At 74.9% G+C, this 55209-nt stretch carries 57 protein-coding genes and 1 pseudogene (2 of these 58 running past the window's edge); 31 read left to right on the forward strand and 27 right to left on the reverse strand.

Going from position 1 to position 55209, the window contains the following annotated elements:
- On the reverse strand, positions 1 to 345 hold the 5' end (the start) of the coding sequence (locus H6H00_RS20500; RefSeq protein ID WP_185717358.1) for a LysR family transcriptional regulator. The gene continues 585 nt to the left of window position 1, outside the view; 345 of the gene's 930 nt are visible here — the first part of the coding sequence; its start codon is at positions 343 to 345; its stop codon lies beyond the left edge, outside the window.
- 95 nt (positions 346 to 440) lie between these two features.
- Here H6H00_RS20500 and solA point away from each other — a divergent pair, with 95 nt between their 5' ends.
- A complete protein-coding gene (gene solA, locus H6H00_RS20505; protein ID WP_185717359.1) occupies positions 441 to 1625 on the forward strand; it encodes an N-methyl-L-tryptophan oxidase in 1185 nt (394 codons plus the stop codon).
- Positions 1618 to 2937 (forward strand): aromatic ring-hydroxylating oxygenase subunit alpha, encoded by a 1320-nt coding sequence (locus H6H00_RS20510; protein ID WP_185717360.1) that lies wholly within the window; start codon positions 1618 to 1620, stop codon positions 2935 to 2937. The genes solA and H6H00_RS20510 overlap by 8 nt, the downstream gene beginning before the upstream one ends.
- Here H6H00_RS20510 and H6H00_RS20515 read toward each other — a convergent pair.
- The gene (locus H6H00_RS20515; protein WP_185717361.1) at positions 2903 to 3922 is read right to left on the reverse strand and encodes an LLM class flavin-dependent oxidoreductase; all 1020 of its coding nucleotides are present in this window, start codon (positions 3920 to 3922) and stop codon (positions 2903 to 2905) included. The genes H6H00_RS20510 and H6H00_RS20515 overlap by 35 nt on opposite strands.
- Positions 3923 to 3996: 74 nt before the next feature.
- On the opposite strand from H6H00_RS20515, the gene H6H00_RS20520 reads away from it, so the two are divergent.
- The 4 genes from H6H00_RS20520 to H6H00_RS20535 all read left to right on the forward strand — a co-directional run bounded on the left by H6H00_RS20520 (position 3997) and on the right by H6H00_RS20535 (position 8208).
- Positions 3997 to 5163: an acyl-CoA dehydrogenase family protein gene (locus tag H6H00_RS20520; RefSeq protein ID WP_185717362.1), complete on the forward strand. Its 1167-nt coding sequence runs from the start codon at positions 3997 to 3999 to the stop codon at positions 5161 to 5163.
- Complete coding sequence (locus tag H6H00_RS20525; RefSeq protein WP_185717363.1) at positions 5163 to 6380, forward strand: acetyl-CoA hydrolase/transferase family protein; 1218 nt, start codon at positions 5163 to 5165, stop codon at positions 6378 to 6380. The genes H6H00_RS20520 and H6H00_RS20525 overlap by 1 nt, the downstream gene beginning before the upstream one ends.
- Entirely contained in the window at positions 6377 to 7129 is a 753-nt protein-coding gene (locus H6H00_RS20530) for an SDR family NAD(P)-dependent oxidoreductase (protein ID WP_185717364.1), read from the forward strand. Before H6H00_RS20525 ends, H6H00_RS20530 begins: the two co-directional genes overlap by 4 nt.
- A 155-nt stretch (positions 7130 to 7284) precedes the next feature.
- Positions 7285 to 8208 (forward strand): universal stress protein, encoded by a 924-nt coding sequence (locus tag H6H00_RS20535; protein ID WP_185717365.1) that lies wholly within the window; start codon positions 7285 to 7287, stop codon positions 8206 to 8208.
- Between the two features lie 46 nt (positions 8209 to 8254).
- On the opposite strand, the gene H6H00_RS20540 is transcribed toward H6H00_RS20535, so the two are convergent.
- Together H6H00_RS20540 and H6H00_RS20545 are read right to left on the reverse strand one after the other, a co-directional pair.
- A complete protein-coding gene (locus H6H00_RS20540; protein WP_185717366.1) occupies positions 8255 to 8440 on the reverse strand; it encodes a hypothetical protein in 186 nt (61 codons plus the stop codon).
- A gap of 95 nt (positions 8441 to 8535) precedes the next feature.
- Complete coding sequence (locus H6H00_RS20545; protein WP_185717367.1) at positions 8536 to 9432, reverse strand: LysR family transcriptional regulator; 897 nt, start codon at positions 9430 to 9432, stop codon at positions 8536 to 8538.
- Between the two features lie 138 nt (positions 9433 to 9570).
- Here H6H00_RS20545 and H6H00_RS20550 point away from each other — a divergent pair, with 138 nt between their 5' ends.
- Together H6H00_RS20550 and H6H00_RS20555 are read left to right on the forward strand one after the other, a co-directional pair.
- Entirely contained in the window at positions 9571 to 10167 is a 597-nt protein-coding gene (locus tag H6H00_RS20550; protein ID WP_185717368.1) for a hypothetical protein, read from the forward strand.
- Positions 10164 to 11054: a mycofactocin-coupled SDR family oxidoreductase gene (locus H6H00_RS20555; RefSeq protein ID WP_185717369.1), complete on the forward strand. Its 891-nt coding sequence runs from the start codon at positions 10164 to 10166 to the stop codon at positions 11052 to 11054. The genes H6H00_RS20550 and H6H00_RS20555 overlap by 4 nt, the downstream gene beginning before the upstream one ends.
- On the opposite strand, the gene H6H00_RS20560 is transcribed toward H6H00_RS20555, so the two are convergent.
- The 4 genes from H6H00_RS20560 to H6H00_RS20575 form a co-directional block, all read right to left on the reverse strand.
- Positions 11023 to 11967, reverse strand: a complete 945-nt coding sequence (locus H6H00_RS20560; RefSeq protein ID WP_185717370.1) for an SDR family oxidoreductase — start codon at positions 11965 to 11967, stop codon at positions 11023 to 11025. The genes H6H00_RS20555 and H6H00_RS20560 overlap by 32 nt on opposite strands.
- A 103-nt stretch (positions 11968 to 12070) precedes the next feature.
- The gene (locus H6H00_RS20565; RefSeq protein ID WP_185717371.1) at positions 12071 to 13063 is read right to left on the reverse strand and encodes an NAD-dependent epimerase/dehydratase family protein; all 993 of its coding nucleotides are present in this window, start codon (positions 13061 to 13063) and stop codon (positions 12071 to 12073) included.
- Positions 13060 to 15612 carry an alpha/beta fold hydrolase gene (locus H6H00_RS20570; protein WP_185722586.1) on the reverse strand — a complete coding sequence of 851 codons (2553 nt, stop codon included), beginning with the start codon at positions 15610 to 15612 and terminating at the stop codon, positions 13060 to 13062. Before H6H00_RS20570 ends, H6H00_RS20565 begins: the two co-directional genes overlap by 4 nt.
- A 2-nt stretch (positions 15613 to 15614) precedes the next feature.
- Positions 15615 to 16637: a 3-oxoacyl-ACP synthase III gene (locus tag H6H00_RS20575; protein WP_185717372.1), complete on the reverse strand. Its 1023-nt coding sequence runs from the start codon at positions 16635 to 16637 to the stop codon at positions 15615 to 15617.
- A gap of 238 nt (positions 16638 to 16875) precedes the next feature.
- Between H6H00_RS20575 and H6H00_RS20580 the strand changes: the two genes are divergently transcribed.
- On the forward strand, positions 16876 to 18117 hold the full coding sequence (locus tag H6H00_RS20580) for a PP2C family protein-serine/threonine phosphatase (RefSeq protein ID WP_185717373.1): 1242 nt from the start codon (positions 16876 to 16878) through the stop codon (positions 18115 to 18117).
- On the opposite strand, the gene H6H00_RS20585 is transcribed toward H6H00_RS20580, so the two are convergent.
- Together H6H00_RS20585 and H6H00_RS32905 are read right to left on the reverse strand one after the other, a co-directional pair.
- A complete protein-coding gene (locus tag H6H00_RS20585; RefSeq protein WP_185717374.1) occupies positions 18081 to 18524 on the reverse strand; it encodes an alpha/beta fold hydrolase in 444 nt (147 codons plus the stop codon). The genes H6H00_RS20580 and H6H00_RS20585 overlap by 37 nt on opposite strands.
- Positions 18430 to 19380, reverse strand: a pseudogene (locus H6H00_RS32905) (alpha/beta fold hydrolase); the annotation flags it as partial. The gene H6H00_RS20585 and the pseudogene H6H00_RS32905, both read right to left, overlap by 95 nt.
- A 113-nt stretch (positions 19381 to 19493) precedes the next feature.
- On the opposite strand from H6H00_RS32905, the gene H6H00_RS20595 reads away from it, so the two are divergent.
- The gene (locus tag H6H00_RS20595) at positions 19494 to 19778 is read left to right on the forward strand and encodes a hypothetical protein (RefSeq protein ID WP_185717375.1); all 285 of its coding nucleotides are present in this window, start codon (positions 19494 to 19496) and stop codon (positions 19776 to 19778) included.
- Positions 19779 to 19827: 49 nt separating this feature from the next.
- Positions 19828 to 20055 (forward strand): hypothetical protein, encoded by a 228-nt coding sequence (locus H6H00_RS20600; protein WP_185717376.1) that lies wholly within the window; start codon positions 19828 to 19830, stop codon positions 20053 to 20055.
- Between the two features lie 2 nt (positions 20056 to 20057).
- On the opposite strand, the gene H6H00_RS20605 is transcribed toward H6H00_RS20600, so the two are convergent.
- Positions 20058 to 20330, reverse strand: a complete 273-nt coding sequence (locus tag H6H00_RS20605; protein WP_185717377.1) for a hypothetical protein — start codon at positions 20328 to 20330, stop codon at positions 20058 to 20060.
- An 80-nt stretch (positions 20331 to 20410) separates the two neighbouring features.
- On the opposite strand from H6H00_RS20605, the gene H6H00_RS20610 reads away from it, so the two are divergent.
- On the forward strand, positions 20411 to 20803 hold the full coding sequence (locus H6H00_RS20610; RefSeq protein ID WP_185717378.1) for a hypothetical protein: 393 nt from the start codon (positions 20411 to 20413) through the stop codon (positions 20801 to 20803).
- A 21-nt stretch (positions 20804 to 20824) separates the two neighbouring features.
- Here H6H00_RS20610 and H6H00_RS20615 read toward each other — a convergent pair whose 3' ends face one another.
- The gene (locus tag H6H00_RS20615) at positions 20825 to 22186 is read right to left on the reverse strand and encodes a mycothione reductase (RefSeq protein ID WP_185717379.1); all 1362 of its coding nucleotides are present in this window, start codon (positions 22184 to 22186) and stop codon (positions 20825 to 20827) included.
- Positions 22187 to 22608: 422 nt separating this feature from the next.
- On the opposite strand from H6H00_RS20615, the gene H6H00_RS20620 reads away from it, so the two are divergent.
- On the forward strand, positions 22609 to 23010 hold the full coding sequence (locus H6H00_RS20620; protein WP_185717380.1) for a VOC family protein: 402 nt from the start codon (positions 22609 to 22611) through the stop codon (positions 23008 to 23010).
- A gap of 30 nt (positions 23011 to 23040) precedes the next feature.
- Here the strand turns inward: H6H00_RS20620 and H6H00_RS20625 are convergent, their stop codons facing one another.
- The 4 genes from H6H00_RS20625 to H6H00_RS20640 form a co-directional block, all read right to left on the reverse strand.
- A complete protein-coding gene (locus tag H6H00_RS20625) occupies positions 23041 to 23883 on the reverse strand; it encodes an SDR family NAD(P)-dependent oxidoreductase (protein WP_185717381.1) in 843 nt (280 codons plus the stop codon).
- Between the two features lies 1 nt (position 23884).
- The gene (locus H6H00_RS20630; RefSeq protein ID WP_185717382.1) at positions 23885 to 24403 is read right to left on the reverse strand and encodes a (2Fe-2S)-binding protein; all 519 of its coding nucleotides are present in this window, start codon (positions 24401 to 24403) and stop codon (positions 23885 to 23887) included.
- Between the two features lie 5 nt (positions 24404 to 24408).
- Positions 24409 to 26733, reverse strand: a complete 2325-nt coding sequence (locus H6H00_RS20635) for a xanthine dehydrogenase family protein molybdopterin-binding subunit (RefSeq protein WP_185717383.1) — start codon at positions 26731 to 26733, stop codon at positions 24409 to 24411.
- Between the two features lie 121 nt (positions 26734 to 26854).
- Positions 26855 to 28066, reverse strand: a complete 1212-nt coding sequence (locus H6H00_RS20640) for a cytochrome P450 (RefSeq protein WP_185717384.1) — start codon at positions 28064 to 28066, stop codon at positions 26855 to 26857.
- 164 nt (positions 28067 to 28230) lie between these two features.
- Between H6H00_RS20640 and H6H00_RS20645 the strand changes: the two genes are divergently transcribed.
- From H6H00_RS20645 to H6H00_RS20665, 5 genes are read left to right on the forward strand one after another with little or no spacing between them, the layout of a single operon-like run.
- Complete coding sequence (locus tag H6H00_RS20645; RefSeq protein ID WP_255425279.1) at positions 28231 to 29685, forward strand: FAD-dependent oxidoreductase; 1455 nt, start codon at positions 28231 to 28233, stop codon at positions 29683 to 29685.
- A gap of 10 nt (positions 29686 to 29695) precedes the next feature.
- Positions 29696 to 30727 carry an LLM class flavin-dependent oxidoreductase gene (locus H6H00_RS20650; RefSeq protein ID WP_185717385.1) on the forward strand — a complete coding sequence of 344 codons (1032 nt, stop codon included), beginning with the start codon at positions 29696 to 29698 and terminating at the stop codon, positions 30725 to 30727.
- Complete coding sequence (locus H6H00_RS20655) at positions 30724 to 31746, forward strand: Gfo/Idh/MocA family protein (protein WP_185717386.1); 1023 nt, start codon at positions 30724 to 30726, stop codon at positions 31744 to 31746. Before H6H00_RS20650 ends, H6H00_RS20655 begins: the two co-directional genes overlap by 4 nt.
- A gap of 13 nt (positions 31747 to 31759) precedes the next feature.
- On the forward strand, positions 31760 to 32956 hold the full coding sequence (locus H6H00_RS20660) for a cytochrome P450 (protein ID WP_185717387.1): 1197 nt from the start codon (positions 31760 to 31762) through the stop codon (positions 32954 to 32956).
- On the forward strand, positions 32953 to 33177 hold the full coding sequence (locus H6H00_RS20665; RefSeq protein WP_185717388.1) for a ferredoxin: 225 nt from the start codon (positions 32953 to 32955) through the stop codon (positions 33175 to 33177). Before H6H00_RS20660 ends, H6H00_RS20665 begins: the two co-directional genes overlap by 4 nt.
- Before the next feature lie 70 nt (positions 33178 to 33247).
- Here H6H00_RS20665 and H6H00_RS20670 read toward each other — a convergent pair whose 3' ends face one another.
- Together H6H00_RS20670 and H6H00_RS20675 are read right to left on the reverse strand one after the other, a co-directional pair.
- Complete coding sequence (locus H6H00_RS20670) at positions 33248 to 34249, reverse strand: amidohydrolase family protein (protein WP_185717389.1); 1002 nt, start codon at positions 34247 to 34249, stop codon at positions 33248 to 33250.
- Entirely contained in the window at positions 34242 to 35597 is a 1356-nt protein-coding gene (locus tag H6H00_RS20675) for a metal-dependent hydrolase family protein (RefSeq protein WP_185717390.1), read from the reverse strand. The genes H6H00_RS20670 and H6H00_RS20675 overlap by 8 nt, the downstream gene beginning before the upstream one ends.
- A gap of 193 nt (positions 35598 to 35790) precedes the next feature.
- Between H6H00_RS20675 and H6H00_RS20680 the strand changes: the two genes are divergently transcribed.
- Both H6H00_RS20680 and H6H00_RS20685 read left to right on the forward strand, forming a co-directional pair.
- Positions 35791 to 36591, forward strand: a complete 801-nt coding sequence (locus H6H00_RS20680) for an SDR family NAD(P)-dependent oxidoreductase (RefSeq protein ID WP_255425280.1) — start codon at positions 35791 to 35793, stop codon at positions 36589 to 36591.
- A 20-nt stretch (positions 36592 to 36611) separates the two neighbouring features.
- Positions 36612 to 37502 (forward strand): TrmB family transcriptional regulator, encoded by an 891-nt coding sequence (locus H6H00_RS20685; RefSeq protein WP_185717391.1) that lies wholly within the window; start codon positions 36612 to 36614, stop codon positions 37500 to 37502.
- 16 nt (positions 37503 to 37518) lie between these two features.
- Here H6H00_RS20685 and H6H00_RS20690 read toward each other — a convergent pair whose 3' ends face one another.
- The 4 genes from H6H00_RS20690 to H6H00_RS20705 are packed head-to-tail and all read right to left on the reverse strand — an operon-like array spanning position 37519 to position 40425.
- Positions 37519 to 38277, reverse strand: a complete 759-nt coding sequence (locus H6H00_RS20690; RefSeq protein WP_255425281.1) for an SDR family NAD(P)-dependent oxidoreductase — start codon at positions 38275 to 38277, stop codon at positions 37519 to 37521.
- A 1-nt stretch (position 38278) separates the two neighbouring features.
- The gene (locus tag H6H00_RS20695; RefSeq protein ID WP_185717392.1) at positions 38279 to 39034 is read right to left on the reverse strand and encodes a TIM barrel protein; all 756 of its coding nucleotides are present in this window, start codon (positions 39032 to 39034) and stop codon (positions 38279 to 38281) included.
- Between the two features lie 3 nt (positions 39035 to 39037).
- Positions 39038 to 39733, reverse strand: a complete 696-nt coding sequence (locus H6H00_RS20700) for a ThuA domain-containing protein (RefSeq protein WP_185717393.1) — start codon at positions 39731 to 39733, stop codon at positions 39038 to 39040.
- A gap of 41 nt (positions 39734 to 39774) precedes the next feature.
- A complete protein-coding gene (locus H6H00_RS20705) occupies positions 39775 to 40425 on the reverse strand; it encodes a TetR/AcrR family transcriptional regulator (protein WP_221775609.1) in 651 nt (216 codons plus the stop codon).
- An 82-nt stretch (positions 40426 to 40507) separates the two neighbouring features.
- Here H6H00_RS20705 and H6H00_RS20710 point away from each other — a divergent pair, with 82 nt between their 5' ends.
- Positions 40508 to 41032 (forward strand): SRPBCC family protein, encoded by a 525-nt coding sequence (locus H6H00_RS20710; RefSeq protein ID WP_185717395.1) that lies wholly within the window; start codon positions 40508 to 40510, stop codon positions 41030 to 41032.
- Complete coding sequence (locus H6H00_RS20715; protein WP_185717396.1) at positions 41029 to 41532, forward strand: quercetin 2,3-dioxygenase; 504 nt, start codon at positions 41029 to 41031, stop codon at positions 41530 to 41532. The genes H6H00_RS20710 and H6H00_RS20715 overlap by 4 nt, the downstream gene beginning before the upstream one ends.
- A 236-nt stretch (positions 41533 to 41768) precedes the next feature.
- On the opposite strand, the gene H6H00_RS20720 is transcribed toward H6H00_RS20715, so the two are convergent.
- From H6H00_RS20720 to H6H00_RS20730, 3 genes are all read right to left on the reverse strand, one after another.
- Entirely contained in the window at positions 41769 to 43283 is a 1515-nt protein-coding gene (locus H6H00_RS20720) for a class I adenylate-forming enzyme family protein (RefSeq protein WP_185717397.1), read from the reverse strand.
- A gap of 220 nt (positions 43284 to 43503) precedes the next feature.
- Entirely contained in the window at positions 43504 to 43785 is a 282-nt protein-coding gene (locus H6H00_RS20725) for a hypothetical protein (RefSeq protein WP_185717398.1), read from the reverse strand.
- A gap of 198 nt (positions 43786 to 43983) precedes the next feature.
- Positions 43984 to 44889, reverse strand: coding sequence for an alpha/beta fold hydrolase (locus H6H00_RS20730; protein ID WP_185717399.1), 906 nt, complete (start codon positions 44887 to 44889; stop codon positions 43984 to 43986).
- A 111-nt stretch (positions 44890 to 45000) separates the two neighbouring features.
- Here H6H00_RS20730 and hisD point away from each other — a divergent pair, with 111 nt between their 5' ends.
- The 5 genes from hisD to H6H00_RS20755 all read left to right on the forward strand — a co-directional run bounded on the left by hisD (position 45001) and on the right by H6H00_RS20755 (position 50211).
- A complete protein-coding gene (hisD, locus tag H6H00_RS20735) occupies positions 45001 to 46326 on the forward strand; it encodes a histidinol dehydrogenase (protein WP_185717400.1) in 1326 nt (441 codons plus the stop codon).
- Positions 46327 to 46372: 46 nt separating this feature from the next.
- Complete coding sequence (locus H6H00_RS20740; protein WP_185717401.1) at positions 46373 to 47686, forward strand: ABC transporter substrate-binding protein; 1314 nt, start codon at positions 46373 to 46375, stop codon at positions 47684 to 47686.
- A 61-nt stretch (positions 47687 to 47747) separates the two neighbouring features.
- Complete coding sequence (locus tag H6H00_RS20745; protein ID WP_185717402.1) at positions 47748 to 48617, forward strand: carbohydrate ABC transporter permease; 870 nt, start codon at positions 47748 to 47750, stop codon at positions 48615 to 48617.
- Positions 48614 to 49498, forward strand: coding sequence for a carbohydrate ABC transporter permease (locus H6H00_RS20750; RefSeq protein ID WP_185717403.1), 885 nt, complete (start codon positions 48614 to 48616; stop codon positions 49496 to 49498). The genes H6H00_RS20745 and H6H00_RS20750 overlap by 4 nt, the downstream gene beginning before the upstream one ends.
- The gene (locus H6H00_RS20755; protein WP_185717404.1) at positions 49495 to 50211 is read left to right on the forward strand and encodes an alpha/beta fold hydrolase; all 717 of its coding nucleotides are present in this window, start codon (positions 49495 to 49497) and stop codon (positions 50209 to 50211) included. Before H6H00_RS20750 ends, H6H00_RS20755 begins: the two co-directional genes overlap by 4 nt.
- Here H6H00_RS20755 and H6H00_RS20760 read toward each other — a convergent pair.
- Complete coding sequence (locus H6H00_RS20760; protein WP_221775610.1) at positions 50180 to 50920, reverse strand: HpcH/HpaI aldolase family protein; 741 nt, start codon at positions 50918 to 50920, stop codon at positions 50180 to 50182. The two genes, H6H00_RS20755 and H6H00_RS20760, sit on opposite strands and share 32 nt — an antisense overlap.
- Positions 50917 to 51672 (reverse strand): SDR family NAD(P)-dependent oxidoreductase, encoded by a 756-nt coding sequence (locus tag H6H00_RS20765; RefSeq protein ID WP_185717405.1) that lies wholly within the window; start codon positions 51670 to 51672, stop codon positions 50917 to 50919. The genes H6H00_RS20760 and H6H00_RS20765 overlap by 4 nt, the downstream gene beginning before the upstream one ends.
- A gap of 121 nt (positions 51673 to 51793) precedes the next feature.
- Between H6H00_RS20765 and H6H00_RS20770 the strand changes: the two genes are divergently transcribed.
- From H6H00_RS20770 to H6H00_RS20785, 4 genes are all read left to right on the forward strand, one after another.
- Positions 51794 to 52789 (forward strand): LacI family DNA-binding transcriptional regulator, encoded by a 996-nt coding sequence (locus tag H6H00_RS20770; RefSeq protein ID WP_185717406.1) that lies wholly within the window; start codon positions 51794 to 51796, stop codon positions 52787 to 52789.
- Positions 52790 to 52862: 73 nt separating this feature from the next.
- On the forward strand, positions 52863 to 53861 hold the full coding sequence (locus H6H00_RS20775; protein ID WP_185717407.1) for an ester cyclase: 999 nt from the start codon (positions 52863 to 52865) through the stop codon (positions 53859 to 53861).
- A 29-nt stretch (positions 53862 to 53890) separates the two neighbouring features.
- A complete protein-coding gene (locus H6H00_RS20780) occupies positions 53891 to 55084 on the forward strand; it encodes a cupin domain-containing protein (RefSeq protein ID WP_255425282.1) in 1194 nt (397 codons plus the stop codon).
- Position 55085: 1 nt separating this feature from the next.
- Positions 55086 to 55209: the 5' end (the start) of a C45 family autoproteolytic acyltransferase/hydrolase gene (locus H6H00_RS20785; RefSeq protein ID WP_185717408.1), read on the forward strand. Its footprint extends 935 nt past the window's final position; only the first 124 of its 1059 coding nucleotides appear in the window; the start codon lies at positions 55086 to 55088; its stop codon lies off the right edge, out of view.

Below are 55209 nucleotides of genomic sequence, written 5' to 3' on the forward strand. Positions count from 1 at the left end.
GCGCAGCAGGGTCAGCGCCCGCGGGGCGACGACCGCGGCCGCGGTGGAGAACCCGCACAGCCGCAGCGTGCCGGTGAGCCCCCCGCTGCGGTGCGCCTCGAGATCGGCCTGCGCCCGTTCCCAGGCGGCGGTGAGCGCGGCGGTGTGCTCCAGGAGGGTGTGCGCGGCGGCGGTGAGCCGCACGGTGCGCCCGACCGGCTCGAGGAGGACGACGTCGAGCTCGCGGGCGAGCGCCTGCATCTGGTGCGACACGGCCGACGGGGTCAGCAGGCAGACCCGGGCCGCCGCGGTGACGGTCCCGTGGCGCGCGATCGCCTGCAGGACCGGGAGCCGTCGGTCGATCATGTACGGAACGTACAAGGTCTGGTGCGTGAACCGGAGATGGACGTGCACGGTCACGGCCCCGACACTCGGCGGGAGGGCGGCGACGGGAGCGGGACGTGGAGACCTACGGGGCGATCGTCGTGGGGTGCGGAGGGCTGGGGTCCGCGGCGCTGCACCGGCTGGCCCGCGAGCTCGGGCCGCGGGTGCTGGGTCTGGAGCAGTTCGGGCTGGGCCACGACCGCGGTGCCTCCCAGGACCACTCCCGGATCATCCGGCTCGTCCAGCACCAGCCGCAGTACGCGGCGCTGGCGCGCCCGGCCTACGCGGCGTGGGCGGAGGTCGAGGAGGAGTCGGGGCAGACGCTCGTGACCCGCACCGGCGGCCTGGTGATCGAGGACCGCGCGGCGCGCCGGGGCGTCGACTCCGGTACGCGCAACATCGAGGGCTACACCGACGTGCTCGCCCGGTACGGCGTCGACCACGAGGTCCTCGACGCGGCAGGGATCACGGCCCGGTGGCCGCAGTTCCGACTCGACGGCGGCGAGGTCGCGCTCCACCAGTCCGAGTCGGGCATCGTCGACGCCGCCCGCGCCAACGCCGTGCACGTCGCGCTGGCGCGGGCCCACGGCGCGACCGTCCGCGAGCACGCCGCCGTCCGGTCCGTGCGTCCGGACGGCGCCGGGGTGGTGGTGGAGACCGACGAGCAGACGTTCCTCGCCGACCGGGTGGTCGTCACCGCGGACGCGTGGACCAACCGGGTGCTGCGCGGCTGCGGGGTGCACCTGCCGCTGACCGTGACCCAGGAGCAGGTCACCTACTACGCCACGCCGCACCTGGCCGAGTTCTCCCCGGCCCGGTTCCCGGTGTTCATGTGGCACGGCGAGCACAACTTCTACGGCTTCCCCGTGTACGGCGAGGTCGCCACGAAGCTCGGGCAGCACATGGGCGGGCCCGAGACCACCGCCGAGGACCGCACGTTCGAGCCCGATCCGGTGCGCCGCGCGCGCTACGGCCGGTTCGTCGATCAGCACCTCCCGCGGTTCGGCGGGCCGGAGCTGTACACGCGGACCTGCCTCTACACCGTGCCGCCGGACCAGGACTTCGTGCTCGACACGGTCCCGGACCACCCGCAGGTGGCGGTCGCCGTCGGCGCCGGGCACGCGTACAAGTTCGCGGCGCTGATCGGCGGCCTGCTCGCCGACCTCGCGCTGGACCGGGCGCCGGCCCACCCGATCGACGCCTTCTCCCTCACCCGGCCCGCGCTGACCGACCCGGCCTTCGTGACGGCGTTCCATGTCTGACCCCCACGCCGGGCTGCCGGCCCGACCCGTCGACCCCGCACGGTTCACCGACGAGTCGCTCTACGCCGCGACCCGGCTGCCCGTCGAGTCGGCCGCGACCCTGCTCCCCGACGCCTACACCAGCCCGGAGTTCCTCGCACTGGAGCAGGAGCGGGTGTTCGCGACCGGGTGGGTCGCCGTCGGCTGCACCGCAGACGTGGCGGCGCCGGGCGCGTGCCTCGTCGTCGAGGTCGCGGGGCGCTCGGTGATCGTCACCCGCAATCGGGACGGCGCGCTGCGCGCGTTCCACAACGTCTGCCGGCACCGCGCGACCGCCCTGCTGCCGCCCGGGGCCGGGCACGTCGGCCGGGGCGACCGGATCCGCTGCCCCTACCACTCCTGGGCCTACGACCTCGACGGTGCGTGCCTGGGCACGCCGCTGTTCGAGGGCTCCGACGTCCCGGCCGGGCAGGAGCCGGTCTTCGACACCGCCCCCGCCCGGGCCTTCGACCGCGCCGACCACGGCCTGCTCCCGGTCGCCGTCGACAGCTGGGGCTTCCTGCTCGTCGTCAGCCTGGACCCCGACCCGGGCCCGCTCGTCGAACAGCTCGGTGACCTGCCGCAGCGCTTCGCCTCCTACGACCTGGAGCGGTGGGTGCCGCAGCGCCGCCGGACCTACGAGGTCGCGGCGAACTGGAAGCTCGTCGGCGAGAACTTCATGGAGTACTACCACCTGCCCTGGGTGCACCCGGAGCTGAGCCGGGTCTCGAGGTTCTCCGACCACTACCGGTGGCAGGGCCCGGGGATGTACACGGGCATGTGCACGACCCCGGTCTCGCGCAACAGCGACGCCGGCGGCTGGGACGGGCTGCGCCCGGTCGGCGGCCTGACCGGGGAGGACGCCGACAGCGGCCGGTTCGTGTGGCTCTTCCCGAGCACCGCGCTGAGCGTGCTGCCCAACCACGCCTTCGTGCTGTTCACCCGCCCGGCCGCGCCGGGGCGGACGGTCGAGACGGCGGTGCTCCTGGCGCACCCCGACTCCCTGGACGACCCCGACCACGAGGCCGGCCTGGACGCGCTCGCGGAGTTCTGGGACCTGGTCAACCGCCAGGACCTCGAGATCGTCGAACGCGTCCAGCAGGGGATCGCGAACCCCGCCTACCGCGGTGGGCGCCTGTGCTACCGGTTCGAGGAACCGCTGCACCGCTTCCAGAACATGGTCGTCGACCGGGTGGTGGGCCGGCACCGGATCCCGCCGGGGGACGAGACCCGCACGGCCCGGATGTTCCCGGACCCCGTCAGCGCCAGCCCAGCTCCGGGGCCAGGTGGGTGAGGACCGCCTCCACCACGTGGGCGTTGTAGTCCACGCCCAGCTGGGTCGGCACGGTGAGCAGCAGCGTGTCGGCGGCGGCGATCGCCTCGTCCTCGGCCAGCTCGTCGACCAGCTTGTCCGGCTCGCCCGCGTAGGTCCTTCCGAAGCGGGCGTTGCCGCCGTCGAGGAACCCGACCTGGTCGGTGCTGTGGCGCTCGCGCCAGAACAGCTGCTTGTCGAGGTCGTCGACGATCGGGAAGATGCTGCGGCTCACCGACACCCGGGGCGCGCGGTCGTGGCCCGCGTCGGCCCAGGCGTCGCGGAAGCGCCGGATCTGCTCGGCCTGCAGCTGGTGGAAGGGCACGCCGGTGTCCTCGGAGAGCAGCGTCGAGCTCATCAGGTTCATGCCCTGGCGCGCGGTCCACTCGGCCGTCGCGCGCGTGCCGGCGCCCCACCAGATCCGGTCGCGCAGACCGGGGGACTGCGGCTCGATGCGCAGCAGGCCCGGGGGGTTGGGGAACATCGGGCGCGGGTTCGGCCGCGCGAAGGCCTCGCCCTGGATGACCTCGAGGAACCGGCTGGTGTGCCGGCGGGCCATGTCGGCGTCGGTCTCGCCCTCGGCCGGCTCGTGGCCGAAGTGGCGGAACCCGTCGACGACCTGCTCGGGCGATCCCCGGCTGATCCCGAGGTGGAGCCTGCCGCCGGAGATGAGGTCGGCCGCGGCGGCGTCCTCGGCCATGTAGAGCGGGTTCTCGTAGCGCATGTCGATGATGCCGGTGCCCAGCTCGATCCGGCTGGTGCGGGCCCCGGCCGCGGCGAGCAGCGGGAACGGCGACGCCAGCTGCTGCGCGAAGTGGTGGACCCGGAAGTACGCCCCGTCTGCGCCCAGCTCCTCCGCGGCGACCGCGAGCTCGATGGACTGCAGCAGCGCGTCACCGCCGGACCGCACCATCGAGTGCGGCGAGTCCGACCAGTGCCCGAAGGAGAGGAAACCGATGTTCTTCACCTCTCAACCAACTCGCCGGCGGCGTGCGGCATTCCGGGTCCCGGCCGCGCCCACGATCTGGTTATGGTCCCCCGGTGGACTTCGAGCTGACCGATGATCACCAGACGATCCGGACGGCGATCGCGGAGCTGGCGGGCGAGTTCGACGACCGGTACTGGATGACCAGGGACCGGGAGCACGCGTTCCCCACGGAGTTCTACGACGCCCTGGCCACCGGTGGCTGGCTCGGGGTGACCACGCCCGAGGAGTACGGCGGGCACGGGCTGGGGATCACCGAGGCGTCGATCATCCTGGAGGAGGTCGCGCGTTCGGGCGGGGGGATGAACGCGGCGAGTGCGATCCACCTGTCGATCTTCGGGATGCACCCGGTGATCCTGCACGGGTCCGCGGAGCTCAAGGCGCGGACGCTGCCGCGGATCGTCGACGGCTCGCTGCACGTGTGCTTCGGGGTCACCGAGCCCGGTGCGGGGCTGGACACCACGAAGATCACGACGTTCGCGCGGCGCGACGGGGACTCCTACATCGTGAACGGGCGCAAGGTGTGGATCTCCAAGGCGCAGGAGTCGGAGAAGGTCCTGCTGCTGACCCGCACGACGAAGTTCGAGGACTGCGCGAAGAAGACCGACGGCATGACGCTGTTCCTCACCGACCTGGACCGGGCGCACGTCGACGTCCGGCCGATCGCGAAGATGGGTCGCAACGCGGTGAGCTCGAACGAGCTGTTCATCGACGACCTGCGGGTTCCGGTGGAGGACCGGGTCGGGGAGGAGGGGCAGGGCTTCCGCTACATCCTCGACGGCCTGAACCCGGAGCGGATGCTCATCGCGGCGGAGGCGCTGGGGATCGGGCGGGTCGCACTCGACACCGCGGTCCGCTACGGCAACGAGCGCGAGGTGTTCGGGCGGCCGATCGGGATGAACCAGGGGCTGCAGTTCCCGCTGGCCGACTCGCTGGCCCGCCTCGACGCCGCGGAGCTCACGCTGCGGAAGGCGACCTGGCTCTACGACCGGGGCCTGCCGTGCGGGCGGGAGGCGAACACGGCGAAGTACCTGTGCGCGGACGCCGGGTTCGACGCGGCGGACCGGGCGCTGCAGACCCACGGGGGGATGGGGTACTCCGAGGAGTACCACGTGGCGCGGTACTTCCGGGAGGCGCGGCTGCTCAAGATCGCGCCGTTGAGCCAGGAGATGGTGCTGAACTACCTCGGCTCGCACGTGCTGGGCCTGCCGAGGAGCTACTGATGATCGACCTGCGGCGCCACGTCGCGGCGGGGGACGGCGTCTGGTGGGGGCAGGCCGCGGCCGAGGCCACCCCGCTCGTCGACGCGCTGCACGCCCAGGTCGGCGACATCGGGGCGGTCCGCGGGTTCTGCGGGATCGCCCCGCACCGCCGCGACCGGCCCCCCGGGCTGACCCTCGTCTCGTACGGGGCGATGGGGGAGCTGCGGCGGGTCCCGGGCCTGGAGATCGTGCCCGGCCACTACTCGACGCTGCCGCGGCTGTTCGCGCAGCGGCTGCTCCCCGGCGACGTCGGGCTGGTCCAGGTGGCGCCGCCCGGCCCGGACGGCACGTGCTCGCTCGGGATCGGGGTCGACTACGCCGCCGACGCCGCGCGCTGGTCCCGCACCCTGATCGCCGAGATCAACCACCGGATGCCGGTCACCGCCGGCACTCCCGGCATCCCGCTCGACCGGTTCGCCGCCGTCGTCGAGACCGACCGCGCGCTGCCGGAGTTCCCCGACCGCACCCCCGACGCCGTCGACGAGGCGATCGCGGCGCACGTCGCCGACCTGGTCCGCGACGGCGACACGATCCAGCTGGGCGTCGGGTCGCTGCCCGCCGCGATCCTGAACGGCCTGTCCGGGCACCGCGACCTCGGCGTGCACACCGGGATGATCACCGACGGCGTGCTGCGGCTGGTCGACGCGGGCGTGATCACCGGGCGCCACAAGGAGATCGACCCCGGGGTCGTCGTCACCGGCACCGCGCTGGGCGGCGCCGACCTCTACGCCCGGGTCGGCGGGATGCCGGTCGAGTTCCGGCCGGCGGGCTACACGCACGGCGCCGCCGTCCTCGCCCGGCTGTCGCGGCTGGTGTCGATCAACTCCGCCCTGCAGGTCGACCTCACCGGCCAGGTCAACGGCGAGTCGGTCGGCGGCCGCTACCTCGGCGGCGTCGGCGGGCAGGCCGACTTCTCCGGGGCCGCGGCCCGCACCGGCGCGCGCTCGGTGATCGCCCTGCGGTCGACGAGCGGCGGGGCGTCGACGATCGTGCCCCTGCTCGACCACGGCACGGTCACCACCGCCCGCGCCGACGTCGACACCGTCGTCACCGAGCACGGCGTCGCGCACCTGCGGGGCCGCCCGCTGCACGAACGCCCGGCCCACCTCGCGGCGATCGCCGCCCCGGAGCACCGCGACACACTGCTGAGCGACACACTGCTGAGAGGACGACGATGACCAGAACCGCATTCGTCACCGGAGGGGCCCGGGGCATCGGCCGGAGCATCGCGACGACGCTCGGCGCCCAGGGCTTCCGGGTCGGGGTCGTCGACCGCGACCTCGAACCGGCGCGGGCCACCGCCGAGGCGATCACCGCGGCCGGCGGCACCGCGATCGCGGTGTGGGCCGACGTCACCGACACGGCCTCGGTGCGGGCGGCGGTGGAGACCGTCACCGCCGAGCTGGGGCCGGTCGACGTCGCGGTCAACAACGCCGGGTGGGACGACTTCATGAACTTCGTCGACACCACCGAGGAGTTCTGGGAGAAGGTCCTCGACATCAACTTCACGGGCGCGCTGCGGGTCTGCCACGCCGTCGTGCCCGGCATGACGGAGCGCGGCTACGGCCGGATCGTCAACATCGGGTCCGACGCCGGCCGCGTCGGGTCGTCGCTGGAGGCCGTCTACTCCGGGGCGAAGGGCGGCATCATCGCCTTCACCAAGACCCTCGCCCGGGAGATCGCGTCGACGGGCGTCACGGCCAACACGGTGTGCCCCGGCCCGACCGACACCGCGATGCTGCGCGCCTACGCCGACAGCTCGCCCGACGGCGCGAAGGTCCTGGCCGGGATGACCCGCGCGGTGCCGATGCGCCGCCTGGCCCAGCCCGCCGACGTCGCCGCCGCGGTGGCGTTCTTCGCCTCCGGGCCCGCGGGCTACATCACCGGCCAGACGCTGTCGGTCAGCGGCGGACTGACGATGGCCTGAGCGCGGCCGCCCGGACGGGGGCCGGTTCGGGCCGGACGTCCCCGGTGTCGGCGCCGGAACGGGCCGAAGGCCCTGGCGACGGGGGTCGGGTGCCGCTGCCGGTGCGCCCGGCCGCGGACGAGGGTGGGGGTGCACCCCCACCCGAGGAGAACGCGATGAGCGAGCACGACATCCGGCGGACCGTGGTCGTCGGCGTCGACGGATCCGACAGCGCGACGGACGCCGTCCGCTGGGGCGCGGCGGAGGCCGCCCGCAGGCGGGTCCCGCTGCGGCTGGTGATCGGGTTCGGCTGGCCGGCCGAGGAGCACCTGCCGCACGGGACCGCCTACCGGGAGCAGCTGCTGGGGCGGGCCCGCGGGCACCTGGCGGCCGCGGCCGGGGTGGCCGCGGCGCAGCAGCCGGGCCTCGACGTCGAGCAGCAGCTGATCGTCGGGTCGCCGATCGCGGTCCTCGGGGCCGAGGCGGAGCGCGCGCAGCTCGTCGTCGTCGGCGACCGGGGTGCGAGCCGGCTGGAGGGGCTGCTGCTGGGCTCGGTCGCCGTGGCGCTGGCCGCGCACGCGGCGTGCCCCGTCGCGGTCGTGCGGTGGGCGGAGCGGGAGTCGGCGGAGAACGGGTCGCTGCCCGTGGTGCTCGGGGTGGACGGGTCCGCCACGAGCCAGGCGGCGATCGCGTTCGCCTTCGAGGCCGCGTCGGCGCGGAAGGTCCCGGTGGTGGCGGTGCACACCTGGTCGGGCATGGTGTTCGACCCCGGGGTGGCGTCGATGGGGATCGACTGGGCCGCGATCGAGGACGCCGAGCGGGAGCTGCTGGCCGACCAGCTGGCGGGGTGGGCGGAGAAGTTCCCCGACACCTTCGTCGAGCAGGTCGTCACCCGCGACCGGCCCGCGCACGCCCTGCTCGAGCAGGCGGCCCGGGCCCAGCTGGTGGTGGTCGGGTCCCGCGGGCGGGGCGAGGTCGCCGGTCTGGTGCTGGGGTCGGTGGGCAACGCGCTGGTGCACCGCTCACCGTGCCCGGTGGTCGTCGTGCGCCCGGACGCCGCGGCGCCCGTGCAGCCGGGCGGCCGGGAACGCCGGGGGTGACGACCTCCCGCGCCCGGCGCCCGGCTCCCCGACCGGGGAGCGCGGGTCAGCCGGCGAGCGCGGCCGCGGCCGCCCGGAGCCTGCCGATGCGCACGCCCGACGTGTCCACGGCGTCGCCGGAGGCGGTCACCGTGCCGATGCGGACCCCGCTGTGGTCGAGGACGTCGCCTGCCGCGGTCGCGGTGCCGATGGACGTGCCGCTGTGGTCGACGACGGTGCGGTCGTTCTCCATGTCGTACCTCCGGGTGTGGGTGGTGGTCCCCACCCTCGTCGCCCCGACCCGCCGGCGGAACGGGCCGAACGTCCCCCGGGTCGTGGCCCGGCGACCTAGCGGGTGTCGTCCCGGACGGCCCGCACGGCCCGGCGGAGCGCCCCGACGAGCGCGGACCGGTCGTCGGAGCGGGTGCACAGCGAGATCGGGCAGGGTTCGGCGTCGGTGACCGGGACGAAGACCACCTCGGGATGGCGGTGGCTGTCGACCACGGAGCTGCCGGTGATCGCGACGGCCTCGCCCGAGGCGACGACCTCGAGCAGCTCGTCCATCGTGTGCACGACGGGCCCGTAGCGGACGGGGACGCCGCTGGGCCGGGGGTCGCACGCCCACCACCGCACCCACTGCTCGTCGGTCTCGTCGTCGGTGACGTGGGGTTCCCCGTCGAGGTCGTCCAGCGCGACCTCCGCGCGGGAGGCCAGCCGGTGCCCCGCCGGGAGCGCGACGACCCGCGGCTCGTGGCGGACCAGGTCGAGGCGGAGCCCGTCGGTGTCGGCGATCGGGGGCCGCACCAGCGACGCGTCCACCGCCCCGGTCCGGACCGCCGCGGCCTGGTCGGGCCAGGGCAGCTGGACGAGCTGCACCGACACGCCGGGGCCGTCGCGCTGCACCAGGTCGATGATGCGCCGGGTGTGCGTGCCGGTGGCGGCGGTCATGAACCCCAGCCGCAGCACCCCGGCGAGGGTGCGGCGGTGCGCCTCGACCGCGGCGACGGCCCGGTCGGCGGCGGCCAGCGCCGCCCGTGCGTCCGGGAGGAAGCGGCGGCCCGCCTCGGTGGGGACGACCGGGTGCGCGCTGCGGTCGACCAGCTCGGCGCCGAGCCGGCGCTCGAGCATGCGGACCTGCTTGCTCAGCGCGGGCCCGCTGACGTGCAGCCGGGCCGCGGCCCGACCGAAGTGGCCCTCGTCGACGACGGTCACGAGGTAGCGCACGAGGTGCAGGTTGAGGTCCACGCCGACTCCCTCCGGTCCCGGCAGTGTCGCACGTCATCCGGCGGACGGGGCGTCCACCTGGAGTGATAACCGGATGGTTCACGCGGTGGCCGACACGTGTCCTGGACACCGCCGGGGACGACCACGAACGTCGGTGCCATGAGCCGCTACGAGCACGAGTTCGTGACCATGTTCGCCGGGCTGGAGAAGCAGCTGGAGGGCATCGACAACCCCCGGCACCGGGCGATCCTGAAGAACTACCGCCGCCACGGGCTGCTGGAGGTCGCCGGGCGCTACAAGGAGCTGCTCGCGCCGGACATGACCGTCGAGCACCCGCACTACCGCCTGCACGAGGGCGGGCAGTCGATCATCCTCGACGGCATGGAGCAGGTCGTCGGGTTCTACGAGTCCCTGATGGCCGCGAACGCGATCGTCATGTGGGTGGCCGAGCAGGACATCGCGGTCAACGACCACGGCTTCTCCGGCGAGGTCGTGTTCAACGCGTTCGTCCCGGCCCCGATGCTCGGGGAGAGCGCCTTCTCCGACATCCGCGCGGGCGACCCGGGGGAGATGTACCTGCTGCGCCGCACGCTGGCGTTCGTCTGGCCCTACGACGAGCGCGGTCGCCTCATCGGCGAGCACGTCTACGAGGACGGGGCGTCCCGGGAGATCATCCAGCCCGACCCCGCCGACGTCATCACCGCCGCGCGCGCCGCCGAGCTGCTCGCCCCCGAGATCGACCGGGTCCTGCCGTGAGCGCCCCCGCCGGGGGCCGCCTGGCCGGTCGGGTCGCGCTGATCACGGGCGGGGCGCGGGGGCAGGGCCGCTCGCACGCCGTCCGCCTGGCCGGGGAGGGCGCCGACGTCGTCCTCGTGGACCTCTGCAGCCCGGTCGACTCCGCGCCCTACCCGATGGCGGACCCCGCCGACCTCGAGCAGACCGTGAAGCTCGTCGAGGACCTCGACCGCCGGGCACTGGCCGTCCGGGCCGACGTCCGCGACCTGCCGGCCCTGCAGGCCGCGGTCGCCGACGGGCTCGCCGCGTTCGGCCGGCTCGACGTCGTCGTCGCCAACGCCGGCATCGCCGGGTACGCCCCGTCCCTGGAGATGGACGAGGCGACCTGGCAGGAGATGATCGACATCAACCTGACCGGGGTCTGGAAGACGGTCCGGGCCGCCGCCCCCGCCGTGGTCGACGGCGGTCGCGGCGGCGCGATCGTGCTGACCAGCTCGGTCGCGGGGCTGATGGGGTTCCCGAACCTGGCCCACTACTGCGCGGCCAAGCACGGGCTGGTGGGGCTGATGAAGGTGCTCGCGGTGGAGTTCGCGCCGCACCGGATCCGGGTGAACTCCGTGCACCCCACCAACGTCGACACCGACATGATCCAGAACCCGGCGATCCACAGCCTGTTCAGCGGGATGCCCGATCCCGACCCGGCCACGGCCGCCGCCGCGATGCAGGCGATGCACGCCCTGCCCATCCCGTGGGTGGACCCGATCGACATCAGCAACGCCGTCGCCTGGCTGGCCTCCGACGAGGCCCGCTACGTGACCGGCGTCGCGCTGCCGGTCGACGGCGGCATGACCGCGCCGTTCAAGCTCCCGCACGCCGTCAGCGCTGCGCCCGGAACGACGTCGCCGTGAGCTCCTCGGACAGCTCCCACACGCGGCGGGAGTCCTCGGCGCTGCGCAGCCGGGAGTAGAGCGTCTGCTCCGCGGGCGGGCCGCCGAGGTGCCCGGGACCGCTCGGACCGTAGAACCGGGCGGCCCCGGCCTCGGGGGACGTGGCGGCGTAGAGGGCGGGCAGGCCCGCCGACTCGACGGTCCCGACGAGGATGCCCCGGCGGGACAGGGCCCCGATCAGCCGCCTGCCCGCGGTCTGCCGGGTGCGGCCGACCTCGGCGCGGGCGGCGAGCAGGTTCGTCGGGGCGATCCCGGGGTGGGACAGGTTGCTGGTGACGCCCCAGCCCTCGGCGCGGCTGCGCCGGTCGAGCTCGAGCCCGAAGAGCCCGAACGCGATCTTCGAGTGGCTGTAGGCGGCCATGCCGTCGTAGGAGCGCTCCCAGTTCGGGTCCGCCCAGTTCACCGCGCCCCGGTTCGCCGCGACGCTGATCTGCGAGGTCACCCGCGCGGCACCGGCGCGGAGCAGCGGCAGCAGGTGGGCGACGAGGGCGACGTGCCCGAGGTGGTTGGTGCCGAACTGCAGCTCGAACCCGTCGGCGGTGGTCTGCCGCTGCGGCGGGGTCATGACGCCGGCGTTGTTGATCAGGAGGTGGATCGGGCGGTCCTCGGCGCGCAGGGTCTCCCCGAGTGCGGCGACGGACCGCAGCGAGGACAGGTCGAGCTCGTGCAGCACGACGTCCGCGGCGGGCACCTGGCGGCGGATGCTGGCGATCGCCGCCGCGCCCTTGGCCGCGTTGCGGACGGGCAGGAGCACCTCGGCTCCCGCGGCGGCGAGCCGGGTGGCGATGCCGAGCCCGACCCCGTCGCTGCCGCCGGTGACGACGGCGCGCCGTCCGGAGAGGTCGGGGACGGTGAACCCGGGTGTGCGTGGCATGCGCGGCTCCTCGTTCGTGGGGTGTGCCGTCCACTCTGTCCGGGTGCGCGGGGGACATCCACGGACCGTCGATCCGAGGCTCGGCGGACCGCGGGTACCGGTTTCACCGCGCCCGGGACGCCGCCAGCGCGGCGAACCCGTCGTCGAGCGGCACCCGCGGGGCCCAGCCCAGTGCCCGACGGGTGGCGCGCTGGTCGAACCAGTGCGCGGTGGAGAGCTGCTCGGCGAGGAACCGCGTGATCGGCGGGTCGCCGGCCCGGCGCAGCGCGGGCACCGCGGCCCAGGCCGCCTCCGCCAGCGCCCCGGCGGCGCGGGCCACCGGCACCGGGACGGCGCGGCGGGGTGCGGGGACCCCGGCCGCGCGGCAGATCGATGCCAGCAGCTCGGCGACCGGCCGGGGCTCGCCGTTCGACACCACCAGTGCGCGGCCGTCGAGGACGGTGCAGCGGTCGAGGGCCGCGACGAGCGCGTCGACGGCGTTGTCGACGTAGGTCGTGTCGATCAGCGCGGCGCCCGACCCGACGCCGACGAGCCGCCCGGCCCTGGCGCGGGCCACGATCCGGCCGATCAGCTGGGTGTCGCCGGGCCCCCACACCAGGTGCGGCCGGACGGCGACGACGGCGGGCCGGTCGCCCCCCGTCCCGCCCCGTCCCGCCCCGTCCAGGACGAGCAGCTCCGCGGCGGCCTTGCTGCGGGCGTAGTGCCCGCGGGCGCGGGCGGGGTCGGCCGGCTCCGCCCCCACGCCGACCAGGGCCGATCCGGCGTGCGCCACCGACGGCGAGGAGACGTGCACGAGCCTGCCCACCCCCGCGGCGCGGCAGGCGCCGACCACGACGGCGGTGCCCCGGACGTTGGTGCGGACGAAGTCGGCCCAGCGGCCGGTGATGTCGACCTTCGCGGCCAGGTGGACCACCGCGTCGTGCCCGAGCACCGCGGCGGTGACCGCGTCGGGGTCGGCGACGTCGGCGAGGACCTCCCGGTGCCCGTGCCCGGACGCGCGGCGCTGCAGCACGGTGACGTCGTCCCCCCGCGCCGCGAGTGCGTCGGCGACGGCCCCGCCGAGCATCCCGCTCGCGCCGGTGACGAGCACCCTCACGGCCGCCGCCCCGCCCGCCGCCCGGCGAGGTGCCGCCCCGCCCAGCGCGCGACCCGGGTGCGGTCGACCTTGGAGGCGTGCCGGATGTCGACCGGCAGCGCGGGGGTGACCAGCACCGCGGTGACGGGCACCCCGGCGCAGGCGCGGACCGCCGCGGCCAGGGCGGGCGGGGCGAGCGGACCGCGCGTCGGCACCGCCTGCTCGACGACGACCACGAGCACCTGCCCGCCGACCGGCCCGACCCCGACGACCGCGGCGGCCGTCACGCCGTCGACCTGCTGGACGCGCTGCTCGACCCCGACCGGGGTGACGGGCCCGGCCGTGGTCGTGACGACGTGGCCCAGGCGGCCCTCCACCCACAGCCGCCCCTGGGCGTCGAGGTGGCCGACGTCGCCGGTGCGGTGCCAGCCGGGCGTCCGCGCGCTGGCGCGCTCGGTCGCCCACAGCTGGTCGTAGCGGTCCTTGACGTGGGCCGCGCGCACGCAGACCTCGCCCGTGACGCCCGGGGCGGCGGTCAGGTCGTCACCGGCGGTGCCGTCGGCGGACAGCGGGCCGACGCGCACCTGCACCGCGGCCAGCGGGCGGCCGACGCAGACCCCGTCGCCGGGCCCGGCCGCGTCGATCCCGTCGAGGGTGATGTCGGTGACGGGCAGCACCTCGGTCATCCCGTAGGGGGTGTGCGCCTGCGCCGCGGGCAGGACCGCGCGCAGCCGGTGCAGCAGCGACCCGGGGATCGGCGCCCCCGCGGAGACGACGAGCCGGACGCGGCCCAGTGCGGGGGACGGGCGCGCGCCCGCGGTCGCGACCACCCCGCGCAGCGCGGCGGGCGAGGCGAAGACCACCGTCGCGTCGACAGCGGCGGCCGCGTCGGCCAGCGCGGTCGCGGTCAGCCGGCCGGGCCCCGCGACGACGGGTACCGCGGAGGCGATGCCCAGACCGGGCCCGTAGAGCGAGAACGGCGGGAACGCGGCGACGAGCCGGTCGTCGGCGGTCAGGCCGAAGGCGTCGGTGAGGGCGTCGAGCTGGGCCCGGACCTGGCGGTGGCGGTAGACCACGCCCTTGGGCGGGCCGGTGGCGCCGGAGGTGAACACGACCGCGCACTCGGCGTCGGGGCCGGGCGGCTCGGGGGCGGGGGAGCGGCGGCCCAGCCGTGCGAGATCGGCCAGCCCCGGTCCGGCGCCGAGCAGGCGCCGGACGAGCGCGGGGACCGGCCCGGCGGTGATCCGGCGGCCGGGCACGCCCCGCAGGCGGGCGAGGGCGAGCCCCCGCGGGACGCCGATGACGACGGCGGGCGCGGCGCCGCGCAGCGCCCGGGCCATCCCGGCCGGGCCGAGCCCGGCGTCGGCGACGACGATCGACGCCCCGGCCCGCCAGCACGCGTAGACCGCGGCGGTCAGCTCGGCGCCGGGCGGCACCAGCAGGGCGACCCGGTCACCGGGCCGCACGCCGTGCGCGGCGAGGCCGGCCGCGAGCTCGTCGACGCGCCGCGCCAGCAGGTCGAAGGAGATGCGGCGGCCGCCGTCGGCGATCGCGGTCGCCGGGTCACCGGCCCGGGCCCGCAGCGCGGCCCAGACCGGGCGGTGCGGTGCCCCGTCCGTCGTCGGGGCCGCCGCCGGGCGGTCGGTGGCGGGAGAGGACAGCTGGCCGATCCAGTCCCAGGTGTGCCGGGCGGTCTGCGGGGCGTCCTCGGTGACCAGGTGCGAGGCGTTCTCGTAGCGGTGCACCTGGGCGTGCGGCACGCGGGTGAGCAGGTCGCGGAGGTAGACGTCGGAGAAGACCGGGTCGCGCGGGCCCCACAGCGCGAGGACCGGCAGGTCGCCGAGCCCGTCGAGCCCGTCGGTGACGCGGTCGAGCATCGCCGCGCTGGGGTGCTCCGCCTCGAGCGGGATGTCGGCGACGAACTCGGCGACGGCCCGGCGGCGGTCCGCGCCGCGGTAGGGCGCGGCGAGCGCGTCGCGGACGCCGGCGTCCAGGGCCGGGCGCGACAGCGCGCTGGTCGCGCGGACGAACACCGGGGTGGCCGCGCACACGGCCGTGCGCAGGGGCCTGCTGCGGGCGAGGCGGATCAGCGCCGGGGCGTTCGAGTCCGCGGGCTGGTGCACGCCGGTGTTGGCCAGCACCACCGCGCGCAGCTGCGAGCGGTGCGCCAGCGCCCAGCCCAGCGAGATCGGGCCGCCCCAGTCGTGCCCGACCGACACGACCGTCCCGGTCGCCGGGCCGGTGATGCCCAGCGCGTCGGAGACCACGCCCAGGTCGTCGACCCGCTGGGCGAACGTGCGTGCGGTGGCCGTGCGGTCGGAGTAGCCCATGCCGAGCTGGTCGACCGCGACGACCCGCCACCCGGGCGGCGCCGCGGCGAGGAACCGGCGCCACAGGTAGGACCACGTCGGGTTGCCGTGGACGCAGAACATCGTGCCCCCGGTCGGCTCCACGCCGTTGTCGAGCACGTGCCAGGTCCGGGTGACGCCGTCGGCGTCGTCGGCGGTGACCAGCCGCGACCAGCGGGGGTCCAGGCCGGGCAGCGCCGGCGGCAGGGTGGCCGTGGGCATGCTCACCAGACCACCTCGGCGAAGCAGGCGTTGAGCCCGGACCCGACCCCGAGCAGCAGCACCCGGTCGCCCGGGTCGAGGCGGTCGGCCTGCGCGGCCAGGGTGAACGGCACACCGGCCGGGCCCATGTTCCCGCGCGTCGGGTACGTCAGCGGGACGCGGTCGACGGGCAGGTCCAGCGCGTGGCACATGGCCCGGGTGTGCACCCGCGACACCTGGTGCGCGACGTAGCAGTCCATGTCGGCCCAGTCGTAATCGTCGCGCGTACCGGCCCACAGCGCGGTGCCGAGGGCGACGCCCGCGTCCAGCAGGCCCTTCGCGTCGGTGCGCATGGACTCCATGTCGCCGATGCACAGCTCGTGGTGCTCGGTCGCCGAGCGGTGCACGCCCCCGAGGAAGCGGTGCCCGTCCGGGTGCCGGTCGGCGCGGCCGAGCACCATCGCCGCCGCACCGGAGCCCAGCGTCAGCGTGGCGAACTGGGAGAGCACGTCCTCGCGGGTGGTCCCGGGACGGGCGAGGCGGTCCAGGGTCACCTCGTGGGTGTGGCGGGTGCCCTCCCCGTCGACGACGAGCGCGTAGTCGATCCGACCGGCGTCGATCATGGTGGCGGCGAGCTGCATCCCGTTGACGAAGCCGAGGCAGGCGTTCGCGAGGTCGAAGTTGATGCAGTCGGTGGGCAGGCCCAGCGCGTGGTGCACCGCGACGGCCGCGGCCGGTTCGAGGTGCGCGCGGGCGACGGAGGTGTCGATGAGCAGCCCGACGCGGGCCGAGTCGACGCCGGCCTCGGCCAGCGCCTTCGCCCCGGCCATCGCCGCGGCGTCGGAGTAGCTGACGTCGGCGGGCCACCACCGCCGCTCGGTGATGCCGGCCAGGCCCTGCAGCAGGCCGGGCCGCAGCCCGACCCGCTCGAAGGTCTCGGCCAGCCGCTCGTCGAACGAGTCGGAGGTGACGATCTGCGGGGCGTCGACCCCGCAGACGGAGAGGATCACGGTGTCGGTGAAGCGGAACACGGCGTTCCCGGTCATGGATGCCTCTCAGGGGGATCGGCGGACGCGGCGACGCCCGACGGCCGGAGTTCCGCACGGCCGTCGCGGGAGGGGCTGGAGGAGAGCTGCGCTCGGTGCGACCCGTCCTCCAGGTGCCTCGCGCAGGGGCGATACACCGAGGTCCGGGGCATAAGGCCGAGCCGGTAGCAGGCTCTGCCTCGACCGTACGACCGCACCGGGGGACCGGCAACTCCAGAACACGTACATTGACCGCGCGATGGCGACGAGCGAGCACGTGGTGTGGGCCCGGCTCCTGGCGCGCCTCGTCGACGCCGGGCACCTGCTCGTCGCCGACCAGCTCGCCGCGACCCTCGACGCCGAGATCGCCGAGCTGGGCCTCACCGCCGACCTGCTGGTCGTCGACGCGTCCCAGCTCGTCCTGACGTCCCTGCGCACCGTGGGCAACGAGCAGATCGACCTGGTGAACTCCCTCGGCGGGCGCGCCTACCAGCTCGGCGAGATCCTGGCCGGGACCGCCGACGACGGCACGCCCGTGCTGTGGGTGCCGGTGCTCGACGGCACCGACCGGATCGGCGTGATGCGGGTCGGGCTGGGGGACCCTGCCGGCTGCGGGCACGTCGACGACGCCGAGCTGCGGGGCAGGCTGTGGATCGTCGCCAGCCTGATGGGTCACATCGTGGCGACGAAGACCGTCTACAGCGACCGGCTGCGGCGCTGGCGCAGCAACGGCCCGATCTCCGCGCCGTCGGAGCTGCTCTGGCAGCTGCTCCCGCCGCGCACGTTCGCGACCGACCGCCTCGTCGTCTCGGCCGTGCTGGAGCCCCACGACCGGGTCGCGGGGGACGCGTTCGACTACAACGTCGACGGCGAGCTGGTCGACCTGGCCGTGTTCGACGCCGTCGGGCACGACCTGCAGGCCAGCATCACCACGGCCCTGGCCATCACCGCCGTCCGCAACGCGCGCCGCGCCGGGGTGGAGGACCTGGTCGCGATCGCCGCGCACGCCGACGGCCTCATCGGCGGCCGGCCCGGCCCGCCGCAGTTCGCGACGGCGATCCTGGCCCGGCTCGACGTCGGCACCGGGCAGCTGACGATCCTCAACGCCGGGCACCCGCCGCCGCTGCTCGTCCGCGGCGGCCGGGTCGTCAAGGAGCTCGGGCCGCCGCCGCGGACCCCGCTGGGGGTGCGGACCCCGGCCGGGACCGACCAGCCGGTGACGACCGAGCAGCTCGAACCGGGCGACCGGCTGCTGTTCTACAGCGACGGCGTCGTCGAGGCCCGTGACCGGCACGGCGCGTTCTTCGGCGAGGAGCGCCTCGTCGAGATGACCGAGCACGCGGCGGCGTCCGGCCTGTCGGCCCCGGAGACGCTGCGCCGCCTGGCCGCCGCGGTGCTGGAGCACCAGGGCGGGCTGCTGCAGGACGACGCCACCCTGCTGCTCGCGGAGTGGTCGGCCGACGCCTACCGGCGCATGTACCCCGGCGACGTCCTGCGCTGAGGCCCGGGCCCGCCCGACGCGCGGAGCCTGCGGCGCAGCGCGTCGAGGTCGGTGCGGGCGCCGGTGGTCCGGGTGAGGAAGTCGACGAGCACCCGGGCGAAGCGCTGCGGGTCGTCGAGGTGGGGGAAGTGCCCCGCGCCCTCGAAGATCTCGAGCCGGCTGCGCGGGAGGGCCCGGTGCGCGTCGACGGTGTGGGCCACCGGGATCACCGGGTCGCGCGACCCGGCGACGAGCAGCACCGGCGTGTCGGAGAGCAGGTCCAACCGCTCGGTGCCGGTCAGGCGCTGACCCGTCCAGGTCAGCGCGCCGCGCGCGGTCTGCAGGAAGGCGCTGCGCGCCCCGTCGTCGGCGAAGGACTCGAAGGCGCTGAACACCCCGTCCAGATCGGCCCCGGCCAGGCCCGGCACCGCGCGCGGTGCGCCGCACCAGCTCCACCACCCAGCGCGGGGTGGTCGCGGTCAGGACCGAGAGCGCGGCCGGGGCACCGGGCAGGGTGGCGGCGCGCAGGGCGATGCTGACGTTCGGGCCGAGCCCGCCGCTGGCGACGAGCGCGACGCGCTCCGTCAGCTCGGGGAACTGGTAGGCGAACTGCATCGCGACACCACCGCCGAACGAGTGCCCGACGAGCGTGGCGCGCTCCGCCCCGATCGCGACCACCAGGTCCCGCAGACCCGCGGCGTAGGAGCCGAGGGAGTAGTCGCCGGTGCGGGGCTTGGCGGAGCGGCCGTGGCCGAGCAGGTCGGGCGCGACGACGTGGGCCCGGCGCCCGAGCGTCGGCAGGGCCCGGTCCCAGGTGGCGGAGCTGCTGGCGAGGCCGTGGAGCAGGACCACGACGGGCCCGCCGCTGTCGGCGCCGGCCTCGCGGTAGGCGACGTCCTGCCCGTGCAGGCGGATCGTCCGCTCGTGCACCGCCGCGGACCGGGCCGCGCGACGGGTGCGGGCGTGCGTGCTCGGCGTGATGACTGCCACGGGTCCTCCGACGTGGTCCGCCGAGCACGGGAGGTGCTGCGTGGCCACGGATCGTCGAAGGTGCGACCGGGGTCCCGGGCCGACGGCGACCACGCTGGTCGCCCCGGACGGATACCCCGGGCGGCGGTGCCGCACACGATGACGCCACTCACGCGGCCGGCCCGTGTGGCGCACGTCATGGACGATCGGGGCGCGGATGCGGTCCCGGTCGTCTGGGCGGCCGCGGGACGGGTACGCGGTCGGGGTGGTGCCGACCCGCACCGCGGTCCCCGACCGGGGGCCGCACCTCCGCACCCGCCGCCGCTCCGCCGACGGCCGGGAAGGACCCGCATGGCCGTCTCCGTGATCGACGATCCGCCCACCACGACCGGCACCGCCCGGTGCGTCGCCGACGGGGGGACCGCGCGATGAGCCTGTGGAGCAGGATCACCGGTTCCGGCAGGACCGACCCCGACGGTCGGGGCTCCGGCGAGGACGTGGCCGAGGACCCGGCACTGGCGTCGAACCGCGACACCGGCGGGGAGCACACCGACCTGACCGGGGACCGTGGATCGGTCACCGGGACCGGCCGCACCGAGGAGTTCGTCGGGCGGATCGCGGGGGACGACCTCGGCTACGCCGGGGAGACCGGTGCCGAGCGGCGCGCCGAGGCCGCCGCCGACGACGACGGACACCCCGCCCCGCCGCGATGACCGGGTCGCCCACGCAGCGGAACGCTGCCGTCTGCGGGATCCTCCCGTCATGACGGACGGGCAGACGCTCGCCGGGGCGATCGCCGCGGCCCTGCGCCACGAGCTGACCGATCTGCACCCGGCGCTGGTGGACGGGGTCGCGCGCGTGGCCGCGCGGATCTCGGTGCAGAACCTGCCGCTCGTGCTGGGCAGCATGCCCGAGGACCTGATGCCGCAGACCCGGCCCGATCTCTCCGTCGTGCGGGAGACGGGTGTGCCGGAGACCGGACCGGGCTGAGGTCAGAGCGCCCGCCCGGCCCTGCAGAACCCGGCCCTGCGGAACCCGGCCCTGCGGAACCCGGCCCGCCGCAGCTCGGCCACCCGGAGCACGACCAGGACGGACACGGCCGCGACCGGTGCCCACCGCGGCCGCGGCCGCGCGGTGGCCACGACGGCGCACCCCACGGCGAGCGGCGCCGCGAGGGCGACGGGGTCGCGGCGGCCCTCCCGCACCCGCTGCAGCGCGGCCGTCGCGGCGTGGCCCCCGGTCGCGCGGACCCCGCCCGACCTCATCTCGCTGGGCGCGGGGCCCTGCTCGTCGCGGCACTGGTGGTCCTCGCCGGAGTCCTCGACGGGCTCGACGGTGCGGTCGCGTGCGCGGCGGCCGGGCGCGCCCGCTCGGGGCCGTCGTCGACGCGATGGCCGACCGCGTCGGGGACCTGCTGCTCGCCGGGATCCTGCTGCTGCTCGGCGCCCCCGCGGCGTGGTGCGCGGCCGCGGTCGCCCTCGTCCTGCTGCACGAGTACCTGCGCAGCCGCGCCCAGGCCGCGGGGATGCCGGGCGTCGGCGCGGTGACCGTCGCCGAGCGCCCCACCCGCGTCGTGCTCGTCGCCGTCGCCGCCCTCGGCGCGGGCGCGCTGCCCGCGGGCACTCCGCTGACCGGCTGGGACTGGGCGGCGGTGTGCGCCGCCGGCTGGATCGTCGTCGGGACGGTCGGGTTCGCCCACCTGGTCCGCGCCGTCGTCCGCGACGTGCCCCGCCCCTGACGGCTCGCCGGGCTCGGCAGGTCAGGTGGCCGCGATGAGCGCCTGCTGGACGACCTCGGTGAGCGCCGGGTGGATCCAGTACGGCCGGTCGACGAGCGTGCGGGCGGGGATGCCGAGGGTGACGGCGAGGACCAGGGGCTGGATGAGGGTGGGGGCCTGCGGGCCCATGACGTGCGCGCCGAGCACCGCGCCGGTGTCGGGGTCGGTGAGCACCTTGCAGAACCCGGTGTCATCCTCCATCGCCCAGCCGTAGGCGGTGTCGCCGAACCGCGTGGTCCCGACCCGGTACGGCGTGCCGGCCTCGCGCAGCTCCTGCTCGGTGGCCCCGACCTGGGCGATCTGCGGGTCGGTGAACACCGCGGACGGGACGGTGTCGTGGTCGGCGGACCGCAGGTCGTCGGGGTGGAGCAGGTTGTGCCGCACGACGTCGGCCTCCCGGTTGGCGACGTGCTTGAGCGGGACCGGCGAGCAGACGTCGCCGAGCGCCCACACGCCCTCGGCGGTGGTGCGCTGGTGCTCGTCGACGAGCACGAGTCCCTTCTCGTCGACCTCGACGCCGCCCTCGGCGAGGTCCATGAGGTCGCCGTTGGGGATCCGGCCGACGGCGACGAGGAGGGTGTCGGCCTCGACGGTCGATCCGTCGTCCAGCGTCAGCCGCAGTGCCCCGGGCTCGCCCGACACCCCGGTCAGCTCCCGGCCCAGGTGCAGCTCGTAGCGCTTGCCGGCGAGCGCGGTGAACTCCGCGGCGACGGTCTCGTCCTGCGGGCCGAGCAGGGTCGGGCCCTGCTCGATGACGACGATCTCGGACCCGGCGGCCGCGAAGACGTGCGCGAGCTCGGCGGCGATGTAGCCGCCGCCCAGCACCGCGAGCCGGGCCGGGACCCGGTCCCGGCGCATGATCGTGTCGGAGGTCTCGTAGGGCAGCCCGGACTCGGCGACGGGCGGCGGGACCAGCGGCCTGCTGCCGGTGGCGAGGACGATCCGGTCGGCGGTGACCGTCGTGCCGTCGACGTCGAGGGTCCGCGGGCCGGTGAACCGGGCGTGGCCGGTGTGCACCGTGATCCACGAGGTGTCGCGGCGGCCGTCGCGGCCCTCCCGCGCGAGGGGGTCGACCCGCCCGAGTACGCGGTCGCGGACATCGGTCCAGCGCATCCCGCCCAGGTCGGCGTCGACGCCGAACTCGCCGGAGCGCTCCACGGTGTCGACCACCTCGGCGGTGTAGGCGAGCATCTTCGTCGGGATGCACCCGACGTTGAGGCAGGTGCCGCCGAAGCGCTCCTCGCGCTCGACGATCGCGACGTCGAGGTCGGCGAAGGAGTCGTCGATCACGGTGTTGCCCGAGCCGGTGCCGACGACGACGAGCTGGTGGTGGACGGTCGTCATCGGGGCTCCTCGGGCGACGGCGGACGCCGTGATCGACGTCCGTGCCCGCTACCTACCCGCGGGGGGCCTCCCGCAACCCGTCCCCACGAGTTGCCGCCCCCGTGGCCCGACCCTACGGTGAGGGTCCGAGCGCGAGAGCTGCTCGGCTTTATGCCCCGGACCCGGTGTATCGCGTCGACCGCGACAGCCCGAGGTACCGGGGCTCTCTCGTGGGTGGGTGCGGCGGCCCGACGGGCGCCGCACGACCCGCGTTCCGGGGGTGGGTCCGGCGGCGACCCCTCGACCCACCGGCCGGCTGCGCCACCGGCCGGCTGCGCGCCCCCCGGAACCCGGTGCGTCGGGCCTGTCGATCCCCGGCCCGGCGCGCCGACCCGGCGGGACCGCCCGTCCCCACCGCGACCACCGTCCCGACCGGAGGCCCGATGACCGCGACCCTCGGCCCCGCAGCGGTCCGTCCCGCTCCCGCCCGGACCGCCCCGGCCGACCGGGACGCCCGCGTGCCGCGGGCGGGCGTGACGGACATGGCCCGCTCCCTGGACTTCTACCTCCGCCTGGGGTGCGACGTCGTGCGGGCGGCCGACGGGTGGGTCCTGCTGCGCTGCCACGCCGTCACGTTCGTGCTGGTCCAGGCCGGGCGGCGGGCGCCGTCCGCCGGGCCCGCGGCGGAGGACCCGTGGATCCGCCTCGGTGCCCGGGACGTGCGGGCACTGCGCCGCCGCCTGCTCGGCGAGGGCGTGCCCGTCCCGCCGGCGTGCACCCCGACCGGCCGGATCGTCGTCCGCGACCCCGACGGGCGGCCCGTCGCGGTCGAGCGGCTGCCCTGAGGGCCGGGCCCGCGGGCCCGGCCCGTGCGCTCAGCGGGCGCCCTGCCCCGCGTCGACGCGCAGGACGTGGCCGGTGATCTGGTCGGCGTTGTCGGAGGCGAGGAACAGCACGGCGTCGGTGATGTTCTGCATCTCCGTGCGCCACTTGGGGCCCGGCATGTTGCCGGCGGCGGAGAACATCTCGTAGGCGTCGTCGGCGGTCATGCCGACCTCGCCGGCCAGCCCCAGCACCATCCCGGACCCCTGGCCCTCGCCGGGGCGGATCGTGGCCGGCGCGACGCAGTTGACGTTGATGTCGAACTCCGCGAGCTCGAACGCCCACGCCGAGGTCAGGCCCTGGATGGCGTGCTTGGCGGCGACGTAGTGCGAGAGCTGGGCGTGTCCCGACCCCGTCACGCCGGAGGAGATGTTGACGATCTTGCCGGAGCGCCGCTCGATCATGTTCGGCACCACGTACTTGGCCAGGTGCATGTGGCCCTTGACGATCGTGTCGAACACCGCGTCCAGCACGTGGGTGCGCATGCCCTGGATGGAGTCCAGCGCCGCGACGCCCGCGTTGCAGACGATCACGTCGATGCGGCCGTCGAAGAAGTCCAGCGCCTTCGCGACCGAGGACTCCACCTGGCTCTCGTCCCGGATGTCGCACGGCAGCGGGATGACGCGCCGGTCCAGCTCCTCGATGGCCGCGACGGTGGCGTCCAGCATCGCGGCCGTGGCCAGCGGGTAGATGTCGGCGATGGGTTCGGTGATGTCGAGGGCGGCGATGTCGGCCCCGGCGTCGGCGAAGGCCATGGCGTGGCTGAAGCCCTGCCCCTTCGCCGCCCCGGTGATCAGGACGTTCTTGCCCTCGAGCCCGCGGAGTACGGCGGCCATGTCAGTGCTTCCCCTCGGCGTGTGCGGCGTGTGCGGTGGCGGCGGTGCCGGCCCCGCCGTGGGCGGCCGCCCAGCGGACGGAGTCGACGATCATGTCGTAGCCCGTGCAGCGGCAGAGGTTGCCCTCGATGCCCGTGCGGATGGCGTCGTCGTCGGGGTCGGGCTGCTCCAGCAGCAGCCCGGTGGCCGACAGGACCATCCCCGGCGTGCAGTACCCGCACTGCAGCCCGTGGCAGGCCTGGAAGCCCTGCTGCACCGGCGACATCTCGCCCTGCTCGTCGAGCCCCTCGATGGTGAGCACGTCGCCGCCGTCGGCGGCGACGGTGAGCACGGTGCAGGACTTGACCGTCCGCCCGTCCAGCAGCACGGTGCACGCCCCGCAGTTGGAGGTGTCGCAGCCGACGTGGGTGCCGGTCAGCGCGCGGGTCTCCCGCAGGTAGTGCACGAGGAGCTGGCGGGCCTCGACCTCGTCCTCGCCCGCGGTGCCGTTGACGGTGATCCGGACCTTGTGGTGGGACATGGGACTCAGCTCCCGTTCCGGGTGGCGGCCTGGAGCACGCGCCAGACCTTCTGCGGGGTGCACGGCATGTCGATCGAGCGGACGCCGAGGTGGGCCATCGCGTCGACGACGGCGTTCACGACGGCCTGGGGCGCCGCGGTGGCGCCGGACTCGCCGAGCCCCTTGGCGCCCAGCGGGTTGAAGCTCGTCGGCGTGACGAGGTGGTCGGTCTCGTACCGGGGGAGGTCCTTCGCCGACGGGAGCGTGTAGTCGACGAGCGTGCCCGTGCCGGGCTGCCCGTTCTCCGCGAAGGTGACCTCCTCGATCAGCGCCTGCGCGATGCCCTGCGCGACGCCGCCGTGGATCTGCCCCTTCGCCATCAGCGGGTTGATCACGACCCCGCAGTCGTCGACGGCGACGTAGCGGCGGATGAGGACCTTGCCGGTGTCGCGGTCGATCTCCACGACGCAGCAGTGCGCGCCCGAGGGGTAGGACAGGTTGCTCGGCTCGTGGTGCGCCGTCTCGTCGAGGCCGAGGTCGAAGCCGTCGGGCAGCAGGTGCGGCTTGAACGCGCGCACCGCGACCTCGGCCATGTCGACGCCCTGGTCGGGCGCGCCGCGCACGGAGAACCGCCCGTCGGCGAGCTCGATGTCGGACTCGTCGGCCTCCAGCATGTGCGCCGCGATGCGGATCGCCTTGTCGCGCACCTTGGTGGCCGCCTTGAACACCGCCGAGCCGCCGACGGGGACCCCGCGGCTGCCCATCGTGCCGATGCCCTCCTGCACGGTGGCGGTGTCGCCGTGGACCAGCGTGATCCGCTCGAACGGCACCGACAGCCGGTCGGCGACGATCTGCGCGAACGCGGTCTGGTGGCCCTGCCCGTGCGGGCTGGTGCCGACCTTGATCACCGCGGAGCCGTCGACGTTGAGGCGGACGTTGGCCGACTCCCAGCCGCCGACGTAGCCGAACTGCTCGAACAGCGGCGTCGGGCCGAACCCGCCCATCTCGACGAACGTCGAGAACCCGATGCCCAGCAGGGGAGCGGTGGGGTCCGCGCGGCGCTGCGCCTGCTCCGCGCGCAGGGCCGCGTAGTCGACGTGCTCGAGGAGCTTGTCGAGCGCGCCGGGGAAGTCGGCCTCGTCGTAGACGATGCCCTCGAACTGCGTGGCGTAGGGCATCTCGCCGGGCTGCACGAAGTTGCGGCGCCGGACCTCGAGGGGGTCGATGCCCAGCTCGGCGGCGACGCGGTCGACGACCCGCTCGATCATGTACGACGCCTCGGGGCGCCCGGCGCCGCGGTAGGAGCCGACCGGCGTCGTGTTGGTGACGACCGAGCGGAAGCTCGGCGCGATCGTCGGGATCCGGTAGCAGCCGCCCGACATGAACGAGGTCAGCGTGGGCAGGCCGATGCCGGTGGAGTCGGGCCAGCCGCCGCAGTCCTGGGTGATCCGGACGCGCAGCGCGAGCAGGTGGCCCTCGTCGTCGAAGCCGACCTCGACGTCGTGCTGCTGGGCCCGCCCGTGGACCATCGAGGTCATGTTCTCGCTGCGCGTCTCCACGTACTTGACGGGGCGCCGCAGCCGCCGCGAGAGCTCCGCGGTGAGCAGGAACTCCGGGTAGAACGACGCCTTCGCGCCGAACCCGCCGCCGACGTCGGGCGCGACGAACCGCACCTCCTGCTGGGACAGGCCGAACATCTGCGCGATCTCGTTGCGCATGTGGTGCGGGGTCTGGCTGGTGGCCCAGATCGTCAGGCCGGAGGACTGCCAGTCGGCGAGGCAGACCGTCGGCTCCATCGGCACCGCGGCACAGCGCTGGTTGACCAGCGCGATCGCCAGCCGGTGCGGGGCCGCGGCGAGCTCGGCCTCCGCGTCGGTGGCGGAGAGCTGCTGCTCCAGCACCACGTTCGACGGCAGCCCGTCGATGATCGGCGTCGCGCCCTCGGCCGTGGCCGCGGCGACCGAGGCCATGACCGGCAGCTCCTCGTACTCCACGACGACGGCCTCGGCGGCGTCGGCGGCGAGGTAGCGGTCGGTGGCCACGACGACGGCCACCGGCTCGCCCACGAAGTGGACCTTGTCCTTCGCCAGGCAGGGGCGCTCCATGCCGGGGACGGAGCGCGTGGCGGGCAGTCCGTCGAGGTCGGCGTGCGTCCACACCCCGAGCACGCCGGGGAGCCGCTGCGCCGCGTCGGTGTCGACCGACAGGATCCGCGCGTGGGCGAGGTAGCTGCGCACGAACACCATGTGCACGGTGCCCGGGAGCCGGATGTCGTCGACGAACGTGCCGCGTCCGGTGAGCAGTGCGGGGTCCTCCTTGCGGACCACCGATGCGCCGACCATCGATCCCATGCTGCGGACCTCCTCGTCCTGCGTGCCCCACGTGCGACCCGAGTGCTGCCGGCGGTCCCGCAGGCCGACGTTAGGAACCTAACGTCGGTTCCCGGGCGAGGGCAAGGACCGCCGCCGCCGGTCACCCCGGTGCGAACAGCACCGGGTAGGCCGCGAAGTGGTCGCGCGCCGAGTGCGGGTCGCGCCGCGGCGGGTCGTCGGGGTCGGGGCGGGCCCCGGCCGTGAGCAGGGCGTCGAGCAGGAGCGTGACGGTGCCGAGCACCTGCTCGTGCGCCTGCTCCGGCGTCGGGTCCGCCGGGGCGGGGACGCCGCCGGCGAGCTCGGTGCCGATGCAGGCGTGCATGCCGCCGCCGAAGGCGTGGCCCCAGCGCGGCACGTCGGCCGGGACCTCGCGCAGCGGGTCGTACTCCTCGGGCCGGTCGAAGACCCGCGGGTCGCGGTTCGCGCCCGCGATGTCGAGCACCACGAACGACCCCTCGGGGATCTCGGTGCCCCCGCGCAGCGTGACGGGGGCGAGCGCGCGGCGCTGGGCCACCGGGCTCGCCGGGTGCAGCCGCAGCGTCTCGTACACGCAGCGCTGCAGCAGCGCCGGGTCGCGGCGCGCCCGGTCGGCGGCGTCGGGGTCGCGCGCGGCCCAGGCGAACCAGTCGTCGGCGGCGTGGCTGAACGCGTCGGCGGTGCTGTGCGAGCCCGCCTGCAGGTAGAACGCGCACTCGCGGCGCACCACGTCCTCGTCGACCCCGAGCTCCTCCCCGTGGCGCAGCAGCGCGGTCAGGACGTCGCGGGGCAGGTCGTCCTCGTCGATCCCGCCGGCGGCGAACCGGTCCAGCAGCGCGCGCCGCCGGGTGATCGAGGGCTGCAGGAAGACGCGGTCGAAGTCGTCGAGCGCGGCCTGCACCTCGGCGCGCACGACGGCGGGGTCGCGCGTGGTGTGCACCATCGTGGCGCCCTCGGAGAACTTCTTGGCGAGGCGGTAGAGCTGGTCGGTCTCCGCGTCGCTGCCGGTGGGCCGGTCGATCCCGGCCACCATCGCCGTCAGGCTCATAATCGTGCGGTAGCCGATCTCCAGGAGGTCGGCGCGGCCCGCGGCGCGGAACGGGGCGAGCGTGTCGCGCACGACGTCGCGCAGGAACGCCTTCTCCCAGTACCGGAACGTGCCGCGGCGGAACAGGCGGTTCTCCACGCGGCGCCTGCGGCGGTGCTCCGCGCCGTGCAGGACCAGCAGGCTGTCGGCCATCACGACCCCGCCCGCGTCGTAGAGGGCCTGCTCCAGGTCGTGCTGGCGGTAGGCCTCGCGGACCTCGGCGTACCCGTCGAGCGTGATCGTCTGCATGGCCCGCCTCGCTGCGTCCGGCGCCGGGATTGCGGCGTGCTGTCCCTAGCGACGCTAGCAACGGCGGAGGGTCGTCGTCCAGGTGGCGACCACAGCGTCGTCAGTCCCTTGACGACGCTCCGCGGCTGGGGGAGTCTCGTGACCTCGCTCACCAGGAGGACAGCGTGGTCGATCCCGTCCGGACGCTCACCGCCGACGTCGTCGTGCTCGGCACCGGCCCGGCCGGGATGGCCGCGGTGGCCGAGGCGGCGGCGGAGGGCGCGGAGGTGATCGCGGTCGAGGCGATGGACCACATCGGCGGCAACGCGGTGTGGTCCACCGGCTACCTGGCCTTCGTCGACTCGGCGATGCAGCGCGAGCAGGGCATCACCGACGACGTCGAGACCTTCGTCGCCGACGCCCGGGCGATGGTGGCCGAGGCGCAGGACCGGTTCGGCGTCGAGTGGGACGAGGAGCTGGTGCGCCTGTTCGCCCGGGAGAGCGCCGAGACCCACCGGATCCTGACCGCGCGCGGCGTCCGCTTCTCGCGGTTCATCCCGCGGCCGCGCCAGCACAGCGTCGACCGGATGGCGGCGGTCGAGGACAGCTGGATGCTGGGCCGCGCCTTCCGGCCCGACTTCGACCTGCCCGCCGTCACCACGCTGTACGGGACGGTCGCCGACCGGCTGGTCACCGCCGACGGCGCGGTCACGGGCGTGCTCGCGACGGGCCTCGCCGACGGGCGGCGCTACGCGCTGGCGGCCCGGCGCGGGGTCGTCCTGGCCACCGGGGGCTACCAGTCCAACCCGGAGCTGCGCCGCCGCTACCAGCCCGGGTTCGTCGCCAGGGCGCCGTACCTGGGCATCGACACCTGCCGCGGCGACGGCCACCTCATGGGGCAGGCCGTGGGCGGCGACCTGGTCAACATGACGTTCGTGCCGCCGCTGGTGATCGTCTCCTCGTCGGTGGTGGAGGACGCGATCGCCGTCAACGCGGCGGGGGAGCGGTTCCACGACGAGGCGGGCCCCTACGAGGAGCGCGTCGAGCGGCTGCACGCGCAGCCCGGGCGCCGCGCCTGGTACGTCGTCGACGACGAGGTGGCGCGCGAGAAGACGGGCCTGATCGGGCAGATGCCGGAGCCGCCGGTGCAGGCCGACACGCTCGCCGCGCTCGCCGAGGCGATCGGGGTGCCGGCCGGGGCGCTGGAGCGCACGGTCGAGGGCTGGAACGCCTTCCTCGGCACCGGCGCCGACCGGGACCCGGCGTTCGGCCGCGTCGTCCTGCCGCCGGGCCGCCGCCGCTGCGCCACGGCCCCGTTCACCGCCGTGCCGATGGTGGAGGGGATCAACTTCTGCTGCGGCGGGTTCCGGGTCACCACCGACCTGCAGGTCGTCGACGTGTTCGGCACCCCGATCACCGGGCTGTTCGCCGCGGGCGACTGCGTCGGCGGCCTCAACCCCGTCTCCGACCTCGGCGGCGTCCACATCTGCGGCGGCTTCACCCTCGGCCGCCTCGCCGGGCGCGCCGCGGCGCGCGGCGTCGACGACCGCGGCGACCACGGCAGCGTCCTGCACGCCGGGATGCCGTCGATGCTCGACACGAAGATCGCGCTGGTCCACCTCGACACCCCCCGTTCCTGAGGAGACACCGATGTCCGTCGGAGTGCTGTTCACCCAAGGCCTGGTCACCGGAGACCCGCACGCGGTGCTGGGGGAGATCCTGGAGCAGGCGCAGGCCGCCGACCGGCTCGGCTTCTCCGCCGCGCTGACCACCGAGCACAAGTACTCCGAGGAGTACTTCGGCTCGCCGCTGCACCTCGCGTACGCGATCGCGGCGCGCACGCAGCGGGTGAAGGTCGGCACGGCGATCGCCATCGCGCCGCTCTACAACCCCGTCGAGCTCGCGCAGGACTCCGCGATGCTCGACCAGCTCTCCGGCGGCCGCGCGTGGCTCGGGCTCGGCGTCGGGTACATGCCCGTCGACTACTCGACGGTCGGCGTGGGCTGGGAGGACCGCGCCCAGCGCTTCGACGAGACGGTCCGGATCCTGCGCGCCGCGCACACGCAGGACCGGTTCTCCTTCGCCGACGAGATCTACTCCTTCGACGACGTGTCCGTGATCCCGAAGCCCGTGCGGCCCGAGGGCGTGCCGCTGCACCTGGCCGCGTGGACGCCCGGTGGCCTGCGCCGCGCGGGCCGCCTCGCCGACGGCTGGATCACCAACGCGCTGATGTCGCTGCCGACCATGTCCGCGATGGCCGCCGACTACCGGGCCGCGGCCGAGGCGCACGGCCGCACGCCGCACGTCACGTCGATCCGGTTCTGCTGGCCCTACACCTCGCGCGAGGCGGCGCTGGAGAAGTTCGGCGACACCGCGCTGGCCATGGCGCGCACGCTGTTCGACTACGGCGCGATCACCGACCTGCCGGGCGTCACGTCGTCGGCGGAGATCACGCTGGAGGAGTTCGTGCAGGACCGGTTCGTCTTCGGCACGCCGGACGAGTGCGTCGAGACGATCGGCCGCTTCCGCGACGAGGCCGGCGTCGACGACTTCCTGATGATCTTCCGGTACCCGACCGGCCCGGACCACGCCGCGGTGCTGGAGGCGATGGAGCTGTTCGGCACCGAGGTGCTGCCCGCCCTCGAGGGGTCCGCACGGGAGCGGCCCGCGGTGCCCGCGTGACGGCGCAGCACCACCCGCCGCTGCGCGTCGGGATCGTCGGCGTCGCCTACGCCGAGGGCACGCACCTGCCCGCCTACGCCGCGCTCGCGCAGGAGGGGCTGGTGGAGCTGGTCGCCGTGGCGACCGCGCACCGCGACACCGCCGAGGCGGCGGCGGGGAGGCACGGCATCCCGCGGGCCCACGTCGGGTTCGAGGCGCTGTGCGCCGACCCGGCCGTCGACCTCGTCGACGTCGCCACCCGCCCCAGCCGGCACCGCGCCATGGCGGAGGCGGCGCTGGCCGCGGGCAAGCAGGTGCTGTGCGAGGCGCCGCTCGCGCCGACCGTCGCCGACGGGGAGGCGATGGCGGCCGCGGCGGGGGAGCGCGGCTTCGTCGACATGCAGTCGCGGTTCTGGCCGGGGATCACCGAGCTTCGCCGGCTGGTGGCCGACGGGTTCGTCGGGCGCGTCGACAACGTGGCTGCCACCGCGCTGTACCCGACGTTCACGACGGAGCGGGCGATCGCGTCGTCGGCGTGGTGCGCCGACGCCTCCCACGGGGCGAGCTCGCTGCGGGTGCACGGGCTGCACACGGCCGACCTGCTGCGCTTCGTGTTCGGTGACCTCTCCGACGTGCGGGGGAGCGTCGCCCGCCGCGAGCCGCTGTGGGGCGGCCGGGTGCCGGCCGACAGCGTCGACTCCGCGGCGTGGACGGCGCGCACCCCCGACGGGGCGGTGTGCTCGGTGCACACGTCCTGGGTCGCGCGGTTCGGCGCGGGGTTCCGGCTGGTCGTGCACGGGTCGGACGGGATGCTGCTGGCCGAGGCGGCCGGGCACACCGGGCACTTCCCCGTCCGGCTGTCCGGGGCCCGCACCGGCGACGACGGGCCGCGCGAGCTGGTCGCGGCCACGGGGGCGGCCACCGAGCCGTTCACGCGGCTGGTGCGCGCGCTCGCGACCGGCGAGACCGCCGACGTCCCGACGTTCGCCGACGGGCTCGCCGCCCTGCGGATCGCCGGGGCCGTCGAGGCGACGGACTGACGAGGAGCGAGAGATGAGTGCACCGGCCGTCCCCGACGTCGTGACCCTGACGTCCTTCGCCGACGCCAAGGACGCCTACCGCAGCAGGGACCTGCGGCAGTCGCTCTACGACGAGGGCGAGGTCGTCATGGCGGACGTGCTGGTCAACCTGCACGGCACCGCGCACCGCGACCGCCGCCGGGCGGAGAACCGGATGTTCCGCCGCGAGGTGTTCGAGCGCTACGAGCGCGACCTGTTCCCCGAGGTCACGCGGCGGACCCTGGCCCCGTACGTCGAGGCGGGCGGGGTCGACCTGGTGCACCTGGGCCACGAGCTCATGCTCAACCTCGCGGCACTGACCGCGGGCGTCGACCGGCCGCTGGGCACCGCGGAGGAGACGGGCCGCCTGCACGCCTACATGATGCGGTTCATCGAGGGCGCCACCCTCGCGCACTCCACCGGCGACAGGGCGGCGCAGGCGGCCGCGGTCGCGCAGGCGCTGGAGGACTGGGACGCGGAGTTCCTCGCACCGTCGATCGCGCGCCGCCGGGCCCTGCCGCCGCAGGAGCAGCCGCGCGATGTGCTCTCGACGCTGCTGCAGAACCAGGACGCGCTGGACCTGCCGCCGCACGTGGTCCGCCGCGAGGTCGCGTTCTACCTGCTCGCGGGCGGGCACACCAGCGCCACGGCGTTCGTGCGGGCGATCGACCACATGCTCGGCTGGTTCGCCGCGCACCCGGAGCAGCGCGACCGCGCAGCCGATCCGCTGTTCGTGCAGCGCTGCATCCACGAGACCGTGCGGCTCAACCCGTCGAGCCCCACCGGCCGCCGCCGGGCGCTGGCGCCGGTGCGGCTGCGCTCGGGCGTCGAGATCGCGCAGGGGGCGACCGTCGTCATCGACCTGATGGCCGTCAACCGCGACACCGCCCTGTTCGGCCCCGACGCCGCGGAGTTCGACCCCGACCGCACGCTGCCGCCCGGCGTCGCGCCGTTCGGGCTGAGCTTCGCCGCCGGCATGCACGTCTGCATCGGGCAGGACCTCGCGGCGGGGGTCGTCGCGCGTCCCGACACCGACCCCGACACGCACCTGTACGGGCTGGTCACGGGCGCTGTGGGGCGGATGTTCGCCGCCGGGGTGCGGCGCGACCCGGACCGCCCGCCGCAGCGCGACGCGGCCACCGCGCGCCCGTACTGGGGCAGCTACCCGGTGCTGCTGGGGGCGGCGCGATGACCTACCGCATCTCGGTGGACCGGGAGCTCTGCATCAGCTCCGGCAAGTGCGTCGCGGACGCCCCGGACGTCTTCGACTTCGACGCCGACGACCTCGCCGAGCTCGTCCCCGGTGCCGCCCCGCCGCCCGACGCCGTGCAGCTCGACCTCGCCCGCTCCTGCCCGTCGGGGGCGCTGCAGGTGCACGACGCCGACACGGGCGAGCGGATCGACGTCGTCTGACGCACCCCCGCGATCCGCGCACCGCGGCCCCGCCGACGCGCGCTCGTGACGATCGCCGTCCGCTGCGCGCCTACCGGAGCCGCAGCAGGCGGGCGGCGTTGGCCGTGAGGGTCGCGCCGAGGTCGCCTGCCGGGGCGTCGTGGGCGCCGGAGTCCCAGCCCGCGAAGTTGGTGCCGAACACCAGCCGGTCGACGCCGGCGTGCGCGACGAGCAGCTCCAGCGACAGCTCGTCGTGGACGTGGGTGTCGAACCAGATCCGCCGGTACCAGTGCTCGAACCCGGCGTCGCGCAGCGCCTGCGACGCCCACGGCCGCTTCTCCACGGCCGCGGCGAACCGCCCGGACAGGAACGCCGCCGTGCCCCCGCCGTGGGAGACGCACACGTCGAGGCCGGGGTGGCGTTCGAGCACGCCGCCGAACACCAGCGCGGCCACGGCGAGCGTCTCGTCGTAGGCGAAGCCCAGCAGCAGGTCGAGGTCGAAGCGGCGCAGCCGGGCGTCGGCCGCCGGGCCGTCCGGGCCCAGCGGCGAGGGGTGCACGAACAGCGGCACGTCGAGGTCCACCAGCGCCGCGTAGAGCGGGTCGAGCGCCGGGTCGTCCAGCGTGCGGCCCGCGGGGTCGGTGTCGAGGTAGACCCCGGCCATGCCCAGGTCGCGCACGGCCCGGCGCGCCTCGGCGACGCACTGCGCGACGTCCTGCACCGGGAGCTGGGCGCACGCGAGGAGCCGGTCCGGGTGCCGGCCGACGAGCTCGGCGAGGCCGTCGTTCCAGGACCGCGCGAACGCGACGCCGTCGGCGACCGGCAGGTCCCCGAAGTAGGTCAGCGGGTTGGGGGAGAGCAGCTGCCGGGCGATCCCGGCGTCGTCCATCGCGGCCAGCCGCACGTCGACGTCCATGAACGGGCTGCCCGCGTAGCGCACGCCGTGCAGCACGTAGTCGCCGACGCGGTAGAACGGCCGCCCGTCCGGCGACGTCCCGAGCTCCGGGCCGGCGGCCCCCGCCGCCCCCTCCGAGGAGGCGAGCACGGCGTGGGCGTGGACGTCGACGGTGCCGGGGGGAGTGCCCTCAGACATGCGAGAGCTTCTCCAGCTGCTCCTCGGTGAAGGCGAGCGAGCGCGTCAGCGGGCAGGAGGCGAGGAAGCGCACCTGGTCCGAGGTCCGCAGCTTCTGCTCGGGGATCGGGGTGGTGATGTCGATCCGCTTCCCGTCCTTGATCACCTCGGCGATGGCGTCCCTGCGCTGCAGGACCCGCACGTCGGCCAGCGGGTCGCCGTCGACGACGAGGACGTCGGCGATCCGGCCCTCCTCCAGCGTGCCGACCTCGCCCTCCATCCGCATCGCGAACGCGCCGTTGCGGGTGGCGGCGACGATCGCGTCCATCGGGGAGATGTCCATGTAGTCGACGAACATCTCCAGCTCGCGGGCGTGCCACTCGCCGACCGGGGTGACCGCGAACCCGGTCTCGGACCCGGTGAGGAACGGGACGCCCGCCGCGTGGGCCTTCGCCATCTGCTTCGCCGTCACGGCGATCTCGGCGCGGAAGACCTCCAGCAGCTCCGGCGCGCTGCCGACCTTCGCCCCGTAGTCGGCGAGGTTGCCCAGCAGCGTGAAGGTGGGGCACAGCGCGCTGCCCGCCTCGAGCACGGCCTCGAGCGCCTCGTCGTCCATGTAGGACGCGTGGTAGATCAGGTCGACGCCCGCGCGGGCGGCGTCGCGGGTGCTCTCGGAGTTGCGGCAGTGCGCGACGACCTTCGTGTTGAGCTCGTGGGCGGTGTCGCAGACCAGGCGCAGCTCGTCGAAGTTCCAGACCTTGACCTCGGGCCCCTTCATCGACGGGATCAGCCCCGTGACCATGATCTTGATCCAGTCGACGCCGTACTTGATCTGCCGCCGGATCTCGTTGACCATCATGTCCCGCCCGCGCACCACGGTGGCGTAGGCGGTGGTGCCCTCGTCGGCGATCATCCGGCCTGCGGTGCCGCCGAGCATCGTCATCAGCGCCTGGCCACCGGCGCGCATCCGCGGGCCCTCCACGATCCCGGAGTCGATGGCGTCGCGGAGCTCGCAGCCGATGTTCCACAGGCAGTCGGCGTCGAGCACGCTCGTGACGCCCGCCCGCAGCACCTTGCGCGCGTTGTAGGCCGAGAGCATCGAGCTGTAGGCCTCGGTGCGGTGGTGGAACAGCTCGTCGTTGCCGGTGGGCTCGCCGAAGGTCAGGTGGGTGTGCGCGTCGATCAGCCCGGGCATGACGGTCTTCCCGGTGGCGTCGATGCGCGTCTCGCCGGGCGCGGCCTGCGCCTCGGCGGCCGCCCCGAGCGCGACGATCCGCCCCCCGCGCAGCAGCACCGCCTCGCCGGCGCGCGCCGGGGCGCCCGTGCCGTCGACGACCGTGCCGCCGCTGATCAGGATTCCGTCCGCCACGGCGCATCCCTCCGTCGGAATGTTCGTCAGCACACTGACGACTAGTCGGTCCGACGGCCAGTCTGGCACGTCCGTACGGAGGGTGCGAGAGGCTGGACGGGCCCGGAGGCGGGGCAGTAGCGTCGTTACCGTGCCAACGCCGTTCGGATTCGATCTGGGGCGACCGGCCGTGCTCGACGACGGGGGGACAGTCGTGACGACCAAGTGGGCCGTGGTCACCGGGGCCGGGAACGGCATCGGGGCCGTCATCGCCGGGCACGCGGTGAAGGAGGGGTACCGGGTCGCGGTCTGGGACGTCGACGAGGACGCCGCCCGCGCCGTGGCGCACGACCTCGGTGACGCGTGCGTGCCCGCGCGCGTGGACGTGGCCGACGAGGGGTCGGTGCGGGCCGCCGTCGACGCGCTGCCGCGGGCGCCCGCCCTGCTGGTGAACAACGCCGGCGTGGTGCGCTTCGGGCCCCTGCTGGACCTGCCCGCCGCCGACTGGCGCCACGCCGTCGACGTCAACCTGACCGGCACGTTCCTCGTCGCGCGCACGGTGGCCGCGCGGATGATCGCCGCCGGGGGCGGGTCGATCGTCAACATCGCCTCGGTGAACGGGCTCGCCGCCGCCCCGAACGCCGGCGCCTACACGGCGTCGAAGGCCGGGATCATCATGCTCACCGAGCACATGGCGCTGGAGTGGGCGCCGGGCGGCGTCCGGGTCAACGCCGTGGCCCCGGGACTGATCGACGCCGGGATGTCCGACGCGATCTACGCCGACCCCGAGGTCCGGCGGCTGCGCTCGGCCCGGGTCCCGCTGCACCGGCTCGGGTCCGCCGCGGACGTCGCCGACGCCGTGCTGTTCCTCGGCTCCGACAAGGCCGCCTACGTCACCGGCCAGACCCTCGCGGTCGACGGGGGCATCACCAAGAGCGCGCTGAACGCGATGCCGCGGCCCCGCAGCGTCGACGCGGTGGGTGTGCAGACGACGGTCGTGAGCAGCGACGACTGACCGGATGGGACGATGGCCGCATGTCCCAGGAGAGCGTGATCTCGGAGCTGCAGCGCCTCGGGATGTCCGGGTACGAGGCGAAGGCGTACGTGGCGCTGATCGCCGCGGGCACCCCGCTCAACGGCTACGAGGTCGCGAAGCGCTCGGGCGTGCCGCGCAGCACCGTCTACGAGACGCTCGGCAAGCTCGTCAGCCGGGGCGCCGCCTACGAGGTCCGCGCGGGCGAGGCCAGCGTCGGGTACATCTCGCTGCCGCCCTCGGCGCTGCTGGACCGGATGCGCCGCGAGTTCGACGCCTCGATCGACACCCTGCGCGACGCCCTGCCCCAGGTCGCGTCCCCGCCGCAGGTGCGGCTGGTGCACAACCTCACCGACCGGGCGTCGCTGCTGGCCCGGGCCGAGGACGTCGTGGCCGCGGCCCGCAACGATCTGTTCCTGTCCGGCTGGCCCGCCGAGATCGACCCGCTCAAGCCCGTGGTGCGCCGCGCGGAGTCCGAGGGCGTCGAGGTGTCGGTGGTGTCCTTCGGCGAGGACGACGACCCCGTCGGCAACACCACCGCACACCGCTTCTCCACCCCGGAGGTGGTGCTGGAGAACCTCGGCTGCCGGCTGCTGGTCGTCTCCGCCGACCGGGAGCAGGCCGTCATCGGCGGCGTGGTGAACGGTGACGCGTGGGGCGTCTACACCGACGACCCCGCGGTCGTGCTGGTCGCGGTCGAGTACGTGCGCCACGACATCGCGATGCACCTCATCGCGGAGCGGTTCGCCCCGGACGACTTCGAGAGCTTCTGGACCTCCGACCCCGCCCTGCGCCGGCTCCGCGCCGACCACGGCATCCCCGCCGCGCTGCTGCGGCGGGGCCCGGCCGGGGCGAGCGCCCCGCCGCGCCGCGGCCGCCGCAGCGGTACCTGATCGCAGCGGGACCCGATCAGGCGTTCGTCACGCCCAGTCCCAGCCCGCCGTCGATGGTCAGGACGGCGCCGGTGGCCCACTCCGCGGCGAGCAGGTACTCCACGGCCTCGGCGACCTCGTCGACGGTGCCGGGCCGGCCGAGGGCGTGCGCGGGCCCGAGGGACTCCATCCGGGCGGCCGCGGTGGCGTCGTCGAAGACCCCGGCGCGCTGGTTGATCTCGGTGAGGACGCCGCCGGGCCGCACGCAGCTCACGCGGACGCCCTGCGGGCCCAGCTCCGCGGCGAGCACGCCCGTCAGCGTCTCCAGTGCGCCCTTGGTGGCGGCGTAGGGGGACGCCCCGGGGAACGCGCGCTGGGTGTGCACCGACCCGAAGAACACCACCGCGCCGCGGCGTTCCCGCAGGTGCGGCAGCGCGAGCCCGGTGAGCAGCATGGGGCCGATCGTGTTGGACGCGAAGACGTCGTGCAGGCCCTGGTCGGTCAGCTCCTCCAGCGGGCCGCGGTACATGTTGCCCGCCGCGTGGACGACGGCGTCGATCCCGCCGCCGTGCTCCACGGCGGCGGCGACCATCGCCGCGCGGTCCGCCGCCGCGGTGACGTCGCCGACGACGCCGCGCGCACCCGCGGCGTCGGCGACCGCGGCGACCTTCCCCGCGCGCCGCCCGGACAGCGTCACCCGCGCCCCGGCCGCGGCGAGCCGGTGCACCACCGCCTCGCCGATGCCCGAGCCGCCGCCGGTGACCAGCACCGACATCCCCTCGATCGCGCGTCCCACGTCATCTCCTCCCGGTCCCGCCGAGCACGGCCTCGGCCGCGGTCCGCACCAGTTCCGCCCGGTCCCGCGGGGCCAGTGCCGCCGCCAGCGCGTCCGACTGGACCTCGACGGCGAGCGGCACCCCCGCCGGCAGGCCGGCCACGAACGCCGCCAGCGGCAGGCCGCCGTGCCCGGGCGGCACCCGCTCGTGCCGCGCCTCGTGGGCGAGGTCGGCGGGGGCCCGTCCGGGGTCGGCGACGTCGCTGAGCTGCGCGTACCCGGTCAGGGCCGGGTCGGCGGGGTCGTCGAGCCGGTCGCCCGCGCGGTGCAGGTGCAGCGGGTCCAGCAGCACGGTGACACCGGGCGCGGCCCGCGCGATCCGCTCGGCGGCGGTGCGGGTGGGCACGGCGGTGAACGCCATGCACTCCAGCGCGACGCGGGTCCGGTCGCCCAGCAGACCGGCGAGCTCGGCGAGCTTGCCGACGGTCGCGGGCTCGTCGGGGTCCTCGCTCACGGTGAGCAGGAACCGGGCGCCGAGCTCGGCGGCGGTGACGGCCAGGCGGCGCTGGGCGTCGGTCAGCGGGCCCGGGGCCAGCCGGACGACCTCGACGTCGAGCAGGTCGGCCCCGGTGCGCCGCAGCGCGTCGGCCACCCCGCGGGCCTGGGTGCGCGGGTCGGCCATCCGGACCCCGGCCAGCCCGAACCCGGCCGCGGCCGCGCACTCCACGGTGTCGCCGGGGGACAGGTCGAGCACCGTGCCGGCGGCGAGCGAGAGCACGGCTCAGCCCCGCGTCGTCCAGCGGACCGCCCGCCGGAGGACCTCGCGGTGCTCGGGCACCGCGTAGGAGGGCGGGTGGTGGCCGAGCGCGTCGTAGACGACCCGGCCGCCGCCGTGGTCGCGGGCCCAGAGCAGCGGTTGCGCCGCGTCCCCGCCGGGCTGCGGGGCCGTGAGCAGGGCGGTGACGTCGGGGGCGTAGCGCAGGTCGCCGTACACCTCGTCGACCAGGGTGAACGCGTCCAGCCCGCGGACCAGCGGGTGCTCGGCCGCGACGGACACCGTGACCTCGGGGCCCAGCGGCGGGTGCTGCGAGCGGCCCCACTCCCACGCCCCGCCGAGCGTGGCGCCCCACCCGGGCCAGTCGTCGAAGCACAGGCTGGCGGTGTGCATCCCGAGCACGCCGCCCCCGTCGGCCAGGTGCGCGTCCAGCGCCGCCCGGGCGCCCGCGGACGGGCTGGCTCCCTCGGCCGCGGCCCGCTCGCGGTAGCGCGCCGGGGTCTGCGCGCCGGTCATCGTCCAGCGCAGGGCGTTCACCACGAACAGGGCGGCCCCGGGCAGCGCGTGCAGCGCGGACTCGACGCCCGCGGTGCCGGTGTGCACCTCCACCTCGAGCCCCTCGGCCTCCAGCAGCGCGCCCAGGCACGCGGTGGTGGCCGGGAAGTCGTGGGTGAGACCGCCGGAGAGGACCACGGCACGCACCCGAGCACCCCCGTAGTGATAGAGCTGACGACTAGTGGGTGTCAGCCTACCGCGCGCCGCTCCGGCGGGTAGGCCGCCGCGAACAGCGCCATCAGCCGGGGGAACACCGGGCTGAACCGGCCCTCGCCCCACGGGAGGTCGGGTTCGTTCGACATCGCCTGGCTGATCACCCCCACGATCAGGGTGGACAGCAGGTGGATCGCCTCCTCGGAGTCGGCCGCGTCCCCGAGCTCGCCCGCCGCCACCGCCTCGCGCAGGGTCGCACGCTGGACCGCCACCATCTCCGCGCTGACGGCGAGCCCGTCCGGCGAGGGCTCGAAGCTCGGCACGGGGCGCCAGAACAGCAGCTGCGCCAGCGCCCGGTTCTCCAGCGACCACCGCCCGCTGGCGTCCAGGCCGTGGTGGAGGGCGTCGAGCCCGGACCGGCCCGTCATCGCCGTCCGCATCTCCGCGAGGTGCCGCTGCTGCCCGAGCAGGAACAGCGACTCGTAGACCGCCGCGAGCGACGGGAAGTACTTGTAGAGCGACGGCGGCGCGACGCCCAGGCGCCGGGCGACCTCCGAGAGGCTCAGGCCGTTGACGCCCTCCTCCGTCATCACCTCCTCGGCCAGCCCGAGGATCTCCTCGATCGTCTGGCGGCGGCGCACCGCGCGCCGGTCCGACGTGGGTCGTCCGCTGCTGGTCACCGTCACTCGACGGACCATAGCAGAATCGATGATTGACAGCTTTAGCTACAAGTCATAGCTTTAGCTTCACCGAGAGAGGGGGGCCACGATGGTCCGCAGGGAACGGTTCTGGCTGACCCGGGGCAGTCGCGAGGCCACGGTCGCCGCGCCACCGGACGTCGTGTACGACCTGGTCGCGGACCTGCCGCGGATGGGGGAGTGGAGCCCGGAGTGCGTGGCCGTCGAGTGGACGGGCGGGTCGACCGGTCCGGCGCCGGGCGCGACGTTCGTCGGCCACAACCGCACCGGGCCGAGGGGGCTCATCCGCTGGTCGCGTCGCGGCCGGGTGCTCGCCGCCGACCGGGGCCGCGAGTTCGCGTTCGTCACCGAGGAGGGCGGCCGGGAGTCGACCGAGTGGCGCTTCCGCCTCGAGGAGGTCGCGGGCGGCACGCGCGTCACCCAGTCCTACGACGTGCGCTGGCTCCCGGTCGGCTTCCGGATCATCGACGTGCCGCTGAACCGGTTCGGGGACCTGCAGCGGGCGATGGACCACACGCTCGGCCGGTTGGCGGCCGCGGCGGAGTCCGTTCCCGGCACGGTGGCGGGGGACGCGCGGACGGAGCAGGCGCGATGAGCACCGTCGTCCCCCCGGCCCCGACCCCGTTCCTGACCGCCCCGGGCGAGGGGGAGGCGCTGTGGTTCCTCGACGCCCTGGCCACCGTCAAGGCGCCCGCGGCGGCCACGGGCTCGGCCGTCTCGATCACGGAGTTCCACGCCCCCCGGGGCCACGGCTCACCCCTGCACCGGCACCGGGACGAGGCCGAGTGGTGGTACGTCCTCGACGGCGAGCTGGCGGTCTGGGCCGACGGGACGCTGGTCGAGGCCTCCGCCGGGGCCTTCGTCTTCGGCCCGCCCGGGGTGCCGCACACCTTCGAGGTCGTGTCCCCGCAGGCCCGGTTCCTGCTCGGCACCGCACCGGGCGGCTTCGACGGGTTCCTCCGCGCGGCGAGCGAGCCGGCGACGGCGCGCACGCTGCCGCCACCGGGTGGTGGCCCGCCCGACCCGGCCGTGCTGGCCGCGCGGGCCGCGGAGTTCGGGATCGAGATCCTGGGACCGCCCGGCATCCCGGCCTGAGGGCGCGGACGGGCCGGGGACCGTCCCCGCCCCGGCGGCGGCCGCTCGGAGCAGGCCGTGGGCCCGCGCCCGGGTGATCACCTGGGCGCGGTCGCGCGCGTCGACCTTGTGCACGACGTTGTGCAGGTGGGCCTTGACCGTGTTCACCGACAGCCCGAGCAGCTCGACGAGGTCGGCGTGCCCGCGGGCGAGGGGGCCGAGTGCGTCCGTCCCGTCGGTGGACGCCGCGGACGCCGTCACGCGTCGAACTGCTTGATGAGCTCCCGCCGCATGATCTTGCCCGTGGACGTCGCGGGCAGCGCGTCGACGAACCGGACGAGGCGCGGGCGCTTGTAGGCGGCCAGCGAGCCGCCCGCGAAGGCGATCAGCTCCTCCTCGGTGACGGCCGCGCCGGGGGCGAGGACGACGTAGGCGCAGGCCAGCTCGCCCCGGACCGGGTCGGGCACGGGGCCCGCCGCGACCTGCCCGACCGCCGGGTGGGCGGCCAGCACGCGCTCGATCTCGGCGGGGTACACGTTGTAGCCGCCGGTGATGATCATGTCCTTGCGGCGGTCGACGACGAAGACGTGGCCGGTGTCGTCCATCGTGGCGATGTCGCCGGTGTGCAGCCAGCCGTCGGGCTCGATCGTCTCGGCGGTCGCCTCCGGGTTCCCGTGGTAGCCGATCATGACGATCGGGCCGCGGACCATGAGCTCCCCGGGTTCGCCGCGCGGGGCGTCGCGGGAGGGGTCCTCGAGGTCGCTGACGCGGATCTCGATCCCCGGCAGCGACACCCCGATCGACCCGGGGACGGGCGGGGAGTGCAGCGCGTGCGTCGTGCCCAGGCCGGCGATCTCGGTCATGCCCCACAGCTCGATCAGCGGCGCCCCGGAGCGGTCCTGCCAGCGCCGGATCGTCGACAGCGGGATGGTCTGCCCGCCCACCGTGCACCGCGTGAGCGACGACAGGTCGGCCGACTCCAGTGCGGGGGAGGCGAGCATGGTGGCGTACATCGCGGGCACGCCCTCGAACAGCGTGGCGCGGTGCTCGCCGATCAGCCGCAGCGCCTGCGCGGGGTCGAAGCGCTCCATGAGCACCACGGTGCCGCCGACGAGGAACGTCCCGTTGATCACCACGTTGCCGTAGACGTGCGGTGCGGGCAGGGCCGTCACGACGACGTCGTCGCTGGTGCGGCCGTGCATCGTGGCCGTCAGCGCGCAGTTGAGCAGCACCGCCCGGTGGCTCTGCACCGCGCCCTTGGGGTGGCCGGTGGTGCCGGAGGTGTAGCCGATCGTCGACGGGGCGGCGGGGTCGACGGTGATGTCGGGGACCGGGCCGTCGCAGGCCAGCACCTCGTCGAAGGCGACGGCGCCCGCGGCCTGCCCGAACGCCACGACGGTGACCGGATCGGGCAGGTCGCGCGTCAGCTCGACCACCGCGGCGGCCTGCTCGGCGCTGGTGAACACCGCCGCCGCCCCGCAGTCGCGCAGCACGAACGCCAGCTCCTCGGGGGTGAGCATGACGTTCACCGGGTTCACGACCGCGCCCGCCCGCAGCGCCCCGTGGTAGGCCACCACCCACTCCCACCGGTTCTGCGCGTAGAGCGACACCGGCTGGCCCGCGCGCACGCCGCGGGCGGTGAGCCACGCCGCGACCCGGTCGCTCAGCGCGTCGAGCTCGGCGAAGCTCAGCGTCCGCGTCGCCGTCACCAGCGCGGGTCGCGCACCGAACCCGCGCGCCGCCGCCCGCAGGATCTCCCCGGGACCGTCCACCGTGCACCTCCACGTCAGAGCGTCGATCAGACCGCACCGCGGGCCGTCGCGGCACACCCGAACGGGCGTTGTGGCGCACGGTATCGCGCGGGGCGGCCGTGACGACGGAGCCGACGACCGCATCGGTACTGACCACCGAGCAGACCGGGCCCGGCCCACCGACACCCGCACCACGGGCTGATCGCGCAGGACCTCGCCCGGCTGACCGGGTCCGCCGCACTCAGGCCTGACGCCGCCGCCGACGGCGCCGGGCGGCGTCGGGGTCGTCGGGGCCCAGCAGGTGGCGGAACCGCTGCTGCCCGCCCTGCTTGCTGGTGCCGTAGACGGCGCCGATCTCGGTCCAGGTGCCGCCGTCGCGGCGCACCTCGGCGGCCGCGGCGATCTCCAGCGCCTCCGCCGCCTCGCGGACCTCCTTGGCCGCCGCCAGCGCCGCGACGGGGTCGACGGCGGCGTCCAGGGCGTCGAGCGCCTGTCTGATCTGCGTCGAGCGCCCGGCGGTCACGACGGGATGCTAACCCGGCCCGGGGTCAATGCTAAGTTGACCCGAGTCAACGCAGAGTTGACCTCGGCGGCGCGCGGAGAGGGGGTTCGGCCATGGCGAAGGACAAGAAGAAGAAGGACAAGAAGGGCAAGAAGAGCAAGAAGAAGTAGGGCTCCTCCTGCGCCAGCCCTGCCCCGAGCGGGCAGGGCCGGCCGGGGCTCAGCTCCGGCGCCGCACGAACTCGGCCGCCGCCGCGTCGACGACGTCCGGGTCGGACGCGCTGAGGAAGTGCTGACCGTCCTGGACGACCCGCAGCTCCGCGTCGGGGGAGCCGGTGAACATCCGGATCTCCTCCTCGGCGTTCGCCACCGAGTAGACCGAGTCCGCCGTGCCCTGCAGCCACAGCACCGGACAGCGCACGTCGCCGAGCCGGGCGTGCAGGCCGTCGCGGTCGCGGAGGTTGACCGTGGCGGTGCGGAGGCGGTGCCGCCCGGCGTCCCCGGCGTAGTTCCGCCGGTGCGCCGCGTGCCAGAACGCGCGCTCGTCGGGGGAGACGTCCTCGCCCAGCCCGGCGCCGAGGACCGCGTCGACGAACTCGTCGGGGACGACCCAGTCGTCGCCGACGGGCGCGGCGAGCGCGTCGAGGGACGGGGTGCAGAACTCGATCCCGTCCCAGCACCCGAGGTCGCGGCTGCGCGCGCTCTCGAAGTCCATGGACGTGCCCAGCGGGATGATGCCGCGGACCACGTCGGGGGCCAGCAGGGCCATCCGGGCGGCGACCCAGCCGCCCTGCGAGGTGCCCAGCACGAACGCCTCGGGGATGCCGAGCCGGTCGAGCACCTGCAGGTTCGCGATCGCGCTGTCCCAGTAGGTGAAGTGCGGGTAGGTGGAGCGGGTGCGGCCGTGGCCGTAGAGCTCGATCGCGAGCAGGTTGGCCGCCGCGGTCAGCTCGGGGTCGGCGAACTGCGGCCGGTAGAGGTCGACCGACGTGCTGAAGGAGTTGACGAGGACGAGCGTGGGCAGGGCCGGGTCGTAGGGGCGGGCGAACGCGTGGCCGACGGTCGAGCCGCCGAGGTGGGGCACGGTGACCGTCTGGACGTCGATGGCCTGGGCGTCGTTGCTCATGACTCGCCTCCGGGGTGCGCGGGCTGACGGGGTTACGGCCCGATCATCGCACCCGGGCGGTCCTGCGGTTCAGCTCTTGCGAGCGTGCCCCGCGACTCCTAATGTATGCGTATGCATCTGACGACTGCCGAGAAGAACGGCTTCGGCGACGGCCTGCTCGTCGTCAAGGAACCGACCGGGGTGGACCGGCCGGCCGGACGCGACGACGAGGTCACCGCGACCGTGTCGTCGATGCTGTCGCGGATCGAGCGCGACGGCATGGACGCGGTGCTGCACTACGCCCGCGAGCTCGACGGGTTCACCGGCGACAGCCTCGAGGTGTCGGCGGCCGAGCTCGCCCGCAGCGGCGACGCGCTGCCCGCCGCCCTGCGCGAGGCACTCGACACCGGGGCCGACCGCACCCGCCGGTTCGCGACGATGCAGCGCGAGCGGCTGCAGGACTTCGAGGCCGAGGTCGCGCCCGGCATCGTCTGCGGGCAGCGGTTCGTGCCGGTCGACGCCGTGGGCGCCTACCTGCCCGCCGGCCGCTTCCCGCTGCTGGCCGGGGCGTTCATGACCGTCGGCGTGGCGAAGGCGGCAGGCGTGCCGCACGTCGTGGCGGCCACGCCGCCGTCCTTCGAGGGACGCGCGCACCCGGCGGTGCTGTACTCCGCGCAGATCACCGGCGTCGACGCCGCGTTCGCCGTCGGCGGGGTGCAGGCGCTGGCCGCGATGGCGTTCGGGCTGCTCGACGGCCGTCCCGCCGACATGGTGGTCGGGGCGGGCAACGCCTACGTCGCCGAGGCCAAGCGGCAGCTGTTCGGCCGCGTCGGCATCGACGTCCTCGCCGGCCCGTCGGAGGTCGCGGTGATCGCCGACGACACCGCCGACCCCGCGCTCGTCGCGGCCGACCTGCTGGCCCAGGCCGAGCACGGCCCGACATCGCCCGCGAGCCTGGTCACCACCTCCGAGCGCGTCGCCCACGAGACGGTGCGCCAGGTCGAGAAGCAGCTGGCCGGCCTGGCCACCGCGGAGATCGCGGGTGCGGCCTGGCGCGACCACGGCTCCGTCTACCTGGTGCGCGACCGCGCGGCCGCCGCCGAGGTGATGAACCTGCTGGCCCCCGAGCACCTCGAGGTGCTCGCCGAGGACCTCGACTGGTGGCTCGGCGCGCTGCGCAACTACGGCTCGCTGTTCCTCGGCACCTGGTCGACGGTCGCCTACGCCGACAAGGGGATGTCCGGCACGAACCACGTGCTGCCGACCGTCCGCGGCGCCCGCTTCACCGGCGGTCTCTCGGTCGCCGGGTTCCTCAAGCAGCTGACCCACCAGCGGGCCACCCGCGAGGCGACCGCCTCGCAGGCCGGCCCGACCGTCGTCGTCTCCGACGCCGAGGGCCTCGTCGGGCACCGCGACAGCGCGCAGATCCGTCTCGACGCGGTCGCCCTGCGGAACTGACCGTGCATACGTATCTTCTCCTCCACCACCTCAGCCAGGAGCCGTGATGTCCAGATCCCGTTGGCAGGTACTCGCCGTGGCGATGTCCGCCGCCGTCCTGCTGTCCGCCTGCGGTGCGGGTTCTCGCACCGCGGAGTCGAGCGCGGCGCAGGTCGCCTGCGACCTGCCCGCGCCGCCCCAGCCGGTCACGGTGAACGTCCTCGCCTACAACTCGTCGGCGATCGACCCGTTCACCAACACCATGGTGGCCAGCTGCACCACCGACCAGATCACCGTCAACCACGAACCGATCGACTTCGCGGGCCAGGTGCAGAAGACCACCGCCACGCTCGCGGGCGACACCGGCACCTACGACATCGTCGAGACCTACGGCTTCGTCCTGCCCACGCTGGCCGCCGAGGACAAGCTCGCGCCGCTCGACGACTTCGTCGCCCAGTTCGGCGAGCAGTACGGCCTCGACGGCCTCGACCCGGCGATGCGCGAGGCGCTGTCCTACGACGGCAAGCTCTACGGGCTGCCGATGCAGGCGCAGATGTACGTCATGGCCTACCGCAAGGACGTCTTCGACGCACTCGGGCTGCAGCCCCCGACGACCTTCGCCGAGATGCGTGACGCCGCCACCGCGATCCAGCAGGCGGGGGAGATCCCGTACCCCATCGCGCTGCCGCTGCTCGCGAGCGCCGACATCTCCACGGCCTACGACGCCGCGCTCGGCTCGCTCGGCGTCGACTACGTGGACGCCGAGACCCGCACGCCGAACTTCGACGCACCGGAGGCGGTCACCGCGTTCGAGGAGCTCCGCTCGCTGGTGCCGTTCATGGACCCGCAGGTCACCACGTTCGACCAGCCGCGCGTCCAGCAGCAGATGTACAACGGCTCCGCCGCGATGGCGATCATGTTCTCCGGGCGGATGAACGACCTGTCGCAGCCGACGAACAGCCGGTTCGCCGACCAGTTCGCGTTCGCGCCGCCGCCCTCGGTCGGCGGGGGAGACGTCCTGTACAACTCCCTGTCCGTCGACGGCTGGTCGATCCCGGCCAACGCCGCCGCCGACCCCGCGCTGCTGTTCCAGATGATCGCCACCGCGGTGGGCGAGGACGCGTCCCGCGCGTCGGTGCCCGCGGCGTTCCCGGCCCGCGAGGGCATCGTGACCGCGGACAGCAGCCCGTACGCCGCCGCGGCGCTCGAGTCGATCGGCCAGGCCCCGCCGGCCGAGCCGTACCCGTGGACCTCGCGGATCGCCAACGACACCCGCACCGTGGTGGCCGACGTCATCCTGGGCAACACCCCGATCCCGGACGGCCTGGCGCAGATGCAGCAGATCGCCACCGAGATCGTCGGCGAGTACCCCCCGCAGTAGCAGCCCGCGCGGCCGCCCGGGGTCCCCGGGCGGCCGCCCCGAACGGTCAGCGAGGTGAGCAGTGCGACGGCGAGAGTTCCTGGCGTTCGTGGCCCCCAGCGTGCTGGTGATGGGCGGGCTGCTCCTGCTGCCCCTCTACCGCACGGTCGAGTGGAGCTTCGAGCGCGTCAACTACGGCGAGGACGGCGAGTTCGTCGGGCTCTCCAACTACGGTGACGCGCTCACCGACGCGCGGCTGGGCCAGGCGGTGCTGTTCACCGTCGGGCTGACCGTGGCCGTCGTGGCGGCGCTGCTCGTCGGCGGCTACCTGCTCGCCGTGATGGTCAACCGGCTCGGCCGGGCCAAGCCCTGGGTGCTCGGCATCCTGCTCATCTCCTACGTCGTGCCGCACGTCGTGGGCGCGACGATGTTCTCCTGGTTGTTCGACGCGAACTTCGGCGGCGTGGTCAACCAGCTGGTGACGATCGTGACCGGCCAGGAGGTCCTGTGGTTCACCGACCCCTGGCCGAACCGGGTGATGGTCTGGCTCAACACCATCTGGTTCATGCTGCCGTTCTCCATGCTCGTGATCATCGCCGGGCTGCAGGGCGTGTCCACGGAGATCATCGAAGCGGCGAAGATCGACGGTGCGGGGCCGTGGCGCACGCACTGGAACGTGATCATCCCGAACATCCGCGGCGTCCTCGGGTTCGTGGCGATCATCTCGATCATGGACATCCTGCGGACCTTCGACCAGCTCATCCCGCTCTCGCCGCAGGCGGTGCAGATCGGCAACGAGTCGATCATGCTCTACATCTACAACATCGCCTTCCAGGACGGCGGGCAGCAGCTCGGGCTCGGCAGCGCGGTCAACGTCCTGCTGATCCTGCTGATCGGCCTCATGCTCTTCCCCTTCATCCGCAACGTCGCCAGGGAGGCCCGGCAGGCATGAGCATCCTCGAGAAGTCCGAGAGCGCCACCCGCCCGCAGTCCGAGCCGTCCCGCCGCCCGCGCCGGTACGGGGGCACCTCGCTGCTGGTCGGCGGGCTGCTGGTGCTGATCTGCCTGGCGATGCTCAGCCCGGTCCTGTGGACCGCGGCGACGGTGACCAAGCCGACCGACGTGGCGTTCCTGAACCCGCCGCAGTTCTTCTACGAGCCGTCGCTGACCTCGTTCGTCGACCTCTGGCAGACCACGCAGTTCTACAAGTACCTGATCAACACCCTCGTCGTGGCGGTGCTGAGCACCATCGCGGCTCTGGTGATCGGCATCCCGGCGGCGTACGCGCTGTCGCGGTTCCCCGGCTGGATGAGTGCGGCGCTGCTCATCGCCGCGCTGGTGTTCCGGGCGCTGCCCCGGTTCTCCGTCGTGCTGCCGATGTACGACATCTCGCGGGCGCTGGGCGTCTACGACACGACGTTCGCCGTGGCCGCGGCGCTGGTGGCGATCAACCAGCCGTTCAGCATCTGGCTGCTGCGCAACTTCTTCGCCGAGATCCCCAAGGAGCTCGACGAGGCCGCCATGATCGACGGCTGCACCCGGTTCCAGACGCTGCGCCGCGTCATGGTGCCGCTGATGGGCCCCGGCATCCTCACCGCGGGGATCTTCATCTTCCTGTTCGCGTTCCAGGAGTACCTGACGGCCAACATCCTCACCGACGTCTCGGCCCGCACGGTCCCGGTGTTCATCGCGACCCAGCTCGGCCAGACGCTGCCGATGCTGCAGCAGGCCGGTGCCGCCGCGATGCTGCTGACGCTGCCGGTCGTCGCGTTCGCCTTCATCGCCCAGCGCTACCTGGTGGCCGGGCTGAACGCGGGGTCGGTCAAGGGGTGAGCGAGCCGCTCGTGCTCCTCGGGGGGATGGGCTGCTCGCCGGGCCTCTGGGACGGCGTGCGCGCCCGGCTCGGCGACCGGGCCGTCCTCGACGGGGTGCCGGACCGCCCCACGCTCGACGGGTGCGTCGACGCGCTGCTCGCGACGCTGCCGCCGCGGTTCGCCCTCGCCGGGCTGAGCCTCGGCGGCATCGTCGCGATGGCGCTCGTGCGGCGCGCGCCGCACCGGGTCTCCCGGCTCGCGCTGCTGTCCACCAACGCCCGGGCCCCGGTGCCGGAGCAGTACGCGGCGTGGACCGCGCAGCGCGCCGCGATCGCCGCCGGCGCCACGGCGCGGGAGCTGCAGGCCGACCTGCTGCCGGTGCTCCTGCACGATCCCTCGCACGCCGAGCGGGCTCTCGCGATGGCCGACGAGGTGGGGGAGCGGGTGCTCGACCACCAGCTCGCCGCCCAGGCCACGCGGGTCGACGAGCGCCCGGGACTGGCCCGCGTGCGGGTGCCGACGCTGGTGCTCGCCGCCCGCGAGGACCGGCTCTGCCCGCTCGGGCGGCACGAGGAGATCGCCGCGCTGGTCCCCGGCGCGGACCTGCGGGTGCTCGACGGCGTCGGGCACCTGTCCCCGCTGGAGGCGCCCGGCCGGGTGGCCGCGGCGCTCGTGGACTGGGCGTCGGGGGAGCGGCTCGTCAGGCCCGCAGCCCCCGGAACGCCTCCATGAGCACGTGGGCGAGGTTGTGCACCACCACCTGCGCGCCGGCGCCGAACGCCGCGGCGGTGTCGCCGGTGGCGAGGTCGCACCGGATCGCCGACGCCGCGGCCGGGTCGGCGCGCACCGCGGCCAGCAGCTCGGCCACGGTGGGGTCGTCGGCGGAGCGGACGGCGCCGAGGTCGGCGGTCCCGACGAGGTAGCCGTCGATCCCGTCGACGGCGAGGACGGCGCCGGCGTCGCGGATCGCCGCGGGGGACTCCAGCATCGCGATGACCAGCGTGCGCTCCTCGGCGGTGGCGCGGTGCTCCGCCGCGGTGACGGTGCCGAAGCGGCCCGCGCGCGGGTAGGTGGCGAACCCGCGGACGCCGCGCGGCGGGTAGCGCAGCGCGCGCACCAGCGCCTCGGCGTCGGCGACGGAGTCGACGTGCGGCGCGACGATCCCCTGCGCGCCCTGGTCGAGCGCGCGCTGCGCCAGGACGTGCTCGCCCTCGCCGGGCCGCACCAGCACGGGCATCCCGTGGGCATCGGCCAGCGCGAGGTGGTGGCGCAGGGCGAGGACGTCGGCGGGCCCGTGCTCGCAGTCGATCAGCACGAAGTCCAGCCCCGCCACGGCCAGCATCTCGACGACGTCCTCGCACGGCATCCGCACCAGTGCGCCGGACACCCGCTCGCCCGCCAGCAGCCGGACCCGCAGGGACGACCTCGCGAGCCCGCTCACGCGACCATCCCGCCGGACAGGTCGAGGTCGGCGCCGGTGAGCCCGGGCATCCCCAGCACCGCGACGACCGCCCGGCCGACCTCGTCGGCGGTGACCATCCGGCCCAGCGCCGCCCGCCCGACGAACGCCGCGCGGGCGACGTCGGTGGTGGTGCCGGTGCGCTCGGCCTCCAGCCGGAAGTTGCGGTCCATCCGCTCGCCCTCGACGGGCCCTGGCGACACCGCGTTCACGCGCACCCCGGCCTCCCCGACCTCGAAGGCCAGCGTGGACGTCAGCCCGAGCACCGCCATCTTCGACGCGCAGTACGGCGTGCGGCGGGTCAGCGGCCGCTTGCCCGACACCGACGCGATGTTGACGACGTCGCCCGCGCCGCGCGCGACCATGGCCGGGAGGAACGCGCGGCACACGAGGTACACGCCGCGGACGTTGACCGCGAACACCTCGTCCCACTCGTGCGGCGCGATCTCGGTGAGCGGCGCGACCGGCCCGGCGACGCCGGCGTTGTTGACCAGCACCGAGACCTCCTCGTCGGCCAGCCGGGCGGCCAGCGCGTCGACCGCGTCCGGGTCGGCGACGTCGCAGACCTCGGCGCGGGCGGCGGCGCCCAGGCGCTCCGCGGTGGCCGCCAGCGGCGCGGCCCGGCGGCCGACCAGCACGACGCGCGCGCCGTCGGCCACCAGGTGCGCGGCGATCGCCGCGCCGAGCCCGTTGCCGCCGCCGGTGACCAGCGCGGTGCGCCCGGCGGCGCTCACGCGCGCCGCCGGACCGTCGGACGTCGCTCCACTGTGTCCTCCCGATGCCGGTTAACATACGTATGCTGGTCAGTGAAGCCGGGCCGTGCGGCTACTGTCAAGGCGGACATCGGAGGGGCGGATGATCACCAGTCGGGACGTCGCGAGGCTCGCGGGGGTCTCCCAGCCGACGGTCTCGCGCGCGCTGCGCGACGACCCGAAGGTCTCCGAGGCGACCAAGCGGCGGGTGCGCGAGGCCGCCGAGGCGCTCGGCTACGCGCCCAGCGCGATCGGCCGGGCGCTGTCGGTGGGCCGGTCCACCCGCGTCGGGCTGGTCGTCACCGACCTGGACAACCAGTTCTACGCCCACGTCATCGCCCCCCTGCACGAGGAGCTGGAGCGCCTCGGCCACGAGCTGGTGCTGATCACCGAGTCCTCGGACAGCGGGCCGGTCGCCGAGCGCGTGCTGGCGCACGGACTGTGCGGGGTGGTGCTGGCGACGACCACCGTCGACTCGATCCTGCCTGCCCGGCTGCGCGACCGCGGCGTGCCGTTCGTCTACTTCAACCGGACCGCGCCGAGCGTGGCGGCCGACTCGGTGACCGTCGATCCCGAGCGGGGGGTGCGCGAGCTGCTCGCCGACGTCCTGCGCCGGGGGCACCGCCGGATCGGGGCGGTGTTCGGGCCCCGCAACACCAGCACCGGCGAGCAGCGCGAGCAGGTGGTGCGGGCCGTCCTCGACGAGCACGGGATCGGCCTGGCCCACCGCGACGTGCTGCACGGCCCGTTCGACTTCCGCACCGGCCACGACGGGCTGCGGGCCCTCCTCGGCCGGGAGGACCCGCCCACGCTGGTGCTGTGCGGCAACGACGTCGTCGCGCTCGGGGCGCTGAACGCGGCGCGGGAGCTGGGCGCCGCCGTGCCCGGCGACGTCTCGATCGCGGGCTTCGACGACCTGCCCACCTCGGCGTGGGCGCTGGTCCGCCTGAGCACGGTGGCCTACGACCTGGACGGGATGTCGCGCGAGGCGGCCCGCCTGCTGGTCGGCCGGGTCGAGCGGCCCGACGCCGACCCGGTGCACGCGGTGTACCCGACGCGCTACGTCGCCCGCGACACGGTCGGGGAGCCCCGCGGCTGACCTCACGCCCTTGTCGGCATCGATGCATACGCATACACTGAACCTCGCCAGATCAGCGAGGAGAGGACCAGCGATGCCGCTCGACCCGGTCGCGTACCTGCCGTACACGGACCCCGACGACTTCATCCGGGAGGTGACCGACCGGATCTGGGTGCAGCGCGACATCTCCTACATCGTCGACAACTACGAGCCGGACTCGATCGTCCACGGCGGGCTGGGCACGGTCATCGGGCGCGACGGCGTCATCGAGGGCAGCCTCATGCGGATCGCGGGCACCCCGCAGCACGTCGGGCAGGCCGAGGACGTGGTGTGGGAGGCCCGGGGCGACGACGCCTTCCTCAGCTCGCACCTGGTGTTCTCCAGCGACGAGCACGTGATCGACGGCCGGCGCCGGCGCATCCGCAAGCGCACGGTCGCCAACTGCCTCTACCGGCGCGGCCGCATGGTCGAGGAGTGGGTCGTCCGCGACGAGCTCGCCGACGTCCTGCAGCGCGGGCTCGACCCCGACGAGGTCGCCCGCGGCCAGCTCTTCCGCGGCTACTCCGGGTCGATGACGCAGACCCCGCCGGCCGACGTCCTCGCCGCGGGCGACAGCGGCCCGCGCCCCGACGACCACCGCGCCGAGTGCGAGACGGTGCTCGAGTTCCTCGACGAGGTGTGGAACCAGCGCCGGCTGCACAAGGTGCCGGAGTACATGGAGCGGGACCTGTTCCTGCACACCGTGGGCGACACCACCGTCGTGCGCCCGGACGGCTACCAGCGCGACCTGCTCTCGCTCGTCGCCCCGTTCCCGGACGCGCGGTTCGTCGTGCGCGACGTCCAGACCCACACCGACGAGCGCTACGCCGGCCTGCGGATCGCCGTGATGTGGGTGCTGCACGGCACCTACCACGGCACGCCCGCGTTCGGCCCGCTCACCGGGCACCCGGTGGAGCTGCTGGGCGTGTCCCAGTTCCTCGTGCAGCGCGGCCGGATCGTGCGCGAGATGCGGGTCTACGACGAGATCGCCCTGCGCGCGCAGATCAACGCGACGCGCGGCGACGGCGCGTTCACCGACACCAACATCTACTAGCCAGCACCGACGAGTCAGCGGAGGACGCCGTGACCGACACGGCCACGATCGACAGCAGCACCGGGACAGTGGTCCCACCCGGCGAGATCGCCCGGCGCACCATCCGGCGCACGGACTGGGTGCCCTGCAAGGCCGCCTTCATCGACTGCCGGACCCCGGGTTCGGACCGCAAGGACAACTACTCCTTCATCGGGCCCGGGGTCACCCAGAGCGCCGACCAGTACGTCAACCTCCGCGAGCCGCACGGCTTCCAGCTCGGTGCCGCCGGCATGCCGCACGGCACGACCAACAGCCTGCACCTGCACTTCACCGCCGAGGTGTTCGTCAACTTCGACGGCGACTACCAACTGCGCTGGGGCGCCGACGGCCGGCAGGGGGAGTACCGCAGCGTCGACGGCGACGTCGTCTCGGTGCCCACGTGGATCTTCCGCGGCTTCACCAACGTCGGCGCCGACGAGGGGGTGCTGCTCACCGTCCTGGGCGGCGACGACACCGGCGGCATCATCTGGGGCCCGTCGGTGCTGCGCGAGGCGGCCGGCCACGGCCTGCACCTCACGGCCGACAACCGGCTGGTCGACACCGTGCGCGGGGAGACCGTGCCCGACGGCGTCGCGCTCGTCACGCCGATGCCGCAGGCCGAGATCGACCGGCTCGACCCGGTCGGTCCCGAGCAGTTCCGCGCCCGCGTCACGCACGCCGCGGACCGGGTGTGGATCGCCGAGCCGTTCCTGTGCTCCACGCTCCCCGGCGGCGGCGCCGAGCTCAGCCTGGTGATCGGCTACGGGATGAGCGAGGACCGGCGCGCGGCGCCGCGGCTGCACGACCCGCACGGGTTCGACCTCGCCTGGCTGCGCGCGTCCGTCGGGCAGGGCGTGCTCACCCACCGCCACCCCGGCACGCAGGTGCTCACGGCCAAGGCCGGGCGCTGGGCGGTGCGGCTCAACACCGGGGCCGACGAGCGGACCGTCGAGCTGGGGCCGCTCGACACCCTGTCGGTGCCCGCGGGGGCGTGGCGCTCGGTCACGCTGCTCGACGCCGCGCCGGGCCGCGCCGCCGACGCCGGCCTCGGCGAGCTGCTGGTCGTCAACGGCGGGGACGGGCGCACGGAGCTGGAGTGGGCGCCCGACGTCGTCGCGGCGGCCCGGGCCGCCGGGCGCGTGCTCGACGCGAACGGCTACGTCGCCCCGGCCGAGGTGCTGGTGACGGCCACGGACGACGACTGACGTGGCCGCCTTCGCCGCGACCGACCTGGACGACCCGGTCGCGCACGGCGTCGCGCTCGCCCCGCGGATCCGGGCGCACCTCGACGCCTGGCTCGGCGCGCTCGCGGCCGAGGGCGTCGCCGACC

This window comes from Pseudonocardia petroleophila, from assembly GCF_014235185.1.
Taxonomy (GTDB): domain Bacteria; phylum Actinomycetota; class Actinomycetes; order Mycobacteriales; family Pseudonocardiaceae; genus Pseudonocardia; species Pseudonocardia petroleophila.

What these genes read in the sequence shown, in the direction of transcription:
- H6H00_RS20510 (WP_185717360.1), top strand. Translation starts at nt 1,618, where the DNA reads ATGTCTGACCCCCACGCCGGGCTGCCGGCCCGACCCGTCGACCCCGCA.
- H6H00_RS20525 (WP_185717363.1), top strand. Translation starts at nt 5,163, where the DNA reads ATGATCGACCTGCGGCGCCACGTCGCGGCGGGGGACGGCGTCTGGTGG.
- H6H00_RS20530 (WP_185717364.1), top strand. Translation starts at nt 6,377, where the DNA reads ATGACCAGAACCGCATTCGTCACCGGAGGGGCCCGGGGCATCGGCCGG.
- H6H00_RS20535 (WP_185717365.1), top strand. Translation starts at nt 7,285, where the DNA reads ATGAGCGAGCACGACATCCGGCGGACCGTGGTCGTCGGCGTCGACGGA.
- H6H00_RS20540 (WP_185717366.1), bottom strand. Translation starts at nt 8,440, where the DNA reads ATGGAGAACGACCGCACCGTCGTCGACCACAGCGGCACGTCCATCGGC.
- H6H00_RS20550 (WP_185717368.1), top strand. Translation starts at nt 9,571, where the DNA reads ATGAGCCGCTACGAGCACGAGTTCGTGACCATGTTCGCCGGGCTGGAG.
- H6H00_RS20560 (WP_185717370.1), bottom strand. Translation starts at nt 11,967, where the DNA reads ATGCCACGCACACCCGGGTTCACCGTCCCCGACCTCTCCGGACGGCGC.
- H6H00_RS20570 (WP_185722586.1), bottom strand. Translation starts at nt 15,612, where the DNA reads ATGCCCACGGCCACCCTGCCGCCGGCGCTGCCCGGCCTGGACCCCCGC.
- H6H00_RS20575 (WP_185717372.1), bottom strand. Translation starts at nt 16,637, where the DNA reads ATGACCGGGAACGCCGTGTTCCGCTTCACCGACACCGTGATCCTCTCC.
- H6H00_RS20580 (WP_185717373.1), top strand. Translation starts at nt 16,876, where the DNA reads ATGGCGACGAGCGAGCACGTGGTGTGGGCCCGGCTCCTGGCGCGCCTC.
- H6H00_RS20595 (WP_185717375.1), top strand. Translation starts at nt 19,494, where the DNA reads ATGAGCCTGTGGAGCAGGATCACCGGTTCCGGCAGGACCGACCCCGAC.
- H6H00_RS20600 (WP_185717376.1), top strand. Translation starts at nt 19,828, where the DNA reads ATGACGGACGGGCAGACGCTCGCCGGGGCGATCGCCGCGGCCCTGCGC.
- H6H00_RS20605 (WP_185717377.1), bottom strand. Translation starts at nt 20,330, where the DNA reads ATGAGGTCGGGCGGGGTCCGCGCGACCGGGGGCCACGCCGCGACGGCC.
- H6H00_RS20615 (WP_185717379.1), bottom strand. Translation starts at nt 22,186, where the DNA reads ATGACGACCGTCCACCACCAGCTCGTCGTCGTCGGCACCGGCTCGGGC.
- H6H00_RS20620 (WP_185717380.1), top strand. Translation starts at nt 22,609, where the DNA reads ATGACCGCGACCCTCGGCCCCGCAGCGGTCCGTCCCGCTCCCGCCCGG.
- H6H00_RS20625 (WP_185717381.1), bottom strand. Translation starts at nt 23,883, where the DNA reads ATGGCCGCCGTACTCCGCGGGCTCGAGGGCAAGAACGTCCTGATCACC.
- H6H00_RS20630 (WP_185717382.1), bottom strand. Translation starts at nt 24,403, where the DNA reads ATGTCCCACCACAAGGTCCGGATCACCGTCAACGGCACCGCGGGCGAG.
- H6H00_RS20635 (WP_185717383.1), bottom strand. Translation starts at nt 26,733, where the DNA reads ATGGGATCGATGGTCGGCGCATCGGTGGTCCGCAAGGAGGACCCCGCA.
- H6H00_RS20640 (WP_185717384.1), bottom strand. Translation starts at nt 28,066, where the DNA reads ATGCAGACGATCACGCTCGACGGGTACGCCGAGGTCCGCGAGGCCTAC.
- H6H00_RS20650 (WP_185717385.1), top strand. Translation starts at nt 29,696, where the DNA reads ATGTCCGTCGGAGTGCTGTTCACCCAAGGCCTGGTCACCGGAGACCCG.
- H6H00_RS20660 (WP_185717387.1), top strand. Translation starts at nt 31,760, where the DNA reads ATGAGTGCACCGGCCGTCCCCGACGTCGTGACCCTGACGTCCTTCGCC.
- H6H00_RS20665 (WP_185717388.1), top strand. Translation starts at nt 32,953, where the DNA reads ATGACCTACCGCATCTCGGTGGACCGGGAGCTCTGCATCAGCTCCGGC.
- H6H00_RS20670 (WP_185717389.1), bottom strand. Translation starts at nt 34,249, where the DNA reads ATGTCTGAGGGCACTCCCCCCGGCACCGTCGACGTCCACGCCCACGCC.
- H6H00_RS20685 (WP_185717391.1), top strand. Translation starts at nt 36,612, where the DNA reads ATGTCCCAGGAGAGCGTGATCTCGGAGCTGCAGCGCCTCGGGATGTCC.
- H6H00_RS20710 (WP_185717395.1), top strand. Translation starts at nt 40,508, where the DNA reads ATGGTCCGCAGGGAACGGTTCTGGCTGACCCGGGGCAGTCGCGAGGCC.
- H6H00_RS20715 (WP_185717396.1), top strand. Translation starts at nt 41,029, where the DNA reads ATGAGCACCGTCGTCCCCCCGGCCCCGACCCCGTTCCTGACCGCCCCG.
- H6H00_RS20730 (WP_185717399.1), bottom strand. Translation starts at nt 44,889, where the DNA reads ATGAGCAACGACGCCCAGGCCATCGACGTCCAGACGGTCACCGTGCCC.
- hisD (WP_185717400.1), top strand. Translation starts at nt 45,001, where the DNA reads ATGCATCTGACGACTGCCGAGAAGAACGGCTTCGGCGACGGCCTGCTC.
- H6H00_RS20740 (WP_185717401.1), top strand. Translation starts at nt 46,373, where the DNA reads ATGTCCAGATCCCGTTGGCAGGTACTCGCCGTGGCGATGTCCGCCGCC.
- H6H00_RS20750 (WP_185717403.1), top strand. Translation starts at nt 48,614, where the DNA reads ATGAGCATCCTCGAGAAGTCCGAGAGCGCCACCCGCCCGCAGTCCGAG.
- H6H00_RS20770 (WP_185717406.1), top strand. Translation starts at nt 51,794, where the DNA reads ATGATCACCAGTCGGGACGTCGCGAGGCTCGCGGGGGTCTCCCAGCCG.
- H6H00_RS20775 (WP_185717407.1), top strand. Translation starts at nt 52,863, where the DNA reads ATGCCGCTCGACCCGGTCGCGTACCTGCCGTACACGGACCCCGACGAC.